The organism is Pseudoalteromonas luteoviolacea H33-S (assembly GCF_001625695.1).
GTDB lineage: Bacteria > Pseudomonadota > Gammaproteobacteria > Enterobacterales > Alteromonadaceae > Pseudoalteromonas > Pseudoalteromonas luteoviolacea_B.
Genome location: NZ_AUXY01000035.1, coordinates 1 through 57,671 on the forward strand (window position 1 = coordinate 1; position 57,671 = coordinate 57,671).

At 41.9% G+C, this 57,671-nt stretch carries 58 protein-coding genes and 3 tRNA genes (1 of these 61 running past the window's edge); 16 read left to right on the forward strand and 45 right to left on the reverse strand.

The window, feature by feature from the left end:
- Nucleotides 1–355: 355 nt before the first annotated feature.
- Nucleotides 356–1,294 (reverse strand): porin, encoded by a 939-nt coding sequence (locus tag N477_RS01745; protein WP_063360918.1) that lies wholly within the window; start codon nt 1,292–1,294, stop codon nt 356–358.
- A gap of 165 nt (nt 1,295–1,459) precedes the next feature.
- Nucleotides 1,460–2,308, reverse strand: a complete 849-nt coding sequence (locus tag N477_RS01750; RefSeq protein ID WP_063360919.1) for a LysR family transcriptional regulator — start codon at nt 2,306–2,308, stop codon at nt 1,460–1,462.
- An 84-nt stretch (nt 2,309–2,392) separates the two neighbouring features.
- On the opposite strand from N477_RS01750, the gene N477_RS01755 reads away from it, so the two are divergent.
- Both N477_RS01755 and N477_RS01760 read left to right on the forward strand, forming a co-directional pair.
- Nucleotides 2,393–2,767, forward strand: a complete 375-nt coding sequence (locus tag N477_RS01755; protein WP_063360920.1) for a DUF413 domain-containing protein — start codon at nt 2,393–2,395, stop codon at nt 2,765–2,767.
- A 178-nt stretch (nt 2,768–2,945) separates the two neighbouring features.
- Nucleotides 2,946–4,181: a response regulator gene (locus N477_RS01760; protein ID WP_063360921.1), complete on the forward strand. Its 1,236-nt coding sequence runs from the start codon at nt 2,946–2,948 to the stop codon at nt 4,179–4,181.
- Between the two features lie 43 nt (nt 4,182–4,224).
- On the opposite strand, the gene rarD is transcribed toward N477_RS01760, so the two are convergent.
- The gene (rarD, locus tag N477_RS01765; protein ID WP_063360922.1) at nt 4,225–5,127 is read right to left on the reverse strand and encodes an EamA family transporter RarD; all 903 of its coding nucleotides are present in this window, start codon (nt 5,125–5,127) and stop codon (nt 4,225–4,227) included.
- A 259-nt stretch (nt 5,128–5,386) separates the two neighbouring features.
- Between rarD and recQ the strand changes: the two genes are divergently transcribed.
- The 3 genes from recQ to N477_RS01780 all read left to right on the forward strand — a co-directional run bounded on the left by recQ (nt 5,387) and on the right by N477_RS01780 (nt 9,283).
- Entirely contained in the window at nt 5,387–7,210 is a 1,824-nt protein-coding gene (recQ, locus tag N477_RS01770) for a DNA helicase RecQ (protein ID WP_419555226.1), read from the forward strand.
- A gap of 11 nt (nt 7,211–7,221) precedes the next feature.
- Nucleotides 7,222–7,521, forward strand: a complete 300-nt coding sequence (locus tag N477_RS01775) for a DUF3630 family protein (RefSeq protein ID WP_063360923.1) — start codon at nt 7,222–7,224, stop codon at nt 7,519–7,521.
- A gap of 70 nt (nt 7,522–7,591) precedes the next feature.
- Complete coding sequence (locus tag N477_RS01780) at nt 7,592–9,283, forward strand: ShlB/FhaC/HecB family hemolysin secretion/activation protein (protein WP_063360924.1); 1,692 nt, start codon at nt 7,592–7,594, stop codon at nt 9,281–9,283.
- 31 nt (nt 9,284–9,314) lie between these two features.
- Here the strand turns inward: N477_RS01780 and N477_RS01785 are convergent.
- Nucleotides 9,315–9,389: transfer RNA gene (locus tag N477_RS01785), tRNA-Arg, on the reverse strand.
- Between the two features lie 209 nt (nt 9,390–9,598).
- Here N477_RS01785 and N477_RS01790 point away from each other — a divergent pair.
- A complete protein-coding gene (locus tag N477_RS01790) occupies nt 9,599–9,781 on the forward strand; it encodes a helix-turn-helix domain-containing protein (protein WP_039611793.1) in 183 nt (60 codons plus the stop codon).
- A gap of 27 nt (nt 9,782–9,808) precedes the next feature.
- Here N477_RS01790 and N477_RS01795 read toward each other — a convergent pair whose 3' ends face one another.
- From N477_RS01795 to trmJ, 16 genes are all read right to left on the reverse strand, one after another.
- Entirely contained in the window at nt 9,809–10,624 is an 816-nt protein-coding gene (locus N477_RS01795; protein ID WP_063360925.1) for a phosphotransferase, read from the reverse strand.
- Entirely contained in the window at nt 10,611–11,231 is a 621-nt protein-coding gene (pnuC, locus tag N477_RS01800; RefSeq protein WP_063360926.1) for a nicotinamide riboside transporter PnuC, read from the reverse strand. The genes N477_RS01795 and pnuC overlap by 14 nt, the downstream gene beginning before the upstream one ends.
- Nucleotides 11,231–11,485, reverse strand: a complete 255-nt coding sequence (locus N477_RS01805) for a hypothetical protein (RefSeq protein ID WP_063360927.1) — start codon at nt 11,483–11,485, stop codon at nt 11,231–11,233. The genes pnuC and N477_RS01805 overlap by 1 nt, the downstream gene beginning before the upstream one ends.
- 71 nt (nt 11,486–11,556) lie before the next feature.
- A complete protein-coding gene (locus N477_RS01810) occupies nt 11,557–12,063 on the reverse strand; it encodes a nuclear transport factor 2 family protein (RefSeq protein WP_081216371.1) in 507 nt (168 codons plus the stop codon).
- Nucleotides 12,064–12,134: 71 nt separating this feature from the next.
- Complete coding sequence (locus tag N477_RS01815) at nt 12,135–13,508, reverse strand: Gfo/Idh/MocA family protein (RefSeq protein ID WP_063360928.1); 1,374 nt, start codon at nt 13,506–13,508, stop codon at nt 12,135–12,137.
- A 330-nt stretch (nt 13,509–13,838) separates the two neighbouring features.
- Nucleotides 13,839–14,906: a phosphotransferase enzyme family protein gene (locus N477_RS01820; protein ID WP_063361145.1), complete on the reverse strand. Its 1,068-nt coding sequence runs from the start codon at nt 14,904–14,906 to the stop codon at nt 13,839–13,841.
- A 43-nt stretch (nt 14,907–14,949) separates the two neighbouring features.
- The gene (locus N477_RS01825) at nt 14,950–15,837 is read right to left on the reverse strand and encodes a sugar phosphate nucleotidyltransferase (protein ID WP_063360929.1); all 888 of its coding nucleotides are present in this window, start codon (nt 15,835–15,837) and stop codon (nt 14,950–14,952) included.
- 137 nt (nt 15,838–15,974) lie between these two features.
- Entirely contained in the window at nt 15,975–17,411 is a 1,437-nt protein-coding gene (locus tag N477_RS01830) for an NAD-dependent succinate-semialdehyde dehydrogenase (RefSeq protein WP_063361146.1), read from the reverse strand.
- A gap of 67 nt (nt 17,412–17,478) precedes the next feature.
- Nucleotides 17,479–17,817 carry an ISC system 2Fe-2S type ferredoxin gene (gene fdx / locus N477_RS01835; RefSeq protein ID WP_063360930.1) on the reverse strand — a complete coding sequence of 113 codons (339 nt, stop codon included), beginning with the start codon at nt 17,815–17,817 and terminating at the stop codon, nt 17,479–17,481.
- Between the two features lies 1 nt (nt 17,818).
- Nucleotides 17,819–19,681, reverse strand: a complete 1,863-nt coding sequence (gene hscA / locus N477_RS01840; RefSeq protein WP_063360931.1) for a Fe-S protein assembly chaperone HscA — start codon at nt 19,679–19,681, stop codon at nt 17,819–17,821.
- 31 nt (nt 19,682–19,712) lie between these two features.
- Nucleotides 19,713–20,237 (reverse strand): co-chaperone HscB, encoded by a 525-nt coding sequence (hscB, locus tag N477_RS01845; RefSeq protein ID WP_039611801.1) that lies wholly within the window; start codon nt 20,235–20,237, stop codon nt 19,713–19,715.
- Nucleotides 20,238–20,300: 63 nt separating this feature from the next.
- A complete protein-coding gene (gene iscA / locus N477_RS01850; RefSeq protein WP_039611802.1) occupies nt 20,301–20,624 on the reverse strand; it encodes an iron-sulfur cluster assembly protein IscA in 324 nt (107 codons plus the stop codon).
- Between the two features lie 10 nt (nt 20,625–20,634).
- Nucleotides 20,635–21,018 (reverse strand): Fe-S cluster assembly scaffold IscU, encoded by a 384-nt coding sequence (iscU, locus tag N477_RS01855; protein ID WP_023399923.1) that lies wholly within the window; start codon nt 21,016–21,018, stop codon nt 20,635–20,637.
- A 57-nt stretch (nt 21,019–21,075) separates the two neighbouring features.
- Nucleotides 21,076–22,290, reverse strand: a complete 1,215-nt coding sequence (locus N477_RS01860) for an IscS subfamily cysteine desulfurase (RefSeq protein ID WP_039611804.1) — start codon at nt 22,288–22,290, stop codon at nt 21,076–21,078.
- Nucleotides 22,291–22,312: 22 nt separating this feature from the next.
- Nucleotides 22,313–22,804: a Fe-S cluster assembly transcriptional regulator IscR gene (iscR, locus tag N477_RS01865; RefSeq protein WP_039611805.1), complete on the reverse strand. Its 492-nt coding sequence runs from the start codon at nt 22,802–22,804 to the stop codon at nt 22,313–22,315.
- Nucleotides 22,805–23,027: 223 nt separating this feature from the next.
- Nucleotides 23,028–23,750, reverse strand: a complete 723-nt coding sequence (gene trmJ, locus N477_RS01870; RefSeq protein WP_063360932.1) for a tRNA (cytosine(32)/uridine(32)-2'-O)-methyltransferase TrmJ — start codon at nt 23,748–23,750, stop codon at nt 23,028–23,030.
- 182 nt (nt 23,751–23,932) lie between these two features.
- Between trmJ and suhB the strand changes: the two genes are divergently transcribed.
- On the forward strand, nt 23,933–24,736 hold the full coding sequence (gene suhB / locus N477_RS01875) for an inositol-1-monophosphatase (protein WP_039611807.1): 804 nt from the start codon (nt 23,933–23,935) through the stop codon (nt 24,734–24,736).
- Between the two features lie 68 nt (nt 24,737–24,804).
- On the opposite strand, the gene N477_RS01880 is transcribed toward suhB, so the two are convergent.
- The 4 genes from N477_RS01880 to N477_RS01895 form a co-directional block, all read right to left on the reverse strand.
- Nucleotides 24,805–25,980, reverse strand: coding sequence for a mandelate racemase/muconate lactonizing enzyme family protein (locus tag N477_RS01880; RefSeq protein ID WP_063360933.1), 1,176 nt, complete (start codon nt 25,978–25,980; stop codon nt 24,805–24,807).
- An 8-nt stretch (nt 25,981–25,988) separates the two neighbouring features.
- The gene (locus N477_RS01885) at nt 25,989–26,756 is read right to left on the reverse strand and encodes a class II aldolase/adducin family protein (RefSeq protein WP_063360934.1); all 768 of its coding nucleotides are present in this window, start codon (nt 26,754–26,756) and stop codon (nt 25,989–25,991) included.
- A gap of 157 nt (nt 26,757–26,913) precedes the next feature.
- On the reverse strand, nt 26,914–27,234 hold the full coding sequence (locus tag N477_RS01890) for a c-type cytochrome (protein ID WP_419555230.1): 321 nt from the start codon (nt 27,232–27,234) through the stop codon (nt 26,914–26,916).
- Between the two features lie 123 nt (nt 27,235–27,357).
- Complete coding sequence (locus N477_RS01895) at nt 27,358–27,900, reverse strand: DUF2058 domain-containing protein (protein ID WP_063360936.1); 543 nt, start codon at nt 27,898–27,900, stop codon at nt 27,358–27,360.
- A 254-nt stretch (nt 27,901–28,154) separates the two neighbouring features.
- Between N477_RS01895 and N477_RS01900 the strand changes: the two genes are divergently transcribed.
- On the forward strand, nt 28,155–29,306 hold the full coding sequence (locus N477_RS01900; RefSeq protein ID WP_063360937.1) for an MFS transporter: 1,152 nt from the start codon (nt 28,155–28,157) through the stop codon (nt 29,304–29,306).
- Here N477_RS01900 and N477_RS01905 read toward each other — a convergent pair.
- Both N477_RS01905 and N477_RS01910 read right to left on the reverse strand, forming a co-directional pair.
- Complete coding sequence (locus N477_RS01905) at nt 29,270–29,773, reverse strand: prolyl-tRNA synthetase associated domain-containing protein (RefSeq protein WP_419555227.1); 504 nt, start codon at nt 29,771–29,773, stop codon at nt 29,270–29,272. The genes N477_RS01900 and N477_RS01905 overlap by 37 nt on opposite strands.
- Nucleotides 29,770–30,156, reverse strand: a complete 387-nt coding sequence (locus tag N477_RS01910) for a hypothetical protein (protein WP_196760565.1) — start codon at nt 30,154–30,156, stop codon at nt 29,770–29,772. Before N477_RS01910 ends, N477_RS01905 begins: the two co-directional genes overlap by 4 nt.
- A gap of 124 nt (nt 30,157–30,280) precedes the next feature.
- On the opposite strand from N477_RS01910, the gene N477_RS01915 reads away from it, so the two are divergent.
- Together N477_RS01915 and N477_RS01920 are read left to right on the forward strand one after the other, a co-directional pair.
- A tRNA-Ala gene (locus N477_RS01915) sits at nt 30,281–30,356 on the forward strand.
- Between the two features lie 30 nt (nt 30,357–30,386).
- Nucleotides 30,387–30,462 (forward strand) — tRNA-Ala (locus N477_RS01920).
- A gap of 5 nt (nt 30,463–30,467) precedes the next feature.
- Here the strand turns inward: N477_RS01920 and N477_RS01925 are convergent.
- Nucleotides 30,468–31,715: a glutamate-5-semialdehyde dehydrogenase gene (locus N477_RS01925; protein WP_063360940.1), complete on the reverse strand. Its 1,248-nt coding sequence runs from the start codon at nt 31,713–31,715 to the stop codon at nt 30,468–30,470.
- Between the two features lie 271 nt (nt 31,716–31,986).
- Between N477_RS01925 and N477_RS01930 the strand changes: the two genes are divergently transcribed.
- Nucleotides 31,987–33,843, forward strand: coding sequence for a cation:proton antiporter (locus N477_RS01930; RefSeq protein WP_063360941.1), 1,857 nt, complete (start codon nt 31,987–31,989; stop codon nt 33,841–33,843).
- A gap of 9 nt (nt 33,844–33,852) precedes the next feature.
- Here N477_RS01930 and N477_RS01935 read toward each other — a convergent pair whose 3' ends face one another.
- From N477_RS01935 to N477_RS01985, 11 genes are all read right to left on the reverse strand, one after another.
- A complete protein-coding gene (locus tag N477_RS01935; protein ID WP_063360942.1) occupies nt 33,853–34,476 on the reverse strand; it encodes a tetratricopeptide repeat protein in 624 nt (207 codons plus the stop codon).
- Nucleotides 34,477–34,594: 118 nt separating this feature from the next.
- The gene (locus N477_RS01940) at nt 34,595–35,911 is read right to left on the reverse strand and encodes an adenylosuccinate synthase (RefSeq protein WP_063360943.1); all 1,317 of its coding nucleotides are present in this window, start codon (nt 35,909–35,911) and stop codon (nt 34,595–34,597) included.
- Nucleotides 35,912–36,096: 185 nt separating this feature from the next.
- Nucleotides 36,097–36,975 (reverse strand): protease modulator HflC, encoded by an 879-nt coding sequence (gene hflC / locus N477_RS01945; protein WP_063360944.1) that lies wholly within the window; start codon nt 36,973–36,975, stop codon nt 36,097–36,099.
- Between the two features lie 3 nt (nt 36,976–36,978).
- Nucleotides 36,979–38,142, reverse strand: coding sequence for an FtsH protease activity modulator HflK (hflK, locus tag N477_RS01950; RefSeq protein WP_063360945.1), 1,164 nt, complete (start codon nt 38,140–38,142; stop codon nt 36,979–36,981).
- 97 nt (nt 38,143–38,239) lie between these two features.
- Nucleotides 38,240–39,523: a ribosome rescue GTPase HflX gene (gene hflX / locus N477_RS01955; RefSeq protein WP_063360946.1), complete on the reverse strand. Its 1,284-nt coding sequence runs from the start codon at nt 39,521–39,523 to the stop codon at nt 38,240–38,242.
- 21 nt (nt 39,524–39,544) lie between these two features.
- Nucleotides 39,545–39,808, reverse strand: a complete 264-nt coding sequence (gene hfq / locus N477_RS01960) for an RNA chaperone Hfq (protein WP_039611821.1) — start codon at nt 39,806–39,808, stop codon at nt 39,545–39,547.
- 77 nt (nt 39,809–39,885) lie between these two features.
- A complete protein-coding gene (miaA, locus tag N477_RS01965; protein WP_063361147.1) occupies nt 39,886–40,776 on the reverse strand; it encodes a tRNA (adenosine(37)-N6)-dimethylallyltransferase MiaA in 891 nt (296 codons plus the stop codon).
- A 28-nt stretch (nt 40,777–40,804) separates the two neighbouring features.
- Nucleotides 40,805–42,727 (reverse strand): DNA mismatch repair endonuclease MutL, encoded by a 1,923-nt coding sequence (mutL, locus tag N477_RS01970; RefSeq protein ID WP_063360947.1) that lies wholly within the window; start codon nt 42,725–42,727, stop codon nt 40,805–40,807.
- A gap of 3 nt (nt 42,728–42,730) precedes the next feature.
- Nucleotides 42,731–44,071, reverse strand: a complete 1,341-nt coding sequence (locus N477_RS01975; RefSeq protein WP_063360948.1) for an N-acetylmuramoyl-L-alanine amidase — start codon at nt 44,069–44,071, stop codon at nt 42,731–42,733.
- Complete coding sequence (tsaE, locus tag N477_RS01980) at nt 44,064–44,540, reverse strand: tRNA (adenosine(37)-N6)-threonylcarbamoyltransferase complex ATPase subunit type 1 TsaE (RefSeq protein WP_063360949.1); 477 nt, start codon at nt 44,538–44,540, stop codon at nt 44,064–44,066. Before tsaE ends, N477_RS01975 begins: the two co-directional genes overlap by 8 nt.
- Complete coding sequence (locus N477_RS01985; RefSeq protein ID WP_063360950.1) at nt 44,537–46,024, reverse strand: NAD(P)H-hydrate dehydratase; 1,488 nt, start codon at nt 46,022–46,024, stop codon at nt 44,537–44,539. Before N477_RS01985 ends, tsaE begins: the two co-directional genes overlap by 4 nt.
- 3 nt (nt 46,025–46,027) lie before the next feature.
- Between N477_RS01985 and queG the strand changes: the two genes are divergently transcribed.
- The gene (gene queG, locus N477_RS01990) at nt 46,028–47,164 is read left to right on the forward strand and encodes a tRNA epoxyqueuosine(34) reductase QueG (protein WP_419555228.1); all 1,137 of its coding nucleotides are present in this window, start codon (nt 46,028–46,030) and stop codon (nt 47,162–47,164) included.
- A 17-nt stretch (nt 47,165–47,181) separates the two neighbouring features.
- Here the strand turns inward: queG and N477_RS01995 are convergent, their stop codons facing one another.
- Together N477_RS01995 and N477_RS02000 are read right to left on the reverse strand one after the other, a co-directional pair.
- Nucleotides 47,182–48,315, reverse strand: coding sequence for a response regulator (locus N477_RS01995; protein ID WP_063360951.1), 1,134 nt, complete (start codon nt 48,313–48,315; stop codon nt 47,182–47,184).
- Nucleotides 48,316–48,371: 56 nt separating this feature from the next.
- The gene (locus tag N477_RS02000) at nt 48,372–50,324 is read right to left on the reverse strand and encodes an ATP-binding protein (protein ID WP_063360952.1); all 1,953 of its coding nucleotides are present in this window, start codon (nt 50,322–50,324) and stop codon (nt 48,372–48,374) included.
- A gap of 308 nt (nt 50,325–50,632) precedes the next feature.
- On the opposite strand from N477_RS02000, the gene N477_RS02005 reads away from it, so the two are divergent.
- The 4 genes from N477_RS02005 (at nt 50,633) to N477_RS02020 (ending at nt 52,607) form a co-directional block, all read left to right on the forward strand.
- On the forward strand, nt 50,633–51,166 hold the full coding sequence (locus N477_RS02005) for a glutathione peroxidase (protein WP_063360953.1): 534 nt from the start codon (nt 50,633–50,635) through the stop codon (nt 51,164–51,166).
- A 71-nt stretch (nt 51,167–51,237) separates the two neighbouring features.
- Entirely contained in the window at nt 51,238–51,519 is a 282-nt protein-coding gene (locus tag N477_RS02010; protein WP_063360954.1) for a peptidylprolyl isomerase, read from the forward strand.
- A 139-nt stretch (nt 51,520–51,658) separates the two neighbouring features.
- A complete protein-coding gene (locus N477_RS02015; protein WP_063360955.1) occupies nt 51,659–52,237 on the forward strand; it encodes a glutathione S-transferase family protein in 579 nt (192 codons plus the stop codon).
- 19 nt (nt 52,238–52,256) lie between these two features.
- Complete coding sequence (locus N477_RS02020; protein WP_063360956.1) at nt 52,257–52,607, forward strand: DUF2750 domain-containing protein; 351 nt, start codon at nt 52,257–52,259, stop codon at nt 52,605–52,607.
- Here N477_RS02020 and N477_RS02025 read toward each other — a convergent pair.
- From N477_RS02025 to hisS, 5 genes are all read right to left on the reverse strand, one after another.
- Nucleotides 52,584–52,973 carry a VOC family protein gene (locus N477_RS02025; protein ID WP_063360957.1) on the reverse strand — a complete coding sequence of 130 codons (390 nt, stop codon included), beginning with the start codon at nt 52,971–52,973 and terminating at the stop codon, nt 52,584–52,586. The two genes, N477_RS02020 and N477_RS02025, sit on opposite strands and share 24 nt — an antisense overlap.
- A 182-nt stretch (nt 52,974–53,155) precedes the next feature.
- Nucleotides 53,156–54,628: a ribosome biogenesis GTPase Der gene (der, locus tag N477_RS02030; RefSeq protein WP_063360958.1), complete on the reverse strand. Its 1,473-nt coding sequence runs from the start codon at nt 54,626–54,628 to the stop codon at nt 53,156–53,158.
- A 73-nt stretch (nt 54,629–54,701) separates the two neighbouring features.
- A complete protein-coding gene (gene bamB / locus N477_RS02035; RefSeq protein WP_063360959.1) occupies nt 54,702–55,877 on the reverse strand; it encodes an outer membrane protein assembly factor BamB in 1,176 nt (391 codons plus the stop codon).
- Nucleotides 55,878–55,886: 9 nt separating this feature from the next.
- A complete protein-coding gene (locus tag N477_RS02040; protein WP_063360960.1) occupies nt 55,887–56,501 on the reverse strand; it encodes a YfgM family protein in 615 nt (204 codons plus the stop codon).
- A 9-nt stretch (nt 56,502–56,510) separates the two neighbouring features.
- Nucleotides 56,511–57,671 carry the 3' portion of a histidine--tRNA ligase gene (gene hisS / locus N477_RS02045; RefSeq protein WP_081216375.1) on the reverse strand. Its footprint extends 117 nt past the window's final position, so 1,161 of the gene's 1,278 nt are visible here — the last part of the coding sequence; the start codon falls outside the window, past its right edge; its stop codon occupies nt 56,511–56,513.

Below are 57,671 nucleotides of genomic sequence, written 5' to 3' on the forward strand. Positions count from 1 at the left end.
AGAACAGTGTAACTAACTCTTGGTTAGTTACCGCAGCATTGCTGCGAAGTGGAGCGCCATATTAACCGCTTCACTTTTAAAGTCAACTAGAAAATTTAATTTTTTAATTAACCTTTCAATTTAACTTTAACCTTCACTTTGCTCTTTGCTTTTGTGCGTATTGCTCCGTGTCAGTGGTTGCGCATTATAGGGAGATTTGAGATTAGCGCAAGGGCTTTTTTGAATTAATCGAGGGCAACGCGTTCAATCGAACAAATAAAAAACAAGTAGGAAGTTATTTAAACAAAACCGCTTGAAATTAATAAGCCGTACCCTCGAAAGGATACGGTATGAAAGGAGTCAAATGAATACTTGATTAAAACTTGTATTCAATACCTAAACCTAAATAATCTTCTTCTGTTCCAGCATCTTCATCAACTGAAGAATAGAAGGCATATAGTTTTGTTGCTTTCGCTAGCTTATGGTCAATACCAATACTAATACCATCTACGTCTTTCGATGCGGCAGCATCGAAGTCAATCATTTGATACTGAATCTTAACTGTGTTTGCACCAAAGCTATATGCAGCATTTAATAGGAAACCATCAGCAGTGCCTGTTCCATCTACTTTTTCTTGTTTTTGATACATAGCACCCAGTTTTAAATCGTCTGTTGCTTTATACTGACCTGATAAACGCAGTGCATCATACCCTTTCACTTCACTGTCACCTGCAAGCGCAACATAGAACTTAGACTTTTTAAGCTTAGAATCACCATAAGTAATTGCGCCTGAGTAGCCATTTTCGCCGTCAGTACCATCTTCCGCAATAAATGTGCCTAAAACTTTAAAGCCGTTGTAGCTTGCAGATTTAAATGAAAGTGAATCTCCTAGGCGGTTTTCACCTTTCCAAATATTTTTGATATCTGCTTCTAAGTCATTAAATTGATCAAGCTTACCTTGAGAAAGTTTAAATGCAGTGTCATTACGACCAATTACAACTTCACCATATTTGCCTTTTAAACCGACATATTGGTTACGAGCTGTAATATTGTCATCATCCCCTTTTGAGTCAGCATCTGATACATCAACTTGGAATTCTAGCTTGTAGATTACTTCAAGTCCTGAGTCTAACTTTTCAGAACCTTTAAAACCAAAACGTGAAGCATTGCTTTTCACTTCAGTAAATGAGCCGTCTCCTTCATCAGAAGATTGTACAGACAAGTTAGCTTTACCATATACATCAACATCGGCATAAGCGTTCAAAGATAGACCACTAAGAATCGAAAGTAGTAATGCTGATTTGGTCAGTTTCATGTGTATTTCCTCAATATCGCAACACGTAATTTATTAGACAGGCGCAGTCTGCCAGTACTAAGTGACAGAAATATTACACACAAAATAAAAATGACATTTTATTGAAACTGAAAATTCAGCTCTGTGTCATAAATAGGTAATCTTAAGTAAAACACTAAATTGAGTTTACTCAGCAATCGAAGCTAATAGATTTACGACTGTTTCTATGTGCTCTAACTGCTCATTCCCTTTATGATACGCAACATAAACATCTCGAAAGCAGCACTCCACAGATTCAACAAAAAACAGCTGTTGCTTTTGCATGAAATCTGCCGCGAGCTGCTTAGGCAAAAATGCTGAACCACCACATTGCAAAATAAGCTCTAGGGCAATACGTCCAGTGCTCGTGCGAAAATATGGAGGCTTCCCCCCATCACATCGCTTCGTATGCCAAAGTGAAAACGCGTTTCCCCAATCGACATACACATACTGCTTGCCAAAAAAGTCATCTTTATTTGTATATTTAAAAGTACTGACTGGAATTATAGACAAATTTTTAACTTGTCTAACGATTAATTCATCTACCTTTGGAGGGTCAAATAGCACTGCTATATCTAAAGCTCGCTCTAACAGCAACCGGACACACTCTTGCTGAGCTCTCACTTCTGCCACCAATGACACATCTGGCATTGATGAGACAATCTGGTTAATACCAAAATGTAAATAGGCATCCCACACATTAGCCGTACCAGAAAGTGAGAGCTGTTGCTGCCTATTATTTGCCAATGCCACATCCATTTTTGCTCTATGCATTGCAGTTAAAAGCATCTTTGCATGAGACAAAAACCTTTCCCCGGGGACCGTTAACTGAATGTTATTCCGTTGACGTACAAATAACTCGACACCTAAGTTTTGCTCAAGCTGCCTAATCCTAAAGCTCACAGCAGATTGTGTAATATACAAGTTTTCTGCTGCACGCCCAAAATGACGAGTTTGTGAAACTTCGACAAAAGTTTTTAATAGTTCCTTATCCATTCCCCTACCTTTCTATCAAAATTATTCGTTTAAAAAAGCGGCTTTGTTGGTTCATACTTTTTCAAACAATGTGAGGAAAACATCATGGATATGACTATAGCTGAATTAAAAGAAGCTTTTGCTGCACCTAAGCCCTTTTATGATGATAAGAACTTCCCTAGAGGATTTTCTAGAAGTGGACACTTTACATTATTGGAGTCAGAGCTTTTGCAACAACACGGATACCTCTTGACGCAGTTATTTGAGCAAAAACTTAAGCCCAAAAACACGACCCAGCAGCAGTTTGTTATTACATTTTTAAATCATAAGCAGCCTACTAACCGCATCGAGAAGGTTTGGGCAAAGTATTTAGACTTAACGACCCGCAAACACAAAGTACATACTTTAAGTATCCAAAAGCCACTTGCTCATGTTCAAAATAAAAGCGAACCGCAAGAGGTTGAACCAAGCCTTGAGTAACTTTAATTAAAAATACAGATGCTCTATTAGAATTAGTAAAAACGCTGTTTGTTGATAGAGTTTCTTTTGAATGCTGATTTTTAATTTAGGTCTTTAGATATGAATCTTAATTTCTTCATTGCTTTTTTAGCACTTTCAGTTAAAACTGAAGTAAAGAAAAGCTCTTAAGGTTGTGCATGTGTTGAGAAAAGTGCTGATAATAGAAGACACACCAACTATCGCAAAAGTCCAAAAACACATCGCAAGTTCAGTCGGGTACGATGTTGATGTGGCCACGACGCTGGAAAGCGCAAAGCGACTCATCAACGACCACAACTATTTCTGTGCTGTTGTAGATTTTGTATTGCCCGATGCAGCTAACGGCGAAGCCATCCCCTATACAGTCAAAGCAAATATTCCTACAATCGTGATGACGGGAAACTTAGAATCAAGTACCCGAGATACAGTTGATAAATACCCAGTCATTGATTACATCACCAAAGAAAACAAGCAAGCCTATCAGTATCTAAAAAGGCAACTACAACGGCTACCGCGAAACGAGCAAGTTAAAGTACTTGTTGTTGATGATTCAGCTGCCACTAGAAGACATATTAGCTCATTGTTGCAAAGGCATAAGTATCAAGTTTACGTCGCTGAAGATGGGATAAAGGCGTTAGCAACTTTGAATGATCACCCGGATATAGATGTCATTATTACAGATAATGAAATGCCAAATATGCGTGGTGAAGAGCTTTGCGCAGAAATAAGGCGCTTATACAGCAATGACGATAAAGCAATCATTGGTATTTCAGGCACAGACAATGCCTACTTGTCAGCGCGTTTTTTGAAAAGCGGTGCAAATGATTATTTACGTAAACCTTTTAACCCCGAAGAATTTTATTGCAGGCTAAGCCAAAACGTCGATATGTTAGAAAACATAGCCACAATTCGGCGCCAAGCTAACACCGATTATTTAACCCAGTTACCAAATAGGCGATATTTTTTTGAACACGCAAGTAAGCAATTAACAATGAATAGCCGCCAAAATCATGGCTGTATGTTAGCCATGGTTGACATTGACTTCTTTAAAAAAATAAATGACCAGCACGGACATGATGCTGGTGATAAAGTACTGCAATCTATTGGTGAGTGTTTCGAAAAATTCTTTGAACACGATTTATACGCAAGGCTCGGCGGAGAAGAGTTTGCAGTATTATTCCGTTCACAAGACAGTCAGAAAAATACTCAACAATTAGAACAATTCAGACTATTTTTAGAAAAAAATAGTAGCTCTTTGACGCCTTACCATATTCCATTTACCGTCTCAATTGGTGTTGCAGACAAAGTAATCGAAAGCATCGACCCCTTAATAAAAATTGCAGACGAAAAGCTTTACATAGCGAAAGAATCTGGACGAAATCAAATAGCCTTCTAATTAAACATTGGTGTGAGTTAGAAGGCCACATATCACGAAAAGTTTATTGCATAGTTGAACTATTCGACTTACTTGCTTTCAACGAGTCAAAGCTAAAAAGTAACAACGCGCCCCAGATAAAAGCAAAGGTCACAGCTCTTTCCATATCAAATGATTCACCATAAAAAATAACGGCTAACATAAGCATTAAACTTGGCCCGATATACTGGAAAAAGCCCAGTGTAGAGTACGGCAGCCTTTTTGCCGCAGCTGTAAAGCTTAGCAATGGCAGTGTTGTTACCACACCTGCGGCAATAAGTAGCAAGTTTAGCTCTAAACTGTTGGTAAACATATCACTTGTCGGGCTAGGCATCATAACAAACCAATAAATGGCGGCTATTGGGAGTAGAATGGCTGATTCAATCAACAGTCCTGATAAGGACTCCACTGCCATTTTTTTCCTTAAGAGGCCATATATTGCAAAAGAGCATGCCAGCGAAACAGCAATATAAGGGAAAGACCCAAAGCTAATCAATTGCACCAAGACTCCCGTAGATGCAAGCAATACAGCAACCTTTTGAGCAGCTCTTAACCTTTCAGATAAAAATAGCATGCCAAGAAAAACATTTAATAGAGGGTTAATGTAGTAACCTAAGCTTGCATCAAGCATGTAACCGTTATTAACCGCCCATATGAACAATCCCCAGTTAAAGCCAAGTAATAATGCGGTAACTGTAAGCATCATTAAGAGCTTAGGGTTAACCAAAATACTACGCACTTTACGCCAATTATTTCGAAGCCCTATTACAACCAACACAAAAAGAACGGACCATACGACACGGTGCACAAGGATTTCGAGCGCGTCAACTTGCTCGATAGACTTAAAATAGATAGGTGCTAAGCCCCACATAATAAAGGCGAGTGTTGCATATATATAGCCTTGCTTCGCCTGAGAATCACCCGTCATTTCACTTCCCCAATTACCACCCATATGCGATGAAGGCGAGCATTATACAGATATAAAGAGGTATCACCATGCTGGTTTAAAATTAACACTAACTAGGTAAGCATTGCGTTCTTTACAATGGTGTATCGTTCTCCTGCCATCAAAACTCCTTCTATACCTTTTGACATATACATCCCTGCAATTAGATTTGATTAAAAGTCCCGCAGGCCGACTTAAGAATAAGCATAAAAGGAAGACAATTACACTAAAACACTCTAAAATGCGCGCAATGGAAACGCTAGCAACTCAACAATCGTTAACGCCCAAATCGGTGCTGAAAGAGTATTTCGGCTACACCACATTCCGTACGGGACAACAAGAAACTATCGAAGCATGCCTCAGTGGGCGTGACAGCTTAGTATTACTTCCAACTGGCGGAGGCAAATCTCTATGCTATCAAGTCCCAGCACTGATGCTACCTGGGGTAACTATCGTTATCTCTCCCCTTATTTCTCTTATGCAGGACCAAGTAGCTCAATTACAAGCACAAGGTATTGCCGCTGAGTTTGTGAATAACAGTGTTGAGTGGCAGCAGCAGCAGCAAATCTATCAGCGACTGCACGCTGGTGAAATAAAACTGCTTTATGTTGCTCCAGAAAAAGTATTACAAAGAGAGTTTTTAGAACGCTTAAGTAGCTTACCGTTAGCCTTGTTCGCTATTGATGAAGCGCATTGCGTATCTCATTGGGGGCACGACTTTCGACCTCATTATTGTCGGCTTAATGAGTTAAAGCAAGCGTTCCCAACCGTGCCCACCATGGCATTGACTGCAACAGCTGATATGGCAACGAGAAATGACATAGTTCAGCAGCTGCAATTAAACAACCCATTTATCCATACCGGCAGTTTTGATCGTCCAAATATACGCTACACAATTGAAGAAAAGTTCAAACCACTTTCTCAGTTAATGCGATATTTAAAAACTCAGAAAGGCCAGAGCGGGATCATTTATTGTTCTAGCCGAAGGCGAGTAGATGAAATCGCTGAAAAACTGTCTGAAGGTGGGTTTAACGCTGCAGCGTATCATGCTGGCATGGACAATGAACAACGTCAATTTGTACAAAATGCGTTTGCGCGAGACGATGTACAAATTGTTGTTGCAACAGTTGCATTTGGCATGGGGATCAACAAACCCAATGTCAGATTCGTCCTGCACTACGATATTCCCAAAAGCATAGAGTCTTATTATCAAGAGACTGGACGAGCAGGCAGAGATGGGCTTGCGGCAGAAGCCATCATGTACTTTGATCCTGCCGATATCGGTCGAGTCAGACGTTTCTTTGAAGATATTCCTAATGAGCAACGCCGCAAAGTCGAACAGCAAAGATTTAATGCCATGGCTAACTTCGCTGAAGCGCAAACTTGCCGTCGACAGATATTATTAAATTATTTTAGTGAATATCAAAGAGAGCCTTGTGGTAACTGTGATATTTGTTTGAATCCGCCCAAACACTTTGATGCAACCATCGTTGCACAAAAGGCTTTATCTTGTGTATACCGAGCTGAACAACGTTTTGGATTGGGCTATATCGTGGACTTGTTGCGTGGCGCTAACACCGCGCGGATCCGTGACAATCAACATCACAATCTTAGTACATACGGTATAGGTAAAGACCAAAGCAATGAATATTGGTTGAGCGTGTTAAGACAGCTTATACACCATGGCTTATTATCTCAAGACATTACACAAGGCGCGACTTTAAAACTTACAGAAGCAGCCAGAGCAGTATTAAAAGGCGAGTATGTATTAAACTTGGCTGAACCGAGATTGCAAGCCAGTCACGTATATCAAGATAAACTCGCTCAGTTTAATTATGATAGGAAACTCTTTGCAAAACTTCGTAGCCTGCGCAAAGAGTTGGCAGATCAGGATGATGTGCCACCTTATGTTGTATTTAATGATAAAACACTTGCAGAAATGGCTCAGAAAATGCCAACAGATGACAGTGACTTCTTAAAAGTGTCAGGTGTCGGTTTTACCAAGCTCACGAAATATGGTGCGCCATTTATGCAATTAATTCGCAATTATTTAGCCGCAGAATAGCAGAGGACCGCATGACGAATATCATTCAGCTAGATGATGAAAATACCTTGCAAGTCATACCGAGTTTGTTTCCTGATAGTGATGATTTTGAATTATGGGGAAGTATATTTCTTGCAATTGATAAGTTGCAAACGATAGAGTTTAACGAAGGTGCAGACCGCCACCAATGGCGCTTTTCTTATTTACAGCAATCATTTTCACTCAACTTTGAATATTACAGCGAAAGCATTTGGATCACACCAGAAGGCACTGAAGCAACAAATCTGTTATCTAGCCTCCATGAACACTTTTGTTTGAATTTACAACAATAAGATAGACTTGCCTAAGCAGGTATGCCTAACATAAGCCATACTGATTATAACAGTGGCGTTAGGCGTATTTATGGTGATATTCAGGTTCTGCTTTTTTGTTTTTTTAATAAACACTGCATCGAGTGCAGTCATAACGGTCTCGGCACATGATCACTCGACATCAGAAAACCACTGTACAACTGACACAAAAACACAACATAACTACAGTTTAGAGCTCAGCTCTGAGTATTCCTTACCAAATAAAAAGAATGCCAAGATCAGTGCTATTGAACTTCATCAACTCAATGTCTTCGATACTTCACTACCAGAAGAAGACAATGCCTTATTTCGATTTGCAAATAGATCGCATATTACAACCAAACCTGATGTAATAAAAAGTGTCTTATTATTTAGTGAACACAGCGACTATGACCCGCAACTTTTAATCGAGTCTGAACGATTGCTTCGACAGCAGTCTTATCTTTACGATGCTAGAGTATTTGCTAATGAAGACTGTAATGGAGATATCATAGTTACTGTGGTGACACGTGACCTTTGGACTCTGTTACCAGATCTGAGCTTTAGCCGCAGTGGTGGTGAAAATTCAAGTCGCATAGGCTTTAGAGAAAGCAATCTATTTGGCTATGGCAAGCGACTGTCATTGACACACATAGAAGATGCGGACCGAAGCGGTTATTTATTTGTTTATGATGACCCAAATATATTATCTTCCCGGTATCAAGGGAGACTTGAGTACTCAGACAATGACGATGGTGAACGCCATCATATTGGCGTTAACTATCCCTTTTTCTCAACACATACACCAAAAAGCTATGGCGTCTTCAACTATGGTAACAAACGTATTGAACCTTTATATGAAAATGGAGAAACGGTCTCTGAGTTTGAACAAGACTCGCAAGTTAGCCAAGTTTACTACGGTATTGGTAAAGCAATACATACCAACTGGACGCGCAGAATCATTTTTGGCTACCGAGAACAACAAGATGAATTCAGACAAGTAAAAGAAACTAACCTACCGATTGCTGAGCAGCGAAAACTCAGTTACCCCTATTTTCAAGTGCAGTGGCTACAAACTGAATACATTAAAGTCAGAAATTTTGATTCGATTTACCGTACTGAAGATTTGAATTTAGGCTGGAATATAAATACACAAGTTGGTTATTCAGATGAGTCTATTAGCAATGATGATACAAGGTGGGTATTCAACACGACTCTCAGCAAAACCCACTACACCAGCACAAAAAGCCTATTGAGAATGAATTTTATCCTAGATGGATACTGGAACCTTGAAAATGATGAAGCGGAAAACCTCATTACGCAGCTCAACTTAGAATATCACTTCAATTCAGGTAACTATCAGTCTTGGTACACTCAACTTAACATCACACACGGCAAACACCTCACAGAGGACAAGCAGTTAACACTCGGTGGTGAAACAGGTTTAAGAGGATTTCCTGCACGATACTTACAAGGAGATAGACGTATCATTTTAAACATCGAAAAAAGATACTATTGGGAATATGACCTTTTCCAGCTATTTAAAATTGGCGGTGCCGCATACTTTGATATCGGTCGTGTCGATGGAAAAACCTTATTTAACGCAAATCATAAGTTTTATAAGAACGTTGGGTTTGGTATAAGGATGGCACCGAGCAGAGCAAACTCAGGCTTAGTCTTGCATTTAGACTTAGCGGCCCCTATAGACAAGCCTGAAGGGGTTGATAACTTGCAGTGGCACTTTACGGTGAAAAATCGATTTTAAGATTAAGAAAATAGATACAATGCAGTTTAACTGGCGCTCTCGACAGGGATCGAACCTGTAACTTAGCTTCCGGAGAGCCACGTGATATCCATTTCACCACGAGAGCACAGTACTTTAAGCCGCTCCATAATAATCACATCTCCATTGAAATACCAGCTTCGATGCGTTTGTATGCTTATTTATTAAACTAAATACGAAAAAACATTACTAACTACGCCAAAAGTCATATATTTAGCTATGATTAAAGTTCAAAAATAATAAATGTAATTAGATCTTAGTAGCTAAGCTACCAACATCATCTTGAGGATTTGTATTATGACCCCTATGACCACTGAGCAAGTTGCTGAATTTTTAAGTGTAAAAGTGGAGCGTGTTAGGCGCCTGGCAAGAGAAAACTTGCTCGTTGCCAAAGAGCATGATGAAAATGGAGAGCCAATTTTTGACAAGGAAGATGTTGAAAAGTATAAAGAGTTAGCCAAAAGGCTAGGCGGGATATAACTTACAATGCCTCGTTAAGCGTTCTCTTCACGGGGCAAAATTTAAATTCTGTCTATCACACCATGTAGTAAATCGCTTCTCTAATACAATGAACTCATCTTTCATTTCCCTCTCTTTATACCAAGCAATACAAAGCAACAAATAAACGCCTATGTATACGTCTAGTTTATCCTTAGCGTAACTAGGTACTGAGGTACCATTAAAAGCGAAATACCGGGCTAACACCTCTGATAATTGGCTAGGGGATAGGTCAAAAGAACAACTTAACGCTGCCAAATCAAAGAACAGGTCGTTCGCCTGCGCGTATTCGAAATCAATAAAACGTAGGCCAACAACCGTATTCAAGATATTTTCTTTGACTAAGTCATTGTGGCAGTAACGTACATCAGTCGGAAAAAAGCACAACTGCTCAATTAAATAATTTCCAATCTGCGAAAAAGAAAGCCGTGCAGATGCTTGTTTTACTTCTGCTTGTAAATCTAGTGGAACCACGTCTGTGCAAGAGTAACGATGAACTTCTGTAAGTGACTCTATTAGCTCACTTTGAAATGTAATTGGCCCTTCCACCACTGTTAAATATTCAAATATAGCAACCCTTTCACTCTCATCTATACTTATCACTTTTTGAGTTAACCCTTGCTGCGCAAAGCTATTTTGCGCAGCAAGTGCTGTCATTGGGATTTCATTGTCAAAAGCTTTCAATAAGTACGCATAATTATCCACTTCAAAATAAAAGTTGATATTACTAAGCCCTTTATCCAACTTGTAAATACGCGCAATGCTTTTTCCCGGAAACAGTTTTCGCAATACGGCCAAGGCGCTGTTTAAATCAAAGCTGCGCAAGGGGTTTGCCTTCTCTGTTACTATGCTCTTCGTACCACTTCATATAACCCCAACATGCCATAAAGGTATAAAAAACATATAATGCAAGCGTTGGGTAGTAGCCTTTTAGGTAATAAAGGTACATTGATGCAGCATCAATCACCACCCAATACAGCCAATTCTCGAGGACTTTTTTTGCCACGAGGTAGGTTGTTACCACAGCAAAGCAAGTCGTAAAGCTGTCCAAATAGGGTAAATCAGCATGGGTATAATTGTCTGTCATATATCCCATAAATACAGCAATACAAGCAGTTACGATAATTATTTGAAAATGTCGAAAAAACGACCAGGAGACTATTTTTGAATCTGTATTTTTATTTCCAGAACGCCACATCCACCATCCTACAAAGGCCATAACCAAGTAGTAAAAGTGCAACAAAGACTCCATAAGTAGCGCACCATTCCAATACATAATGGTGTATATGAATGTACTAAAAAATGCGGCAGGCCAGCACCAGATATTTTCTTTTATCGCTAATAGTAAATAGAGTATCGATAGTACAACTGCGAGATACTCCCAATTGGACATCGCAGTAAACCCCGCTAGAGTTTGAGTGATAAATTCCATTATGCCTCAGGAGATAAGTCGCCAGAAATAAACTTGCAAACAAAAATGCATTTACCAAACTGCTCAAATGATGCTTTCATTTCAGTCTGAATGACAGACATCACCACATCATAATCCCCAAAAACCTGCGTCGACATGGTATTTGTAATTACTTTTAAGTTTTCGTGTTGATTAAGACGCTCAATAAAAGCTTTAATAAATGGAATATAATCAGAATGAAGTGGGTACTTACTAATTTCAACAGAGAGTTTCATTGAGAGTCCTAACTTTAAGAATCAAATTAAATTGCTCAGCAGTTTACATGTAAAAGCGTTACATAGGAAAATTATCTTATCTTTGGCATATTCAAATTAGACGCATTTGTCACAAAACTTCTTGGAAAGTAGTTGATCCAGTCTTGCTGGTAATTAATCAGTCCTTGCTGATTAAAACGCAGCACTGTTGTAAAGCGCCATGGACCAAGACTCTCTCCACCATAAACAAATGGGTTAAATTGACCACGTAAAACAACCGTTTGTTCTTCCACAGATATAATGGTTTGCTCAATAGAAATCGTTTTTTTCGAATCTAAAACCCTAATAGGCTCTTTATCCCAATTAAAAAAGCTCGCTAACTGGCGCTTATTCTGTACTTTATGTCCATACATCATATCTTCAAGCACCACACTCTCAGCATAAAGCGATAAAAAATACTGAAAATCACTTCTTGCTTGGTAGGCCTTAATGTAATCCTCAGTCAACTTTGTAAGCCTAGAATGATTGAGCTCTGTGGTTGTGCTAACACATCCCGAAAGCTGGAGCAGTAATATTAAAAACACAATGCGTGCAAACAATTGCTTTCTCCTCAAGTATAGTAGTTACAATATTTAAGTATAAAAAAAGCGCCTTTCAAGCGCTTTCTCAATTATGCTCCAACGATACCTAAAGGCGTTGCTGTTTTCCATTGCCCCCGAGTAAAATCAGGTATTGAAACAGATTCACTTCGGTTAGCGACAGACTGTGCAGACAGCGGAGAAATCACCGACCATGCTGCGCCATCATAGACATCTTGATCAAGCGGCTCGCCGTTCCTAAGACAATAAATCATTCGCCAAAACATCAAAAAGTCCATACCACCATGGCCGCCGTTACGCTCAGCTTCTTTGCCCATTTTAACCCACAGCGGATGATCGTATTTACCATACCAATAATTCATGTCTTCATCCCAGTCGTGGAATGTTCCTCTTCCACCTTGCTCTAACGCTATTCTATTCGGGAAGCCCGCAAAAACACCATTAGTCCCCTGAATAAGGTTATGGCGAGAGTATGGGCGAGGTGTCGTCGTATCGTGTTGAACAACAATAGAGCGGCCTTTAACGGTTTTAATCATAGTGGTATTCATATCACCACAAATGTAGTCCAATTTATTACGTTGATGATCTGTAGGGAACTCTCTTTGAGCATAGGCTGCACGGCCTAATGCTGGTGAACTCATTGAAGTTAAGTAATCAAACCTGTCACCACGGTTAATATTCATGTACTGAGAAACGGGCCCTAAACCATGAGTCGGATACAGGTTTCCATCCCTTCTTGTGTGCCACTCAGTGCGCCAAGAACCTGTCTTGTGCTCTAACTCTTTCATCTGCCAACGTAGCTCATGTATGTAAGCTGCTTCACCGTGCAATAACTCGCCAAAAATGCCTTGGCGAACCATATTAAGCACCATCAGCTCATCTCGGCCATAATTGACGTTTTCCATCATCATACAGTTTTTCTGTGTCCGCTCAGCGGTATCCACAATTTGCCACATCTCTTCCACAGTCAATGCAAGAGGTACTTCAACAAATGCATGTTTTCCGCTTTCCATTGTGTCTATGGCCATTGGCGCATGCCACTTCCAAGGTGTTGAAATAATCACAATATCAATGTCTTCACGCGCTAACATCTCTTTGTATGCAAACTCACCAGCTCCATACAAGGCAGGCTTTTTAAGGCCCTTATCAGTTAAAAACTTTGCAGAGCGATCCAAAACTTCTTGATGTGTATCACAAATTGCGACTATTTCAGCGCCGTCAATGTGACTCATACGTTTAACATGGCCATAACCGCGCTGCCCGACACCAATAAACGCAACTCGTACAATATCCATTTTAGGGGCTACAAGCCCAATGACAGATTTACCTTTTGGATTTGTTGTTAATGTACTTTGTCCATTGGTTTGTGCACAGCCTGCTACTACACCTGCTGCGGCAGCTACACCTGCAGCTTTTAGAAAATGTCTTCTGTTAATATGCGTCATCAAAAATCCTAAATTACAGCTTTATTTATTATTTATTGCTTTTTAAGTATGGATAGCCTTTTCAGCACAATGCTCTCTATCTGCATTTTACTTAAAATACTTTTCATTATGACAACGCTATCTTATGCGACAACAAGAAGCAAAGAGATGCGATTAAATGAATAGAAATTCTTTACCTATAAGAACTAAACTTATTCGGTATATGGAGGTGTTAGCAATGAAGGTATTGGTAAAAACGTCTTTCAACGCTAGGGTAAAGTAATTAGGCTTCTTAGTAGAAAAGCCCGATGACAAAGTCACCAGGCATAATAAATATAATAACTAATTTGATTAGCTGATTAACGCACTTAATAACTTTTCTTTACGTAAAATGTCTTGATAAAGCGCAAACTGGTTTTGTGCTCTTTCTAAGTTATGCTGTTCATGCTTTGTTGAAAAGTAATTATCACCGTCCAAATAATCCGTTAGGAAGCGTATACCAATCATTAATGGCATCACTTTAGCGCCTAAAATTAAGCTTTCCCTCTCTACATCGGTTAGCTTGTCAGAAACCTCTGCTATATAGCCTTTGACAATTGCTTCAAAGATTTCAACTCGCACTACAACATTATCTAAATTGGTTGAATCTTCAGCCTCTGGAGAGCAAAAAGTTCGTACCATATCACCAAAATCATACAGCCAATAACCAGGCATACAGGTATCTAAGTCAATAACTGCTTTGGCTTTATTAGTAGAAGCATCAAAAAGCATATTGTTAATTTTAGTATCGTTGTGACAAACGCGAAGTGGTAGTGCCGCTTCGATCTGTTTCACTTCCTGTGCAAGGTCAAATTGTGATTGGCAAAACTCAATATCTTTTAAGCAGCTTGAAACTCTGCCTACAGGATCTTGCTTGATAATTGCTTGAAGGTTTTCAATTCTCATAGCTAAATTATGAAAATTAGGGATTACTGGGAACAACTGTTTGGCATCAAAATCATTTAAAGCACTAGCAAAGCAACCGAATGCACCGGCCGCCGTCTGGGCTTTTACGACACAATCAACAACATCTTCACTGTAGCTCTTACCAATAAACTCAAGCGCTCGCCAAACTTCTCCTTGATACTCAACCAAAAAACATCCGGAGTTTGTTGGTACGTGCTTAATTATGCCAAGCTCATAAGCTTTCACTTTTGACTTAGCAACTAAATGCTGCTCTATTTGACGCGCATTTTCTACTAGCTTTGCAGGCTCAGGAAATACCGTAGTATTAAGTTTTTGAACCACTAAAACGCGTTCACTATCTGTTAAAAGCATTGTGGTATTAATATGACCACTACCAATAGGCTTCATCGATATTTCTTCACCGCATAAACCAAACTGTAATGCCAAATGTTCGGCGATCGAACGATATTCCATACTAACCCTATAAACTGGCTTTTTAACTAAACTTGCGGTTAACTCATCCGTGACGTAGTTCATATATTTTTCCTGCGACACTATCTAATTCTTCTTTATAAGTAACACCAAACCACTCATCTTTCGTTGTATAAACTCGAACGGTGGCACGGCCTAAATTTATCATATGCTGAATACAATCGGGAAGATAATACTCTTTTTTGACATCGCTGTCATGAGATTCTAAGAATTGGTCAAACTGAGGCTCTAACTTGTCAAAAACTGATTGAGTGACTCCCCAACATGTCATTGAAACAAGACTATCCTCTTCAATGAGCCTCTCTACATTGTTAAATACACCGACATAACCTTCGTCCACTTGACGTATGTTTAAGTATTCATGCACTTGCGTAAGGTAGTTTTCAGACAAAGCACATATACCTCTATTAACACCGCCAAGTTCTGACATTGTCTGTGTTAAAGGATAGGCTACTATGGCCATTTCGCTAGTATTTTGATCTGTATTACAAAAATGTGCACACAGCTGAACGAATGCACCTGCCCCATAATAGTCATCAGCAGTAATCACTATGGCGTTACCATCAATGAATGGTTTAGCACACAACAAAGCATGCCCTGTTCCCCATGGCTTTGTGCGTTTGTCTGCTATATTTTTAAATCTTGATGGCACCATATCAATTGATTGCTCAACCAAATCTACTTTCATAGATTTTGGTAGCCTAGGTATAATGACACGCTCTATTACGGGCCTGACTGTTTCATTTATCACTAAAACAGCATGACGAACACCGGCTGCATAGGCATCCTCTATACTGAGTTCCATGATTGTTCTACCTATTTTAGGTAGTTCAGCAACTTGCTTACCTCCGCCAAAGCGGGTACCTAACCCGCCAGCAAGGACAACCAATGTAGGTAGTTCTGCGCTTGTCATTTAAATTTAATTCAAAGTTGAAAACTGACGGGCAGTCTACCTAGCTTTTTTACAAAATTAAAGCAATTGCAATAATTGCATTGTTCCAAAAACACTTTTTTCGATAAAGTGAATGATTTTATAATTAAAATCATTTTTTATATGTACTGACAAAAATACTTTGTCTCTAGATACTCATCGATACCCTCGATACCACCCTCTCTACCCAAGCCTGACTCTTTCATTCCCCCAAAAGGCGCGGCGGGGTTAGAAATGGCACCTTCATTAATGCCAACCATACCGAAGTTTAGCGCTTTAGAAACACGTGATACCTGCTTCATGCTTGCCGAATAAACATATGCAGCTAATCCAGCATCAACTGCATTTGCCAATGAGGTAACTTGAGACTCAGAATCAAACTCAATAATACTAACTACAGGTGCAAATACCTCACTGTGGAATAGTTTCATATCTGGAACAACCCTATCTAGTATCACTGGCGACATAAAAGCTCCAGTTTGCAGTTCTTCAGTATTTTTAACACTATAGTTTGCGCCTGCTGCAATCGCATCTGCCACCAATTCACTGGCTCTAGCTTTCGCAGCCTGATTAATTAGAGGTCCAATATCTGAGTCTGCAATTAAACCATTACCAACTTTAAGGGAATCAACACGGCGTATAAGTTGTTCTAGAAACTCTGCTTTGATATTACGATGAACAAACACCCGATTTGCTGCAATGCAGGTTTGCCCAGCATTACGGAACTTCGCAATCATTAGCCCATCAATGGCAGACTCAATATTGGCACTATCAAAGACAATAAACGGTGCATTACCGCCTAGCTCTAACGAAGCACGCTTCATAGTATCTACACACTGAGCGTAGAGTAACTTGCCGACATGAGTTGAGCCTGTAAAAGTGAGTTTTCTAATGATTTTTTTGCTATTTAGATGCCTAATAAGTACCTGTGGATTATCACTCACTAAAACTTGAAATGCGCCCTGCTCCATCCCCGCTTGAAGCGCTAATTTTGCCAACTCAATGGCACTTAATGGAGTCAGCTCTGACGGTTTTAAAACAAAGCTGCACCCCGCAGCATAAGCAGGCGCGACCTTTCGGGTCACCATCGCCAAAGGAAAATTCCATGGCGTTATCCCAAGCACCACGCCAACGCCTTGCTTATGGGTGGTAATTTGATGATTCGGTGTGTGTGCAGGTACGACAGTGCCGCAAACCCTTTCTGCCTGCTGAGCAAACCAACGTACATAACCTGCCGCATATGCAACCTCAGCCTTGGACTCTTGTATCGGCTTACCTTGCTCCAAAGTTACCAGCTCAGCTAGGCGAGATTGGTTGTCCATGATCAGTTGATACCACTTATAGAGTATATTGCTACGTGCTTGAGCTGTTGTTGTTTTCAGTTGCTCAAAACAGTCGCTGGCAACCTCTACAGCAAAGTCAGCCTCGACTGTATTGACTTGCGTTACGTGAGCCAATAATGAATCATCAGCTGGATTGCGCACAGATAATAGCTCATGACTATGATGGTCTGCTCCATTGATGACCGAGTACGCGGTTTGTCCTTTTTTAAACATCATTCTATGCTCCAAACAAAAAAGGCTGTAGTGGTTAGCTACAGCCTTTCAAAACATTGTTTATGAATTAGTGCTCTTCATTAACGATATTAAGATTATACTTTGGTATCTCTACCACCAGATCTTCATCGCTAATGACGGCTTGGCAACCTAGGCGCGATTCAGGCTCTAAACCCCATGCCTTATCCAGCATGTCATCTTCAAGCTCATCGCTTTCTTCCATTGAGTCAAAGCCTTCTCTGATCACAACATGACACGTTGTACACGCACATGACTTTTCACATGCATGAGGAATACTGATCCCATTTTTTAACGCGACATCTAATACTGTATCGCCAGATTTTGCATCAATTGCTACGCCCTCAGGACAAAGCTCTTCATGGGGTAAAAAGATAATTTGTGGCATATTAAACCTCGTCTACTGACTGACCTTGCAGTGCCTGTTTGATTGATACATCCATGCGGCGAGATGCAAATTCACTACTTGCTTCATCTACCACTTCAATTGCATGCTTAATTGCATCTGGATCAGACGCATTTTGGCGTTTGTCATCTAACATCGCCATAGCCTCTCTTAGGCTATTTAACTCTTGTTCATTTAATAAAGCTGATTCTGTTGCCAAAGATGCCTCTAACGCTTCAAGTACTCTGAGTGCTTCAACTTGCTGCTCTTTGAGCATACGCGCCTGCATATCCTCTTTGGCAAAACTCATTGAGTCTTGTAGCATTTGAGCAACTTGGTCATCACTTAAACCAAATGATGGTTTAACTTGGATATCTGCTTGTACACCCGTTGACTTCTCACTTGCTGAAACGCTCAATAAACCATCGGCATCGACTTTAAAAGTCACCCGAATGTGTGCAGCGCCTGCAGCCATCGCCGGAATGCCTTTGAGGCTGAATTTCGCCAGTGAGCGGCAATCATCAACCAACTCGCGCTCACCCTGCAAGACATGTAGTGACATCGCCGTTTGGCCATCCTTAAACGTCGTGAACTCCTGTGCACGCGCGACTGGAATAGTTGTATTGCGAGGAATGATCTTCTCTACCAAGCCACCCATGGTTTCTAAACCTAAAGATAGCGGTAAAACATCCAATAGCAGCATATCTGAATCAGGTTTGTTGCCCGCTAAGATATCCGCTTGAATGGCCGCGCCAATTGCAACCACACGATCAGGGTCAATTGACGTGAGTGGTTCTTTTTCAAAAAACTCACCAACCGCTTCACGAATAACTGGCATACGCGTTGAGCCGCCCACCATCACCGCTTCTAAGACTTCTTCTTTACTCACATCCGCATCTTTTAATGCTCTACGACATGCACGTAATGTCTGTTTTACAAGCGGCGCAACAAGCTCAGCAAATTGACCACGCGTAACAGACACTAAATGTTCTTCAGCGCGAAGTTCAAGCTTTACATTGACCGTTTCATACCCACTCAACGCTTCTTTACAGGCTTTGGCTTTTTGAATAAGTAAACGCAGCTCTTGTGGTGTTAATTCACTCAGTTGTAATGTTGACTTAAAATGTTCAACAAGCACTGCGTCAAAGTCATCACCGCCTAAGCTTGAATCACCACCCGTTGCCAATACTTCAAAGACACCTTGGTTTAAGCGCAGAATTGAAATATCAAAGGTACCACCGCCCAAGTCATAAACAGCAATCACACCTTCTTGACCAGAGTCCAAACCGTAAGCGACAGCGGCTGCTGTTGGTTCATTTAATAGGCGTAGCACTTTTAAACCTGCGATTTCTGCAGCATCTTTAGTGCTTTGTCTTTGCGCATCATCAAAATAAGCAGGTACCGTAATTACGCTTCCCACAATTTCTTGTCCAGCAAAGCTGTCTGTTGCTCTTTGATGTAATGATTTTAAAATTTCAGCAGATGCTTGAATTGGATTGATTGGACCAGCCACAGTGTTTACAGCCAGTGCACCTTGGTGCTCAACGAACTCATAAGGCAAGTTTTGATAACGTGAGGTTACTTCTGAAACGGATTTACCTAAAAAGCGTTTCACTGAAATAAGCGTATTTGTTGGGTCTTCTACAGCAGCTTGCTGCGCTTGTTGGCCAACAGTCACGCTGTCTGCATGATATCTAACAACAGAAGGCAACATGGCTTCGCCATTAATATCCGCTAGCGCTCTGGCTTCACCACTTTGTACTGTGGCCACCAAAGAGTTAGTAGTACCTAAGTCGATACCTATTGCCAATTTATGTTCGTGAGGTGCCGCGCTCTGCCCCGGCTCAGCAATTTGCAATAATGCCATAGTACTCTTTTACTTAAGTGGTGACGCTAGATTAATCGAAAAGGCTATCTTCTATGCGAGACAGCTCTTCACGTAGTTTATATATGAATTTTAACTTGCGAATATTATCAGCTGCAACTTCTAATACAGCAGTATCTTGGCTCACAAGCTGCTCTGCAAGTTGCGCACTATACTGTGTATCTAACTGTTTAATCTGCGCCTCGAATGCATCAATTTCATCTTCAGGGTCACTGCTATGCTGAATGTCTTCCAGCGCTTCCCTCAGCTCCATCTGCTGCATTAAAAATACAGGGTCTTGCAATGTTTGCTGCTCAGCTCGAATGTCGACACCTTGCTCACTTAGCATATACTCAGCGCGCTTAGCTGGGTGTTTTAACACAGCTAGAGCATCATTGATCTCAGATGTCTTCTGTACAGCCACTAATTTTTCACGTTCACTTTTTCCAGCAAACTTATCAGGGTGTACTGCGCGTTGTAATTCTAAATAACGCTGATTTAACAGGGTTAAATCCACGTCATAGTTCACTGGTAAATTAAATAATTCAAAATATCGCATAAGGACCTAATACAGCAAAGCCCTACCAAGGCAGGGCTTTAGCAAACTATCTATTACAGATGGTTAAACGGTGAAGCTTTCACCACAGCCACATTCGTCTTTCTGATTCGGGTTAATAAACTTAAACCCCTCGTTAAGACCTTCTTTGGTGTAATCAAGCTGAGTACCGTCAATATAAACTAAGCTTTTTGCATCAACGATGATTTTTACGCCCATTTCTTCGAACACTTCATCGCCTTCTGCAAGCTCATCAACGAATTCGAGTACATACGCAAGACCTGAGCAACCAGTCGTTTTAATACCAACTCGCAGGCCTAGACCTTTTCCTCGGTTTGCAAGGAATGTCTGCACACGATTTGCAGCTGCTTCAGTTAATGTCACTGCCATAATTTATCTCTTACTTCGCTTGCTTATTTTTATAGTCTGCAATTGCAGCCTGAATTGCATCTTCTGCAAGGATTGAACAGTGGATTTTTACAGGCGGTAGCTCAAGCTCTGCTGTAATATCTGTGTTCTTGATTTCAGCAGCTTGGTCTAATGTTTTACCTTTCACCCACTCTGTCACTAGAGAAGATGAAGCAATCGCACTGCCACAGCCATATGTTTTAAATTTTGCGTCTTCAATAACACCTTCATCAGACACTTTAATTTGTAGCTTCATCACGTCACCACAAGCTGGCGCGCCAACCATACCAGTTGCTACATTAGGGTCGTTTTTATCCAACGTACCTACGTTACGTGGGTTTTCCACGTGGTCAATTACTTTATCACTATATGCCATAACTCTTTCCTCACTAACCGCTTATATACTTGCTACAGTCCATACAAGCTGTCTTGTTTAATGGTGTGCCCATTCAACTGAATCTAAATCAATACCGTCTTTAAACATTTCCCACAGAGGAGACATTTCTCTCAAACGACCAATCGAGTCTTTGATAAGTTTGATGGTGTAATCAATTTCTTCTTCTGTAGTAAAACGGCCAATACTGAAACGAATTGAGCTGTGTGCTAACTCATCGTTACGGCCTAATGCACGAAGTACATAAGACGGTTCAAGGCTTGCAGATGTACAAGCAGAACCTGATGATACTGCAATATCTTTTACAGCCATCAGAAGTGACTCACCTTCAACATAGTTAAAGCTGATGTTTACAATACCTGGTACAGATTGGTCGACAGTGCCATTAAAGTACACTTCTTCCATATCCATGATGCCATCGATCAGACGCTGGCGAAGTGCGCTGATGTGTGCATAATCTTTTTCGAAATCTTCTTTTGCAATACGAAAAGCAGAACCCATGCCTACAATTTGGTGTGTCGCAAGAGTACCTGAACGCATACCACGCTCATGACCACCGCCGTGCATTTGTGCTTCTAAACGTGCGCGAGGCTTACGGCGAACATATAATGCGCCGATACCTTTTGGACCATACGCTTTGTGGCCTGAGAATGACATGAAATCAACTTTAAGCTGCTTCATATCAATCGCTACTTTACCTGCGCTTTGTGCACCATCAACGTGGAACATAATTTTACGTTCACGACACATCTCACCAATTGTTGCGATGTCTTGAATAACACCTAGCTCGTTATTTACGTGCATGACACTGATTAAAATAGTGTCTTCGCGAATTTCATCTTCAAGCTTTTTCAGGTCTAACAGGCCGTTTTCTTCAACGTCCATATAAGTTACTTCAAAACCTTGACGCTCAAGCTCACGACACGTGTCGATAACCGCTTTGTGCTCAGTTTTTACTGTGATGATGTGCTTGCCTTTCTTCTGATAGAAGTTCGCAGCACCTTTAATTGCTAGGTTGTTTGACTCAGTCGCACCAGATGTGAATACGATTTCGCGCGGGTCAGCATTAATTAAATCAGCGATATCATTACGCGCTTGGTCAATAAGTTCTTCGGCCTGCCAACCAAAACGGTGTGAACGGGACGCAGGATTACCAAAGTTACCATCCATTGTCAGGCATTGCATCATTTCATCTGCAACACGCTGATCAACCGGCGTGGTTGCAGCATAATCTAAATATATCGGTAATTTCATTTCTTTCTCCGCTAGACGCCAATTATAATTGGCAACTCACTTGAATATTATCTAATTGCTTCATCGCATCGCTTACGTTTCTATCCTGACGTGATGCAACTGATTGCACATCAGAGTTTGAAACAAGCTCGGCAAGGGAAATACTGTTTAAAAATTCTTCTATTCGCACACTTAAATCGGACCATAGCGTGTGTGTCAGGCAACGCATACCGCTTTGGCAACCACCGCCTTCACCGTGACATCGAGTTGCATCAACAGACTCGTCCACCGCATTAATCACATCACCAACAGAAATCGTATGTGCATCGCGACCCAGTAAATAGCCACCACCTGGACCTCTCACTGAGCTCACGAGTCCATTTTTACGAAGACGTGCGAATAATTGTTCTAAATATGATAGAGATATTTCCTGACGTTCAGAAATATCTGCCAGAGGCACAGGGCCAATATTGGCATGCAACGCAACATCGAGCATTGCAGTTACCGCATACCTGCCTTTTGAAGTCAGTTTCATACGCGCCTCTAGGTTACCTTCATCAAATGCCGCAAATTGTAATTACCTGACTAAGATAGTCAAGTATTAACGACATCTATTGCTTATAAAATAAGTTACTACTTACTCAGTGTCTTTACTCAAATACCTGACTAATTTAATCAGGTATTATTGGTATTGTAATTACCCGAGTAATTTAGTCAAGTATTACTGTGATGAAAGTATCTAATCTTGATACATTGCTTTATTTTGTCGATTTATTCACCGAGCTCAGAATACCACGTAGGATATTCAACTCTTGATCTTCAGGTCTTGCACGGTTGAATAGGCGTTTTAGTTTGGTCATCACCATGCCTGGGTGCTGCTTAACAATAAAGCCTGTATCGTTTAGCGTTGACTCAAGGTGCTCATAGAATAAAGCCATTTGCTCTGATGTTGGGTATTTCGTATCGTCTTCTTCGGGCTTGGCATCTTGCGTATCTAAGAAGGTCATGCGCGTTTCATACGCTAATGTTTGCACTGCCATAGCCAAATTCAATGAACTATATTCAGGATTCGCCGGAATACAGACGTGATAATTACATAACTGCAACTCTTCATTGGTCAAACCGCTATTTTCTCGACCAAACACGAGCGCCACAGGACCGTCATTAGACTCTGCGACCAACTTCTGTGCACACTCTCTTGGGTCTACCATCGGCCAAGATAAAGTACGAGAACGCGCGCTGGTACCTATAACTAAACTACAATCCGCAATAGCATCTTCAAGCTTATCGACAGTGACAGCATCACCAAGTACATCTGTTGCACCCGCAGCCAACGCGCTCGCGTGACTATCTACCTCGCAAGCAGGATCTACTAAGTACAGTTTTGAAAAGCCCATGGTTTTCATTGCGCGCGCAACTGAGCCAATATTTCCAGAGTGTGAAGTATTCACAAGTACGATTCTAATATCTTGTAATGCCATGCTATTTATCTCAGACAAAAATAATGGCGTAGTTTACCATAGGTTGACAGGATCAAACCACCAAACCATTTGAACAAAAAAACACCAACCTTTTTATTGCAAAGTTATTTACTTTATCGAAAAAATAGCTAGAATACGCCGGCTCAAAAAATTTAGTTCTTTTACAATTCAAAGGTAATGCTATGCATCCAATGTTAAACATTGCGGTACGCGCTGCGCGTAACGCGGGTAAAGTGATCTTACGTGCAACTGAAGATCTGTCTCAAGTTGAAGCGACTCAAAAAGGTACAAACGACTTCGTGACAAGTGTTGATACTGAAGCTGAACGAGTGATCCGAGACACTATTTTAAAATCTTACCCTGACCACGCAATCGTTGGAGAAGAACTTGGCCACACTGATGGCAAAGATAATGATTACCTTTGGGTTATCGATCCACTTGATGGCACAACTAACTTCATCAAGGGTATCCCTCACTTCGCAATCTCAATTGCACTTAAAGTTAAAGGCCGTGTAGAACAGGCTGTTATCTATGATCCAGTTCGCAGCGAATTATTCACCGCTTCTCGTGGTCAAGGCGCACAGTTAAACAACAAACGTATTCGTGTAACGAAAAGCAACGAACTGGCTGGCAGCGTATTAGCGACAGGTTTCCCATTCAAACAAAAGCACCACTTAGATGCATACACAGAAGCATTTAAAGCGCTATTCATTCATACAGCGGACATCCGTCGTGCAGGTTCTGCCGCACTAGATATGGCATATGTTGCAGCTGGTCGTATTGACGGTTTTTATGAAATTGGTCTTAAGCCATGGGATACAGCGGCAGGTGAGCTATTAGTAAAAGAAGCTGGCGGCATGTTAATGGACTTTGCAGGTGGTGCAAACTACAACAACAGCGGTAACATCATTTGTGGTGCACCGAAGCTGTGCCAAGCAATTGTTAAAGAGATCCGCCCTGTACTAACAGAGTCTCTGCTTAAATAAGCAAACGCATTCTTTGAATACGAAAAACCCAGGCACAGCCTGGGTTTTTTATTTACAAATAAAATATGTTATTTTATTTCAACGCGTTGTGATCGCATCACAACTTCATCATTCAGTTCAATACCGATACCAGGCTCTTCCGAGACTTTAAACACACCCTTTTCTGGCTGGGGATCTTGAAGACAAAGCTCTCTATTCCACTTTTTAATCGCATAAGTATGGTGTTCATGGATTAAGAAGTTAGGAATGGCCGTTTCTAGATGCAATGAAGCTGCGGTTGCAACTGGGCCACCACATACGTGCGCTTGAATGCGGATATCAAAAATATCTGCATAGTCACATACTTTCTTCGTTTCAGTAAAACCACCACATAAACCAATATCAGGTTGTAATACATCAATACTTTGATCTTCAAAGTAAGGCCTTACATCCCAGCGATTATACAAACGCTCGCCGCCGGCAATTGGTACAGCCGTTTTATTAGCAACTTTAGCGTGTAGTGAGTGGTTTAAGTAGTTCACTGGCTCTTCGTAGTACATGCAGTCAAACTCTTCTGCAATTTCTGCAATTTGAATTGCCGATGTTGCACCTGGCAAACTGTGACATTCAAAAATAATGTCCACTTCATCGCCAACCGCTTCGCGAATGGCTTTCATACGTGAACGATAAAGTTTCATTTCACCACGAGAAATCAACTTAGTACGATCGTAATATGTATTGCCATCTTTATCATACATGATAGGGTCAACTTTCACCGCGTCATAGCCTTCAGCCAATGCTTTGTGTGCCGCTTCAGCATACTCATGTGGCTGTACAAGTGCTTTGAATTCATCATCCCAGTCAAACTGTAGCTGTGATGCGTAAGTGCGTAGCTCTGGGTTTACTTTACCACCTAGCAGCTGATAAACCGGTAGCTTTAACGCCTTACCTTTGATATCCCAAAGCGCAGTGTCAATCGCACTCATCGCTGCATACACCACAGGTCCGCCACCCAGTCCCCAAAAGCTCTCTCTCAACATACGAGACCACAAAAGCTCAGTTTGAAATGGGTCATGGCCAATCAAGAATGCTTCTGCCATCTCTTTAATCATACTTGCAGCAGCACTATGACCTAAGTCGTAAGCAAGTCCAGCTTCACCCACTCCTGAGATCCCTTCATCTGTGTGGACTCTCACAAAGACAGGTGTCCAAGCTGGTCTGTCTGGACAATGTATATCAAATACTTCGACGCGATTTACTTTCATTATGACTCCTATTGAGCAAAGCCCGGATCTAAGCGATATGCTTTTCTCAGCATTGCTGGCCAAGCAACTTGACCACCGGTACTGCCGCTGTGCACGACTTTAGCTTGTTTGTATATATTATCTTGAATTGGTTGTGGTACTTGTATAGCTGGCTGACCAGTCGACATAATTGCGACTTGAATTTCACACGCACGTTGTAAATCAAAAAAGCGCATGAAAGCGTCACCAATTGTTGGTCCCACTGTTAAACCACCATGGTTGACTAGGAGCATGTGATTAGTATCACCGAGATCCGACTGCAAACGAGCTCTTTCATCGTCATTCACAGCAAGTCCCTCATAACCATGATAAGACAGTGATGGCAACGAGAACATACTGTGCTGGCTCAATGGCTGCAGTCCACCTTCAAGACTAGCCACAGCTATCGTCTCTTTGGTGTGCAAATGAATCACACAATGCGCATCCTCTCGAACTTCGTGAATTGCACTGTGAATTGTGAAGCCCGCAGGATTTATTTCAAACGGTGTATCATCAAGAATATTGCCTTGCAGGTCTACCTTTACAAGATTAGAGGCAGTGACCTCATCAAAACTTAAGCCAAACGCATTGACTAAGTATTGATCTGTCCCGGGTAATCTGGCTGACATATGAGTATAAATTAAATCACCCCAACGGAAATGCTCTACTAAGCGATAGCAAGCTGCAAGATCAACACGTAGTTTCCACTCTTCTTCACTTACCTTTCCCTTTAGCTTTAACTCGGGTAACTCGAACATCACGGCTCCTTATACTCAACATGGCGATTTTAGATGTTTAGAAGTCTAAATCACAAAAAAAAATAGTTCAACACACAGGAGTCATCCTGCGTAAATTAATTCGGTACTAAAAAGCCACCCAAAGGTGGCTTTTATATTGATCCTAAATTTGAATCACTTATTTGACTGTTGATAGATACTCAGCAATTGCTTCAAGTTCAGCATCAGAGACACTTGCCACCATGGCCTTCATCGCAGCAGACATCCCATTGGTGCGTTTACCAGATTTAATGTCTTTCATCTGCGCCAACGTGTACTCTTTGCTTTGTCCATTGACCTTTGGATATAGCGGCATAATAGGCGCCTTACCTTCTGCCCCATGGCACGTTTGACACATTTTCGCAGTGTACAAAGCCTTACCATCTGCCGCTGCCACATTGCCGGATGCCAATATAGTTGCAGTCGTTACCGATGCGAACACAAATTGCTTTATCTTCATCATATCATTTCTCTTTTTTGACGGTTATTTAACCAGTGTAGTAGACCCAAAGCCGCTCTACACAATTACTTATTCGGATTTAAAAAATGAACCGAGTCAATAAAGAAAAATGAGATAAATAAACTACCAGACTAAGTCATCAGGGACTTCGAAATCCGCATACGGATCATCATCGTCCTTTTTATCACTGGTGTCTTCTACATGGAAAACAATATACTTTTCATCGACTTCGGCAATTTTTCTCGCAGGCTCATCTTCCAGTACATAAAACTGACTTTCCAATACACAAATGGCCAAGCGGCCTTTGGATAAAGCTTGCTGTGTCGACTCATTAACATCTAATTCCTTTACTTTATTTTCGAAAGTGAAGTTAAATGTGCGGTCGCCCCTAATTTCTTCTTGATTATGATGCTCAAGAATTTGCTTCACACGAGCAACTTGCTCACGTTCTTTTAAGTCATCTTGTTTTGCTTTATTCAGCGCTTCTGCTTTTTGCTGCTGTGCAAGCTTGGTCTGCTCAATATGCTTTTGCAGATCCGTTTGGTCGCTCGTTGCGCCTTTTTTCTTTTTCTTCTTTTGCTGTTTGCGCTTTTCCGTTTTAGCAACTTTCATTTTGTGCTCAGTTGTCAAACCGGCTTTTAACAGCTGATCCTGTAGAGAACCCATCATGTCACTCCATCAATCTAAACTTGCCGCCATTTTAATACCAAACTGGGCAAATCTCTAAATAATTTCTCTCATGACGCAGTAAAACAACCTGACAAATATAGGAAACAAACACCTTCCCTTGTCCTCTGCCCACTAATCTACCAAGTTCATCGAAGTAATTTATGATGTATAACAAGTTTTTACTTCTTTTTAGAGCAAAAGCGTCGTCAAAAGTAGATAATAATATTGCACTCAAATTAAGAAACTAGAACATGCCCATATTTCATTTGCTATCGTGCTCAATCGTTGTATTTTTTGTGTTGTATGCCCCACAACCGTTATTGGCCATGTTCGCCGAACACTACCAAGTCAGTCCAGCCAAAGCAGGGCTATTAATGACAGTCACCATGCTACCACTTGCTGTAGCGCCTATTTTCTATGGTCTGGTTTTAACTCGGCGATGTAAGTTAACAATGTTGCGATACACCATGCTTGCGCTAGCAGTATGCTGCCTCGTCATTAGCGTCACTCAGCAATTCGAAATCTTCTTATTCATGCGATTTATCGAAGGCTTAATGCTTCCGGCGGCACTCACATCTATGACAAGCTACATTGGCCAAACTTGGCAGGGACAAAACCTTCGAGAAAAAATGACATGGTATGTGGGTAGTACCATAGTTGGTGGTTATGCAGGGCGCGCATTAGCAGCAAACTTTACTAACTGGTGGGGATTTGAGAGTTTTTACCTGTTCAATGCAGGGTTACTGATCGTGCTCGCGTTGATGATCCGCCCCACACCTAAAGAGCAAAACGATGCCAAGCCAATTATCTCTCCAAAAGACTATCTAAAGCCGTTAAAAACAACTCAACTACTGCGCTTATACAGCGCGGTATTTTGTATGTTTTTTTGTTTTTCAGCCTTACTTAATTACTTACCTTTTATTTTAAGTAATGAATATGACATAAAGGACCCATCTACCATAGCTTGGGTTTACAGCGGTTATTTAATTGGCGCAATTATCTCCATGTTAACGCCTTTTTTATCCAAGATCTCACGTAACAATTGGCTGATTTTAAGCGTCTTATTCGCTGTATATTCAACAAGTTTACTGATTATGCAGTGGCGTAATTTAGATACATTTGTCGCGATGTTCACATTGTTTTGCGCCTGTATGTTCATGATACATGCAAGCGCTGCGCCTTTGGCCAATGAAATCAGTACAGCCAATGCCGGTGTCACTAATGGTGCGTATGTATCATTTTACTACTGTGGAGGTGCACTGGGCACTTTTGTACCCGGCTTCATTTATCAACTTTATGGCATGCACGTCTTTTTATTGAGTTTGTTGCTTGTCTGTATAACCGGAGGCTATTTAACATTGCTCAATTACCGTTCTGGCAAAGTAACCCAGCTAGGCTCGTGACCACTGTTTTGCCAAAAGACTTTTAAATCTTCAAGCGTTAGTACCCATGTTTTGTCATTTTCAAATGGGTGGCACTGCCATTGCTCAGCGTGTGTTAACTCCCTATCAAGCCATAATTCGACCTGCTTATGCTCATCGTTGAGTGTTGCCAAGGCGGAAACACAGCCGGGCTTCACTTTTAAGTATTTTTCTAACCGCTCACTAGAGCAAAACCCTAACCGAGATACACCTTGTTGTTTTGACAGTGTTTTTAAATCTAATTGTTTGTCAGATAATGTAATGACCAAAAAATGACGTTTACCATAATTATCTCTCAGAAATAGGTTTTTTAACCCTACCCCTGCTCTTTCAAGACCAATCTCATTTGCTATGGTGCAATTATCCAAAGGCACATGTTGATAGCTTATATAGTCAATGCCTAGCTGTGCTAATTGCTCAGCAAGTAAGTCAGAGCTAGGTAAACTCACAAGCAACGCCCTCGCAATTGCACACTGCGTTGACGCCAGTACACATTGTCAATATTGTAACCTGCCTGACAATAGGCTTCGTCTTTTAGTGCTTGCTGTAATAGGCTGACCGCTTTATCTTCTAAAGCTAATTTTAACTCCGGTGATTCCTCAACCCGTTTAAACTCTGAGAATTTTTCTAGCTGTTTTTTTGTAATTGGTTTGTTTTTAGCTAATTCCATCTGCGGAGTGCGTTTTACCGTAACGACGAAAGCAAATTCCGACTGCCCGTTTTCATTTTTACGCTTATGCAAAGTTTGCTTTTCAACTTCGAAGGCTGGCTTTGGTACAGAGCTGCAAGCTACCAAAAGGGTTGACAAGAGCAACAAAAATAGACGACTCATAATTTTCCTATCCATAATTTTGCCCCAGTGTACCAAAGCTAGTCGTATTTTTGAGTTTTTTAAGAAAAAAACTTGACGCGAGGTGCAAAAGCCTTTAAATTTCGCCTCGTCCAAAAGACATGTTGGGGCTATAGCTCAGCTGGGAGAGCGCCTGCCTTGCACGCAGGAGGTCAGCAGTTCGATCCTGCTTAGCTCCACCAATTTTTCTTTTAGATATTCCCAAATAAAGTGGGGCTATAGCTCAGCTGGGAGAGCGCCTGCCTTGCACGCAGGAGGTCAGCAGTTCGATCCTGCTTAGCTCCACCACTTTTCTACTCTCTGATATTTCCAGATCCGTTTACTAAATATTTTTCTGTTGTTAAAGACTCAAGTCCCATTGGACCATAAGCGTGTAACTTAGTTGTTGCGATGCCAATTTCTGCACCTAAACCTAATTGACCGCCGTCACTAAATCGTGAAGACGCGTTGACCATCACCACTGATGCATCAACTTGCGCTTGAAACTGTTGAGCCGCTTGCGCTGAGCTTGTGCAGATCACTTCTGTATGATGACTACCAAATTGGTCAATATGCGCCAACGCCCCAGCTAAATCCTCAACAATGCGAACCGCAATTTCAAGCCCTAGATATTCTTGACCAAATTGATCGTCTGATAAGATATTTGCACAGCTAAAATAAGCAGCCGAAGACTGGCAAGCATGCACCTGAACCCCTGCCTGACTTAATACTTCACGCACTTTTGGTAAAAGGATTGGCGCAATAGATTGATGAACTAACAAGCCCTCTAACGCGTTACATACGCCTGTTCTTTGTGTTTTACCATTCAGTAACAGCGCAATCGCCATGTCGAGATCAGCATCCTTATCAACGTATAGGTGACACACGCCTTTGAAATGTTGGATCACCGGAATAGCGCTATGTTTAGTCACAAATTCAATCAGCCCTTCACCACCGCGCGGTATCACCAAATCGATATCGTCTTTTTGCTGCATCAGTTCAAGCAGCAAAGCCCTATCTGGGTCTGGCACAACCGTGATTAATTCAGCTGGCAAGTCATACTCTTTCAGTACGTTGTGCAGTGTGTTAGCAATGGCCAACGAGCTGTTCAACGCTTCTTTGCCACCTCGCAATATTACCCCATTACCAGATTTGAAACACAATGCGCCCGCATCCGCGGTTACATTCGGTCTTGCTTCGTAAATCATGCAAATAACCCCAAGTGGTACACGCATTTTTTGCACTTCTATGCCACTTGCTTGTTTACCTAGTATTCGCTTTTCTCCTACAGGATCTGGTAACTGCGCGACATCCTCCAGCCCTGATGCCATATCTTCAATACGTGTAGGGGTTAAAGTGAGGCGATCTATCATTGCCGCAGACAAGTTATTTTCATTAGCCGCTTGTAGGTCTAATTCATTAGCTTGTTGAATTTCGCATTTACTTGCTCGAATAGCCGCAGCCATCGCATTCAATATGGTATTTTTCTGCTCAGTATCCAATATAGCGAGCTTTTTCGCAGCAATAGCAGCATTTTTTGCTAAATTTGTGATTAACGTCATTCTCTTTTCTCTCATTCCTAGTACTTAAATGCAGGGCTTTATAAGCCATTACACTCTCATTGATAATACGCATGTTCAAAGCTTCGGGTAAAGTGAATATTGTTTAAATCACATCCACTTCTTAGACCAAGTCGACCTTCTATTAATGACATGAGGAATGATAAAAATAGCGAAATTTTAATAACTTATTCTCTTTTTTGACTTATTTACTATGATATAACCGAGCTAACACTATACTAATATTCAATGAGCTAACTAGGCTGGAGAGTTTATGTCGGCTATTTATATTGCCGCGATTGCCATATTTTCTGTATTTGCCCAATGGCTAGCATGGGTTGCTAAAGTACCCGCAATCTTGTTTTTATTATTAACCGGTTTATTACTTGGCCCGGTATCCGGGGTGTTAGATCCTGACCAATTACTTGGGGACTTACTCTTTCCCGTCGTTTCCTTGTCTGTCGCCATTATTCTTTTTGAAGGCTCATTAACACTTCATTTTAGGGAGCTAAAAGGCATTGGCAAGGTGGTTAGAAACTTATGCTCAATCGGCATGCTGACCACATTTATCATCATTACGGCCTGTGCCATCTATGTGTTAGAGCTTGATTGGCCTGTGGCTGCAGTACTTGGCGCAGTTTTGGTCGTTACTGGTCCGACAGTCATTGCTCCAATGCTCAATGCAATGCGTCCAACCAAGGATATTGATAGAATCTTACGTTGGGAAGGGATAGTCATTGACCCTATTGGCGCATTATTCGCTGTTTTAGTGTTCGAAGCTGTCAGCTTGGTTGGGAAAGACGGGGTGTTTAGTCACACCTTAATGGCTTTGTTTTCTACGCTCGGTGTCGGGCTCAGCGTAGGCATTATTTCTGGCTGGTTTACTAGCTTGATCATTCGCAAAGAGTGGTTGCCATTTGAGCTACATAAATTTGGCATATTGGCGTTAGTGCTTATGAGCTTTACGTTATCAAATCACTTAAGCCATGAGTCAGGGTTACTCGCAGTCACTATTTTTGGGATATGGCTTGCTAATCAAGATGATTTGGAAATTGACGCTGTGCTTGAATTTAAAGAAGACTTATCCATGATCTTAATCTCTAGTCTATTCATTTTACTTGCAGCGCGATTAAAACTTGAGGAACTCATGATGTTAGACAGCGGCATCTTTTGGTTTCTTGCCGTCGTATTATTTGTCGCAAGGCCACTGAGCATTGCCGTATCAACGTTTAACAGTGATATTCCTTTTAAATCTAGACTCATGCTTGCCTGGATTGCACCTCGCGGTATCGTGGCTGCTGCAGTTGGCTCAGTCTTTGCTCTGAGCATGGCACAATCTGGTCATCCTGATGCGGCAAAAATAGTACCTTTGATTTTTACTGTCATCATAGTCACGGTGATCTTACAGAGTCTCACTGCCACACCATTAGCTCGTTTACTCGGTGTTAGGCAACCCAGTCCGAATACTTTACTCATCATAGGCGCTAATCACGTAGCTAGAGCCATAGCATGCGGGCTAAAAGAGCAAAGTATTGATGTCTACTTATCAGATCCCGCTTGGGAAAACTGCAAGATGGCAAGAATGGACGGATTACCTTGCTACTATGGTAACCCTCAATCAGAGCATGCAGAGCGCTACCTGCCGCTTACCAGCCTTCACTCTGTATTGGCACTGTCGCCTAATAGGCACCATAACGCACTCGGCGTACAATACTTTTCGCATCTGCTAGATGAGCAAAGCGTTTACTCATTAAAGTCTTCGACTAACCATGCAAAAGCCAATAAAGACAGCGCGACATTTTTATCTCGTCAAATATTATTTGGTGATACAGGCAACTACGCCAAGCTTAGTAGCCTAATGGCAAAAGGCGGCAAGGTAAGTGCAACTCGATTGTCTGAGGAGTTTAGCTGGGAGCAATATTTAGAAGTGAATAAAGAGGCAATCCCACTATTTATTATTTCTGAGCAGAAAAAAGAAGATGATCCACTGTCAATTAGACCTTTTACGTCTGAAGATAAAAAACAACCAGAGCAAGGTGACAGAATTTTGGCTTTGCAGCCGCCAAAAATGTCAATTTTAAAGGACTCAGTAAATAAAGAAGCTTCTATTGGAGAAAAGCTCAATAGCTAAACCGATAAACTAATTAAGCATTCTTGCCCGTTTAATCACACTCTCGGGCATTTTTTTTGCCAATTTTGCCAGTGCCATTTCAATTTGCTTATGTATTGATTTATCAGCAACAACCGCGTGGAATAGCCAACGATAAGCATCTTCATAATCTCTCGGGCTGCCAAACCCTTGATTAAATAACCCCACCAAACGTAACTGCGCCTTTAAGTTACCAAGTGCAGCAGCTTCACGTAAATAAACTATGGCCATGGCTTTGTCTGCTTGTACAAGTTGACCTACATCATAATAGCGCCCTAATTGCTCCAGTGCTGCCGCTAAGCCTTGCTGAGCAGCTTGGCGCATGTAATATAACCCAAGCTCCACGTCACGCTCAACACACACAGCGTACGCTAACATATCACCATACAAAAATTGATACGAAGGCAAACCCATTATTTCTGCTCGGGCTTCAATATCTTGTACCAATTGGCAATCATCTGCTTTTACTCGCTGTAGATGTTGGTTATTGTTGATTAAAGTGATCAATTCATCTTGCGTATACAAAGGAACAGCTTCAATTTGTTCATTGGCCAAAGCGTGTCCAGCGAAACTAAAACCGAGCAGTAATAAAGGGAGTCGAAGTGTTTTAATCATAACTTTTAGCATTTAATATGAGTCTAAAAATATGAATACAAAAAGCGTACCAAATTATCATGGGAAGCTTATTTCAGGCATAAAAAAAGCTGCCGTAGCAGCTTTTTTTTAACTTTAATTATTCACCAAATGGGTTGCGAACAATCATAGTCTCTACACGGTCTGGACCTGTTGAAATGATATCAATTGGTACACCCGTAATTTCTTCTAAGCGTTTGATGTAATTGATTGCAGCTTCAGGAAGCTGCTCAACAGAAGTTGCACCGAACGTATTTTCGCTCCAACCTGGCATCTCTTCGTATACTGGTGTTACCTTCTCGTAACCTTCAGCAGCTAATGGCGTTACGTTAGTAACCGTACCATCTTCAAGCTGGTAACCAGTACAGATCTTAATCGTCTCAATGCCATCAAGTACATCTAGCTTTGTTAAACAGAAGCCTGTGATGCTGTTGATTTGGACTGCACGACGCATAGCAACTGCATCAAACCAACCAGTACGACGCAAACGACCTGTCGTTGCACCAAACTCGTGACCTTTTTCACCTAAGTGCTTACCAACTGGATCTTGCTTATCTAGACCATCGTAAAGCTCTGTAGGGAAAGGACCTGAACCTACACGTGTTGTGTAAGCTTTAACAATACCAAGTACATAGTCTAGGTTTAGTGGACCAAAACCAGCACCTGTTGCTACACCACCTGCCGTTGTGTTCGAAGATGTAACATACGGGTATGTACCGTGGTCGATATCAAGCAATGTACCTTGTGCACCTTCGAATAAGATGTTGTCACCTTTTTCACGAGTCTGGTCAAGCAGCTCAGTTACATCAACAACCATTGACTTAAGGATCTCTGCAATTTCCATCGCATCATCATATGTCTTCTGGAAGTCAACTGGCTCAACTTTGTAATAATGCTCTAGTGAGAAGTTGTGGTACTCAATCACTTCTTTAAGCTTTGCAGCGAATTGCTCAGGGTTGAATAGGTCGCCAACACGAAGGCCACGACGCGCAACTTTATCTTCGTAAGCTGGACCGATACCACGACCAGTTGTACCAATTGCTTTGTTGCCACGTGCAAGTTCACGCGCTTGGTCTAGCGCAACATGGTAAGGAAGAATCAGAGGACATGCTTCACTGATAAGAAGACGGTCACGCACTGGTACGCCACGTTCTTCAAGCATGTTAACTTCTCTCATTAACGCATCAGGAGCAAGTACTACGCCGTTACCAATCACACACTTTACGTTGTCACGTAAAATACCTGATGGAATTAGGTGTAATACAGTTTTCTCACCATTAATTACCAAAGTATGGCCTGCGTTGTGTCCACCTTGATAGCGTACAACTAAAGAAGCCTTATCCGTAAGTAAGTCAACAACCTTACCTTTACCTTCGTCACCCCATTGGGTGCCTAATACAACGACGTTTTTACCCATTGCAATATCACTTAGAAAAAATTAGGCGCAGATTTTACCAGAAAAGGCAGGTGGAAATCACCCTGTTTCGAATGATTTTTCTTCAGTCAATTTGATATTAGATAAAACTGTTTGAAATAAATACAAAAAAGCCCGACATAACGCGGGCTTTTTATTTCAGTTAAATGACATTACAAGCACAAAGGTTACTTACTGTCCTTTTGCTTCATGTAGTCAAAAAACTCACTATCAGGCGAAAGTACCATCACATCGCTCTTGCTTGTGAAAGTTTTCTTATATGCCTCTAATGAGCGGATAAAACCGAAAAACTCAGGGTCCTTGTTGTAAGCTTGCGCATAGATGTTTGCAGCTTCAGCATCCCCTTCACCTCGTACAGTACGCGCATTACGCTCAGCATCTGCCAACATAACCGTTACGCGTCTATCAACCTCTGCACGAATTGTTTCCGCTTTCTCTTGACCTTCAGAGCGGTGCTCTTTTGCAACAGCAGTACGCTCAGCACGCATACGCTGGAAGATAGAATTACTTACTTCATTAGGTAAGTTAATCTGCTTCACACGTACATCCAGTACTTCAATACCAAGCTCTTGTGCACTCTCAGATGCTTGAACAAGCGCTTCTGCCATCAGCTCACTACGTTCACCAGATACAATCTCTTTAATGGTACGAGAACCAAAGTTTGTTCTTAGACCGTTGTTCACTTTCTGCTTAAGTAGTGTTTCTGCATATTGCTTATCACCACGCGCACGCAAGTAATAGTTAGAGAAGTCACTTACGCGCCACTTTACATAAGAGTCGACGATAAGGTCTTTTTTCTCGCTTGTTACAAAGCGGTCAGGCGCGCCATCGAGCGTTTGAATACGCGCATCTAAGTGACGAACTTGGCTAAAGAAAGGCACTTTAAGGTGTAAGCCTGGTTCATACACAACCGCGTTATCTGAGCTGTCTTTTTGAACCTTACTGAATAATAATACAATCGCTCTTTGACCTTCAGTCACGACAAAGACTGAAGAGAACCCTAACAGGGCGAGAAGTATCAAAAAGATAAAACCAAAATTTCTCATCAATTATCTCCCGCTGTTAAAGCGATCTTGTGAAAATCTATCACTGCTACTATTCACACTGCTATTTTGAGACTGACCCAGCGTTTGACGTAACTGGTTAATGTCATTTCGACTTGGCAGGGTAACAGGTGAAGACGATTGAGACTGCTGCATGATCTTATCAAGTGGCAAGTACATCATGTTATTGCCGCCTTTCACATCAACAATCACCTTAGAACTACGGCCTAAGATTTCTTCCATCGTTTCGATATACAAACGCTCACGAGTTACTTGCTTTGCTGCTGCATATTCAGGTAGTAGCTTTTCAAAACGAGCTACTTCACCTTGCGCTTCCAGTATAATACGCTCTTTATAACCTTCAGCCTCTTGAGTCATACGCGTCACTCGACCACGTGCTCTTGGCTCAATCTCTCTTGCATAAGCCTCTGCTTCTCGGATGAAACGTTGCTCATCTTCTTGTGCAGCAATTGCATCATCAAATGCATCTTTAACTTCTGCAGGTGGGCGAGAGTCTTTAAAGTTAACGTCTGTGACAATTAGACCAAGATTATATGGCTCAATAATCTCGTTTAGCTCGTCCCATGTACGTTGACGAACAAGTTCACGACCTGTTGTCAGTACTTGGTCCATGCGAGAGTGACCTACAACATAACGTAGTGCACTATCTAGCGCTTGTTGTAAACTGTGATCGGCATCTGTAACGCTGAAGCGATACAAAGTCGGGTCAACTACACGGTACTGAACTTCAAACTCAACACTAACGACGTTTTCATCTTCAGTTAGCATAAAGCCTGATGCTGACAAAGAACGTACAGCCTCGATGTCAATTGGAATAACACGTTCAATGAAGGTCATTTTCCAACGTAAACCTGGCTCAGCGATGCGGTCAAATTGACCGAACTGAAGTACGATGCCTCGTTCGGCTTCTTTCACGGTGTAGATACCGCTTAGTGCCCATACAATTAAAGCAATGATGAAGATGAAGGTGATCCCTGCACCACCAATGCCGTTTTTATTATTTCCTGGCTTACCGCCAAATATTCCGCCGAATTTGTTGTTAAACTTGCGGAATACCTCGTCCAGATCTGGTGGCCCTTGATCTCTCCCACCGCGATTTTTCCACGGGTCGTTATCATTGCCATTATTACCCGGTTCGTTCCAGGCCATAGCTATACTCCATTGTTATAAAATGAATTAAATTAAATCTAACAAAATTTGCCGCATTCTTATAGCGAATTAGGCTGAATTAGTAATTTTTTCAACTTTAAGCAATAAACTGCTCTATTTCCGGCCCTTGCTCTTTTTTCAACCGCTCCCAATCAGCTTGAGGCAGTCTCACATTAAGCAGCCAGTTACCTAACTCGTCATAACTCTCATCACAAACCGCATTCAGATTGAATAGTGCCCCGCGTAATTTCCCAAAAGCAGGAGGGACAACAAGCTGATTGCAAAACATCTTTTTTGCAAGCAATTCAGAGATTGCCTGTGACAGTAACTCAATACCTGTATTAGCTTGCGCTGATAGCCACACTCTAATTGGTACGCCATTTTCATCTCTATCGATCTTTGGTTGGATCTCTTCCACTAAATCTATTTTGTTATAGACCAATAGCTGAGGGATCTCATCGGCTTCAATTTCTTCTAAAACCGATTGTACCTGTTCAATGTTCTCTTTTCTTCTTTGGTCAGCAACATCAACAACATGGAGTTGTAAATCTGCTTCACGCGTCTCTGTTAATGTTGCTTTAAACGCTGCAACGAGATCGTGAGGTAGATGTCTAATAAAACCAACAGTATCAGCTAAAATTACTGGCCCAACATCCTCTATGTCTAGCTTACGCAGCGTAGGGTCAAGCGTCGCAAATAGCTGGTCAGCAGCGTATACGTCAGAGTTAGTAATTCGATTGAACAGCGTGGACTTGCCTGCATTCGTATAGCCAACCAGTGATACGGTCGGAATTTCATTTCGGCTTCTTGCTCTGCGCCCCTGCTCTCGAACCACGGCTACTTTATCAAGCCTTTTTCGAATACTCTTAATACGTTCTCTAAGTAGTCGACGGTCCGTTTCTAACTGTGTTTCACCAGGGCCTCGTAAGCCAATGCCACCCTTTTGCCTCTCTAAGTGCGTCCACCCTCTGATCAGGCGTGTTGAAATATGCCTTAGCTGAGCTAACTCAACCTGCAACTTACCCTCGTGTGTTCGCGCACGCTGTGCGAAAATATCTAGGATAAGAGTCGTTCTATCAAGCACACGACAGCGACAAACATGTTCTAAATTTCGCTCTTGAGAAGGACTGAGTTGGTGATTAAATATAATGACGTCTGCTTTATAAGTTCTGACAATCTCGGCAATTTCTTCTGCTTTACCCGTGCCTACAAATAGCTTGGGATGCGGTGCTTGACGGCTGCCTTGCACAACCGCCACGCTACTAACACCAGCAGAAGATACTAGCATTTCCAATTCTTGCAGATCTTCTCGATCTCCTTCGTTAGGAAACTCTATGTGCACTAAGACTGCCTGTTCGCCGGCTTCATAACGGTCAAACAAGCAATATGCTCCTAATATCTATTAAAAATTTCCATCTTCGTTTTGTTCTGCGCCTTCATTTCCTTGTGTATTCTGGAAATTGACAGCTCTAGCAGGAACAACCGTTGAGATAGCATGTTTGTAAACCATTTGGTTTACGGTATTTTCAAGTAAAATCACAAATTGGTCAAAAGACTGGATTTTGCCTTGTAATTTGATGCCGTTAACTAAAAAAATTGAAACTGGAATGCGCTCACGACGCAAGACATTCAAAAACGGGTCTTGTAACGATTGGCCTTTTGCCATTTTCTTATCCTTCGTTCTAGGTGTTATTATGTTGAGTTAGTTGAATAAATTAAAACAAATTATTGGTTCAACTACTATTAGCTTAGCGAACTTAAAATTCGTTGCAAGTTTTCTTGCTCTCCGGTCTCTAGCCAAGTTACATTTGGCCAACTACGAAGCCAGGTCAACTGTCGCTTTGCAAGTTGTCTGGTAGCGGCTATACCTCTGAAAACCATTTCATCGTAATCGCATTCACCGCTTAAATGTTCCCACATTTGCCGATATCCAACACAACGTATAGAAGGCAAATCTGGATGCAAATCATCTCGATTATATAGGGTCAAAACTTCGTTTTTAAACCCTTGATCAAGCATTATTTTAAATCTTTCCTCAATTCGCTCATGCAATATTTTACGATCATTTGGTGCAATGGCAAACTGATAAAAAGTATAAGGCAGCTCAGGTTGTTTTTGCTTTTGCAATAACGACATGGGCTTGCCTGTTATACGGTACACTTCAAGCGCACGATTAATTCGCTGCGAATCATTTTCAGAAATTTTCGCAGCAGCTTCTGGGTCTATTTGCGCAAGCTCCTCGTGCAAAGCTGGCCAGCCCTTTTCTGACGCTTCTTGCTCAAGCTTTGCTCGAACAACTTCAGATGCCTCAGGTAAAGGAGATAGTCCTTCTATGAGTCCTTTGAAATACATCATGGTGCCTCCGACCAAAACGGGCACCTTGCCTTGTGCATGAAGTTTATCTATCAGCGCAATCGCATCGCGGCGGAAGTCTGCAACTGAATAACTCTCTCGAGGGTCAATCAAATCTATCAAGTGATGAGGTGCTTGAGCGAGCTCGTCTGCGTCAGGCTTCGCGGTACCAACATCCATACCCTTGTATACTAGCGCAGAGTCAACACTGATAATCTCAGTATCTAAATGCTTACATAGCTCAATGGCCAGTGCAGTTTTTCCTGCTGCGGTTGGTCCCATCAGCGTAATAACGGGTTTATTCTGCAAACTAATACCCTTTTGGTAATAAATCTAAAATATATTTTGGCTCTATTTTAACGGCTTTTGCCATAATTGCTGCTCTGCTTTTTGGTTTTTTTAGCATTTTTTCACGTACTTTCAGAAAATGCTGCGATGCAAAATAACCTTGTGGTGTATTTTTAAACAGCCATTCAACCCAAAAGTCTAAATTATCTAACGCGCTCTGATGCTCAACACATGTTTCAACAAGCAGGGAAATACATTGGCCGACATCCAAGCTATATAAGCTCACAGGTAACTTTTTCACCATCACATGCGTGCCTTGAAAGCTCAGATCAAAGCCTAATAACGTCAACCAAGAGTTCACTTTTTCGAAGCTTTGCGCTTCTTGCTTATCTTGACTCACTCTCACGGGCAACAGCAAAGCTTTACCTAATAATGTGCCATCCGTTTCAATTTGCTCCAACCATAACGACAAGAGCCCTTCACGAGTATGACCAACCAATAGCGTGTTTTCATCTTGTAGTAACACAGCCCCTTCCGGTAATGCCATCCAGTGCGTCTGTGTAATGATCTGTTCTGTATCGCCTTTTGAGGCTTGAGTATTGTAAGTCGACTCTACGTTCTTAACAGGACGATTGTCAGCCTCAGTTGTGAAAGCTTGATAAAGCTGATTTACATTAACTTGTTTCGTCTGACCAGAAGATGAACCCAAATCACTGCGCGGCGCATGATAATTTGAACGACTAGTGCCGTTCATTTGCCGCCCACTGCTCTCAAAGTTAGCCACACTTGAGCTTGGCATTGAAATATTAGGAATAGGTGTTGCTGATGTTTCTTGTTGCAGCGGTGTCCGGTAGGATTGATGTTGCTCTTCTTGATGCGTTGCAATGTTTGGCTCATTGAGCGCAAGACTGGGCTCAGGTGCTACATCGTCATCGATATGGGTATAAGGCAAGGCTGAAGATCTGGGTTCTACAACTTGCTTTACAGCTTGAACAATAAAATCATGTACTAACCGAGCTTGGTGGAATCTCACCTCATGTTTGGCTGGATGAACATTCACGTCAACCTGTCTTGGGTCTAATTCGAGATAAATGACAAAACCAGGTGTCTCGGGACTGCCCGTCGCCTCTTCAAAAGCTTGTCTGATCGCGTGCAGAATCAGCTTATCTCGCATCATGCGACCATTCACATACGTGTATTGTGGCTGCGTATTACTACCAAGGGGCAATACCCACCCATATAGCTCTAACCCTTCATAACCGGATTCAATAAAGCTCGCTTCACGCTGAAATACTCTCCCAGCAACTTGCGCGACCCTTTCGATACTTCGCGGATCTTGTTTCGCCCGATATTGACGCACCACCTTTTGGTTATGTGTTAGCGTAATCGCCACGTCAAAACGGCTCAACGCGATTCTTTTAACCAATTCATCAATATGGCTAAACTCTGTTTTTTCCGTACGCAGAAACTTCCGACGAGCCGGTGTATTAAAAAATAAATCTTTGACTTCAATAGTGGTGCCGTTTGGATGCGCTGTCGGTTGAACTTGCACAGCCATATCCCGCCCTTCCGCACACGCTTGCCATGCTGTATCTTGAGATTCAGGTTTAGAGCTCAATGTAAGTCTTGATACGGAACTAATCGACGCAAGTGCCTCACCTCTAAAGCCCAAAGAAGCAATCGCTTCAAGATCGTCTAAATTTTTGAGCTTGCTAGTTGCATGTCGAGATAATGCCAGCGCCAATTCGTCTTTGTAAATTCCAGAGCCATTGTCTCGAATCCGAATGAGCTTATGACCGCCTCGCTCTATTTCAACTTGGATGCGGGTGGCGCCTGCATCAATGCTATTTTCTACTAGCTCTTTAACTACGGATGCAGGACGCTCAACTACTTCACCTGCTGCAATTTGGTTAGCCAGCCTCGCTGGTAAAATCTCAATAGCCATGTTTTACGCCCTGGGAATAGTCAGCACTTGACCAATATGTAATACGTTATTTTTCAACCGATTAGCACGCTTTAGTGCTGATACTGTGGTGCCATATCTCGCCGCAACAACGCTCAATGACTCCCCTCGTTTCACTTTATGCTTTAAAGGCTTTTTCTCTTTCAATCGAGCAAATAAAGAGTCATCGGGCGGATTCTTCTGATAGTAGCGCTTGATGGCCGTAAATACGGCGTTGGCCAATCGCTGTTGATGATAAGCCGTTTTTAATTGCTTTTCTTCTTGAGGATTCGAAATAAACCCTGTTTCCACCAAAATAGAAGGGATATCAGGTGATTTTAGCACCCCAAAGTTTGCAGCTTGCGGCCGCTTTTTATGTAACTTGGTGACTTTCTGTAACTCGTCCACCACTTTTTCAGCGACCTGAAACCCGGTTGTCATGGAGTGATCCATAGACATATCGAGCAACGTTTTAGCCAGATACTTTTCATTTGCGGTGTCTTTTATCACCCCAGCAGCACCACCCAATAATTGAGATTGCTTTTCTCTATTCTCAAGCCACTTACCAATTTCTGAATTGGCACGACGCAATGACAAGGTCCACACAGAGGCACCTCTTGGACGAGGGCTAGAAAATGCATCCGCATGAATTGAAACAAAGAAGTCTGCACGCTTCTTTCGCGCTTTCGCTGTGCGTGTATTGAGTTTTAAAAAGTAATCCCCTGAGCGAGTCAATTGCGCCTTCATTCCCGGCTGTTTGTTAATTAACCTTTCCAGTCGCTTGGCTATTTGTAGCGTAATATGCTTTTCATACGTGCCTGTTGGGCCAATAGAGCCCGGGTCTTGCCCGCCGTGGCCTGCATCAATGGCGATAATGATATCTCTATCGCGCTTACTACTTCGTTTTGTACTCGCGGTTTTAGTTACTGGCGGCTTTTTTTGTCCATATAGATCAACAACTAATCTATCAGAACTCTTACCTGTGGGGGCCAAGGGAAAAATGACGGGCTTTGTTGGGCGACTTAATTCAAATACAACCCGTGTACTACTACGCTTTTTTGGTGAGCTATAACGCATCTTTTTAATAATACGGTGCTTCTTTGGGATTGCCGGTAATGTAGGAGGTCGCTTTGTATTCTCAAAGTCAATCACCAGACGCAGTGGCTTTTGCAATACAAAGTAGCTGAACTCAGGTTTTTTTGATAAATCAAACACCACCCGTGTACTTTCAGCCGATGGGCTAATTCGCACATTTTTTATGGTGTTTTTTGCAAATGCCTGTGCTGCAAACATCAGCAGCACAAACATTGTAACTAAATAGCTATATTTAATGATAACACTACGCATAACTACCAATAGTCAGTAATACCTGCAGCCCACGTTCATTATGCGCTTTTAAAGTCACCTTTCTCGCATCACCATCATAAGCAAGATAAATATCAATATCTGGCTCAGGAATAAAACCTTGACCTTTTTCTGGCCACTCAACAATACATACCGCATCAGCAGCAAAGTAATCACGGATCCCCATGAACTCAAGTTCCTCAGGGTCGCCTAAGCGGTATAAATCAAAATGATAAACTGACTTTTCAGGCAATTCGTAGGGCTCTACGAGTGTATAGGTTGGACTTTTTACATTGCCCGTATGCCCAAGCCCCTGCACAATTCCTCGAGTCGTGGTTGTTTTACCAGCACCTAAATCACCATGCATATAAAACACTGCACCTTCAACAATTGAAGATGCAAGCTTTTTACCTAACTCGACAGTCGCTTCTTCATTGGCCAAAGAAAGCGTTAAAGTACTGTTTTGGCTCATCCCATAATACCTCTAATATGGACAAATAAATCACTTGCTAACGTACCGAGCTGCCCATCTCGAGCTGCCTGCTCAGCTGCAAGGCCATGAATATACACACCAAGCGTCGCCGCTTCAAATCGGCTTAAGCCCTGTGCTAATAAACCAGCGATTATACCAGATAATACATCTCCCATCCCAGCACTAGCCATAGCTGAGCATCCTGAGCGGTTAATATTTATTCTCTTTCCATCAACGATTAAACTTCCCGGACCTTTTAAAACGATACAAGCCGCATACTCTGCACTAAGTTGCTCAGCCATCTCGAACCGTTTAGAAGTATTAAAGGTTGAATTTCCCAACAGGCGTTTTGCTTCACCAAAGTGAGGCGTTAATATTGCGCGATGCCATGGCAGATGGGACTGAGCAAGTAAGTTGAGTCCATCCGCATCACAGACAACTAACCCTTGATATTTTTTAACCGCAGCATACATTTTTTTCGCCCATGCATCTTGACCAAGCCCTGGGCCAATTACTACGACATCTGCTTTATTAAGTAGGGCTTCTAATTCCGCTGCGACTGCAACACCATGCACCATTAACTCATAGCGGCCATGTAAAACAGCAGATTGATTTTCAGGGTGCGTCGCCACACTTACCAACCCAGCCCCTGTTCTTAAGCAAGCTTCTGCCGCTAGTCGAATAGCCCCTGCCATGCCTTTTCCGCCACCCACAAGTAATACATGGCCACATTGGTTTTTATAACTGTCAGCCGCTCGAACAGGACGTAAAGAGCGTAAGTATTTGCCACCAGGGTAACAACAATTAGTATGAGATAGTTCAGCAAATGCATCCGCAATGCCTAAGTCAGCTAACAATAACTCACCACACAGGTTCGGTGCATTGCCAGTCAACATGCCTTGCTTGAGCGCAATAAATGTCAACGTTGTATCTGCTTGAAAGCTATCTGGTGATACCTCTGCCGTTGTGCCATTCACCCCGCTTGGGATGTCAACCGCTAACTTCCAAGCTTTACTAGATTTAAAGTAGTTGAATGCTTCTTTAACCGGTTCAGGTAAAGCTCCTCGAAATCCAGTGCCAAATACCGCATCAACAATGGCATCATAGCTGTGATCAATGCACGAACGCAGCGACACCACACGACCACCACTGCGACAAAACAGCTGATAAGCTTCTGCGGCGTCTCCTTTGAGCAAAGACGGTTCAAATAGCGCACACACTGTGACATGAATTTGCGCATGTAAACATCGCTTTGCAAGCATAAAACCGTCACCGGCATTATTGCCCTTGCCTGTAAAAATTAAAATATTTTTGACGGCCCTATTGCGTACTAATTCAAATAACGCGTGACCCGCTCGCTGCATCAATTCGCTTAATGTCGTACCAGAGTTGAGCGCTGCCTGTTCCTCATGCAGCTTTACTTCTTGGGCGCAATAAGCAATTTGTGGTAAATTATGAGTGTATTGACCTTGCAAAATAGACATTCCGTGAATAAAGCCATATCTACTATTAACTATACTGAACTTGCCGAAAAAATTAAGTGTTGGGGCAAAGAATTAGGCTTTGCTGAAGTTGGGATCACCGATATTGACCTCAGTGAACATGAACAGCAACTCCAACGCTGGCTGGATTTAGGGTATCACGGAGAGATGGAGTATATGGCGGCACATGGTATGAAACGTGCTCGACCAGCAGAATTAGTGCCTGGCACAAAAAGTATTGTCTCAGTAAAAATGAACTATCTCCCACCTGATGCCAGCTTTGCTCGCGCCTTAAAAAATAGCACAACCGCTTATATCAGTCGCTACGCACTTGGACGCGATTATCACAAGGTTTTGCGCAACCGACTAAAAAAACTGGGCCAACGTATTGAGCAAGAAGTTGGCCAATATGGTTTTCGTCCATTCGTCGACTCAGCGCCCGTGCTTGAAAGGCAGATCGCCGAAAAAGCTGGGCTTGGCTGGCGCGGTAAAAATAGTTTACTGATTCATAAACAAGCCGGCTCATGGTTTTTTCTTGGCGAGTTATTTGTCGATTTACCACTGCCACCTGACCAAAAGCAGGTAGAAGAAGGGTGCGGAAAGTGCAACGCCTGCATTAGCTTATGTCCAACAGGGGCAATTGTAGAGCCTTATGTTGTCGATGCCAGACGCTGTATTTCTTATCTTACGATTGAGTTACAAGGCGCTATTCCTGAAGAGTTTCGTCCATTATTAGGCAACCGTATCTATGGATGCGACGACTGCCAACTCGTCTGCCCTTGGAATCGTTTCGGACAATTGACCGACGAAGAAGACTTTCACCCAAGGAAAACGCTTAAAGATCGAGAGTTATTAGAATTGTTTGCATGGGATGAAAGTACCTTCTTAAAAAATACCGAGGGCAGCCCAATAAGACGTATAGGCCATGAAAGATGGCAACGTAATTTAGCTGTTGGGCTTGGCAATGCAAATTATGACGAACAGATAATCGCTGCACTCACCGAAAAGCTGCCACATGTGAGTGAGCTGGTTCAAGAGCATATACACTGGGCACTTGAACAACAACAGCTCAAACTACATGACGAACGTAAAAAAGCACGCCTAATTCGCATCGTTGAAAAAGGCTTGCCTCGGGACGCCTAAGCAAAGCAAGACCGCGGTCATTGCTCATCCGTTGTCAAATTGCATAGATCCTGCTCAATCTCTGCAAATGCATCTTTGACTTGGGCAATGGCTTCTTCTCTTGCAACTGAGCTTTGAATTGCTTCATCAATGTGGGTAAAAATAAACACTTCTTGGTCTTCATCTAGTCCCATAGAAGGGATACGAGATTCAAATAACTCTTGCAGCCGTTTAAAAATAGCCTCATTTTGAGAGCGGTTATTATTGAGCATCGACAACAGGCCAGTAAACTTACTGTGGATCGTTTTTATCGCACTATTGAGTTCCCGCTGTTGGTTTATCAAGGTATTTTTAGTCAATATAGATAGCAACTGCTGTTCGGTAACACTAACAATAAAGCAAATATGGTCTCGTATTCGTCCATGTTTATCTGGATCATCTGACGGCATATTGAGTATGAGTACACTTAACAGCTCATAATTCACCAAAATTCGATTGGTAAACTCATGTAACCGCCCTTTGGAATGTAAAATTTCAAACAACTCTATCACAATTGGTGAGCATAGTCCGGCGGTAGAAAAGTGTAGCTTATCACTATCAACTCGCATTTCTATATTGCAACTCAGACCGAAATTCGCAAGACAGTTAATCAATGCATTTGCCAACTCAGAAACATCTTGAATAGTACCAACCTGCTCAACAAAATTTACAATCTGCCCCATTTCACTGCTTGTAGCCATCGCACTGAAAGCAGTTGTGGTCGCATCTTCTATTTGCTGCTCCAGAATATCTTTTTCTAACAACATTTGCCCTAAATGCAGCAATTTTGCTTTGAGCTCACTATGACCAAATGGTTTGACAATATAATCTTCCGCGCCAACGGAGTACCCTTCCATGCGCTCTTCAACCGAGCCTCTAGCAGAGACAAACATCACAATAATATGGCTCAAGCTTGGATTGGCTTTGATGGCTTTACATACTTCATAGCCGCTCATTTGCGGCATACTCACATCCAGTAATATGACCTGTGGGTCATAAGACTCAACAATCTCAAGACATTCTTGTCCACTGGTGGCAGTTTGCACTTCAAAGTCTAGATCTTCTAAGATTTCTTCAATAATTTCGAGGTTAAATGGCTCATCGTCCACTGCTAAAATTCTTTGTAATGCCATAATTTAAGTTCCTTGTGCTCCTTTCCTATAGTTATAGTCACTGATTTAGCTTGTCGCTAGTCACCCTTTAAATTGGGTAGCTCAACAACAAATTCAGCACCGCCACTTTCACTATTTCGTGCGTAAATACAGCCTTTGTGTAACAGCACAAACTCTTTACAGATCGCTAAACCTAGCCCAGTTCCGCCAGCCCCACTGTTGGTCTTGCTGCTTTGTGCGAATTTATCAAAAATATGCTCCAGTTCATCACTTGGGATCCCAACCCCTTGGTCGCAAATTGTTAAACAGACTTGATCTTCTCTTTGAGACAAATAGACTTCAACATGGCTCTGCTCAGGACTAAACTTAAGCGCATTGCCAAGTAAATTTCTGACCACTTGGACCATTTGATCTCTATCACACTCGATGTTTACCCCAGATTCAGGCGCATGCAGATTGATAGAAATACACTTTTCCATTGCCAACCCAGACACATCTTCTACCCCTTCAGCAAGAATGGATACAAAGTTATGTTTTGCCGGGTTAAATGGAAAACGTCCAGCATCTAACTTAGATAAATCGAGTAAGTTATTTAATAACAACAACAACCTTTCACCACTGGTTTCAATACGCGATAAGTATTTGGTTAACTTTTCTATCGGCGCTTCATTTACCGCTAACTTATCTAAGCCAAAACGGGCAAAACTTAAAATAGAATGCATCGGTGTGCGCAATTCATGAGACATATTAGCCAAAAACTCAGACTTACTAATGTTGGCATGCTCAGCAGCCTCTTTGGCTGATTGCAACTGTGAGGTTCTCGCTTGTACTTCAGCTTCTAATACTTCTTTGGCTTCTTCTAGCAACTGTTGCTTACGCTTTAAATGAGCAACATTTTTAAAAATAGCCGCCAGTGCAATCTCGCCATGATGATCAATTTCGATGAAGGTGCCCATTAACGGAATAGGCAAGCTATCTTGTCTTGGCAGTACTAAGTCACAATCGAAATGCCGTGCGATGAGCCCTGTTTCAATTCGACTTTTCAGCGCTTCCACAGACTGGCGCTCAAATAGATTAAAAATAGAATGCGACTCGAGCTCTTGCGCATTGAGTCCAAATAAGTTTAAACACGCATCATTTGCTTCTATCACAAACCCTTTGAGATTGAACAACATAATAGGGTCAGGAGTATGTTTATAAATAACGCGCAGCAAACTATCACGCTCAATTAATGCATCTACAGTATCTTGCAGACGCTCTACTAATTCTTGGTTATGTCGACGTAGCAGCTCCGTTTGCCAAAGCTTGTGAAGTGATTGCAAGAGCGCATTTTCATCAACGGGTTTTGTTAACACATCTTCAACCCCCTGCCGTATGGCTTTCAACGTATCTACCTGGCTTTCTCGAGAGGTCATTAATAAACAGCGACAGTTGATGTGATACAAACGCACTTGCTCAAATACATCCAATCCAGTTTCATCAACTAAATTAAAATCACAAATTAATAAATCAAAATGATGACTCTTTGCTAACAGACCCGCCTCTTTTGAGTTAGTTGCCGTTTTGACATCGAGCTGTGCCCCACGCAAGCTGATAGAAAGCTGCTTGAGTCGTGTCGATATGTGATCTACCAGTAATACCTTAGGCAACAATAATTGTGCTTGTTCACCAATTTCGAGGACTCGCTCTAACAATCCCGTGATTTCTTTATTACCAAAGAACGGGTAAATAACTATCGCGTTGGAAAGCACTCTATTGAGTTGGCTAAATGCAGTAAGGTGCTCGGAGTTTTCAGGCTTGGGCGCCAACAAGATGATTTTTTCATGCTGACTCAGCTCATCTAAAACCTCAAAATACTCAGGCGGGATCCCATGTGCTATCGCAATGACGTCAAAGTGTGAAAAGCAAGTTTGACTGTCTAACGTTTCATAATGAATGTGCTCAACTTCACTGCCTAACAATTCAAACAACACTTTAATACGCATAGCTAGCACACTATTACTGTCTATGATCAATACCTTATTTGACATGGCGACACCCTTTTTCCGTGGTATCGATTAGTGTAGCCCAAATTAGCAAATGCAAAGGACTAATCAAACATACATCACAGTATAAGCACATACATATATCACCTTAAAGCCGCTCCTGACTTGAGTACCCTTATCAATATAGAGTAATAACTCTTTGCCATCTTTTGTGATAACCTAGCTGTGCTTAACATAGCCCCGGATATGATGATTAATTTACGATTCAACGTATTAAAGCGGGCCCTAATTTTCTAACAAAATGAACTATTTCTTTTGTCACTCGTAAATAAAAATAAACAACGGAACTTATCATGCTAAAAAGAACGATTATCAGCCTTGCTTTGGCACTGAGCAGCCCTTTCGCCTTTGCAAATTGTAACGACTTTACTGATGTTGACGTTAGAAAGTTACGCTCAAAAGAAACAGTAAACCTATGCCAGTTTAAAGACAAACCTTTGCTTCTGGTTAATACGGCAAGCAATTGCGGGTTCACAGGCCAATTCAAAGACCTTGAAGCACTTCACCAAAAATATAAAGACAAAGGCCTAGTGGTCGTCGGCTTCCCTTCAGATGATTTCTTCCAAGAGGAAAATGATGAAGCGGATACCGCAAAAGTATGCTTCGTCAATTACGGTGTGACATTTACTATGATGGCGACGAGCCCAGTGCGCGGGGATGATGCTAACCCAATATTCAAGCATCTGGGAGAGCAAGTAGGATCACCAAAGTGGAATTTTTATAAGTACCTTGTCTCTGCTGATAGAAAAGAAATTCAACGCTTTGGCAGCCGTACTAAGCCGCTATCTGATGAGCTAACCAGTGCAATTGAAAAGCAAATCAGGTAAAAGCATGCGTTTTTACCACTTTTGCATTAGAATAAGGTATGAATAAAAATCAGGCAAGGCATGGAGAGAAGATGACATTAGCAAGTGCAAGACATATTTTAGTAGATAGCGAAGCACAATGTTTAGAATTAAAGCAGCGGATTGCTGGCGGTGAAGACTTTGCAGACTTAGCAAAAGAGTTTTCTAATTGTCCATCCGGGCAAGATGGTGGCGCACTTGGTGAGTTTGGACCTGGAATGATGGTACCAGAATTCGATAAGGTGGTATTTTCTGCCCCGTTAAATGAAGTGCAGGGACCTGTACAAACACAGTTTGGGTATCACCTGCTTGAGGTGACGTCCCGTCAGGACTAAACAACAAGAGGGTAGTTAATAAGCTACCCTTATTTCTTTCAAGTTTAACTTAGTCAAAAATATATAATATCAACTTCTTTCTGACTCGAAACCATGTCGTGCTACACTCATAAACAAATAATTTATGAGGGAACACACTGTGATTTTATACGGCTCCGATACATCTCCTTATGTCAGAAGATTAAGAATCTATTGCGGTATTCACAATCTCACCGTTGATTATAAGCCCATTGATATCTTCAACGCACAAGACAGAGAAATTCTCATCAAGCATAATCCTGCGCGTAAAATTCCATTTTTAATCTGTGCCGAACAGGCGATATGTGATTCAAATGTGATTGTCAGATATCTACAAGATAAATTTTCTCTCCCACATCTAAATTGGCAGCAAGAGAACTTGCTTACTACCATCAACGCCTGTAATGACTCACTGATTGAGATACTGCTTGGACAACGCTCAGGATTTGACACCCAATCAGATGTTTTATTTTTTAATTTACAGCGAGAGCGTATAACTGAAACATTGGCTTATTTAGATAAGCAATGTGCAACAGACGTATTTTTGAACTGCGAGTATTTGCAGATCAGTTTATACTGCTTGCTAGACTGGATCCGATTCAGAGACCTAGCTGATATTAGTCATTTACATGGGCTACTCTCGCATCTAGAAACATGGCAGCAAAATGCATTCGCCCAAGAAACGGATCCCCGCAGTTAATTTTTTACTGGTAACTAATATGAATGATCTTGAATTAGAATCTGAAGTGGTCAATTTTGTCACTGTCGTTAAACAAAGTGAGCAATTATGGGCACTAGGTGCTGAAGATGGCGGCTTTGTCATTGTTGAATCAAATCAATTTGAAGAATCTGATGTTTTGCTCTTGTGGGGTGACGAAGCCGCTGCACAAGCGCAATGTAAAGATGAATGGGAAGAGTTTAAACCCATTGCTATCGACCTAGATCCATTCCTTGACGAATGGGTTGAGGATTTAAGAGATGACAATGCACTGGTTGGAATTAATTGGAATGATGACAATGTATGCGTTGAAATTGAACCTGTTAGCCTAGCTCGCGCACTCGCTGACTAAAGCAATAAGCGTCCCTTCTATTGCGCGTACATATGCTTGTATATGTACGCCTTTTTGACACGGTGCAGATAGTGGCTCAGCGCCAGCTGCAACTGCCTTGTCATAGCAACTCGATACATTTTCACAACCGAGCGTCAATTCAAACCCAAGAGCAGGTTGCTTTGGTTGAGAGCGAATATACGTTTGTTTAAACTGAGATTGTGCAACTGGATGCGTCGCAAACGCAAGTAAGACATTACCTGTATCCAACTCTCCATAGTCACCATTCTCTGTTACAGAATGTGCACTGAGTCCAAACGCTTGAAAGTAAAAATCCAAAACCTCTTCGACATCATCTACATAAATGACTGTTTTAAGAAAATGCATCACAACAATATGTTAAACAAATATATCATTAATAAAGCATAATTAATGAGCAGCGTAAAGACTACTATCAACTCAATGGCACTATTTTGCTAGCTCAGTAGAAATAAAATAAGCTGTTGATACACATACTCATTGAAAGCACGGTATGGTAGAAATGAAAATGGCGCATTACGCGCCATTTATTATGTTTTGTTTCTCTGCTCTTTCGTAAACGCTCGCAGTTTACGTTTTTGCGATAAGGTCATTTTATTAGTTCGACCTGAGTAAGGGTTATCCCCTTCCCTGAACTCTATTTTTATTGGCGTGCCCATAATGTTCAACGCTTTTCGGTAATAGTTCATCAAATAGCGTTTATAGCTATCAGGTAGATCATGTACCTGGTTACCATGGATAACAATCCTAGGTGGATTGTAACCACCGGCGTGAGCATATTTAAGCTTAACACGACGACCACGTACGAGAGGTGGTTGGTGGTCAGCTTGAGCCATATCCATAATACGTCTAAGCATCGCTGTGCTGACACGCTTAGTCGCAGACTCATAAGCCTCATCAACTGACTCAAATAAATGACCAACACCCGTGCCATGTAACGCAGAGATAAAGTGTAACCTAGCAAAGTCGATAAAGCCTAAACGGCGGTCTAACTCTGATTTAATACGCTCTTTAACATAGTTATCCAAGCCATCCCATTTGTTCACAGCAATGACCAGTGAACGACCAGAATTTAGTGCAAAACCGAGTAGACTTAAGTCCTGATCAGAAATACCTTCTCGTGCATCAACCACCAATAAGATCACATTCGCGTCTTCAATTGCTTTCAATGTTTTGATCACTGAAAACTTTTCAACAACATCACTGACTTTTTTACGCTTACGAACACCCGCTGTATCAATTAACACGTACTCTCGGTCATTGCGCGTCATCGGGATATAAATAGAATCTCGCGTTGTGCCTGGCATGTCATAAACAATAACACGCTCTTCACCTAGAATACGGTTTGTTAGTGTAGACTTACCTACGTTCGGGCGACCAATGATCGCTAATTTTACTGGTTTGTCTTCAAAACCTGTTTTGCCCTCTTCTGGCGCTTCTTCGCCTTCAAGGTAAAGTTCAGCAATACTTTCATCGTCTTGTTCAATATCATCTTCTTGCTGTGCAAGCTCAGCAATCGTTGGACCTAGTGTTGCGTCCAATAATTGCGTAACACCGCGCCCATGCGCAGCCGCAATTTGATGAATGTCACCCAAAGCAAGTTGATAAAACTCAGCACAACTAGAATCAGCGTCTATGCCATCTGTTTTGTTGGCAACAATGAAACTTTTCTTTTCTTGCTTCCTTAAATGCTGTGCAATAGCTTGATCCGCAGCTGTCATACCAGCACGAGCATCTACTAAAAACAGCACGACATCAGCTTCTTCAATCGCCAAAAGCGACTGCTCAGCCATCTCCGTTTCAATGCCTTCCTCACTGCCATCAATACCACCTGTATCAACAACAATGAATTCGTAACCATCGTAATCAGCCTGACCGTATTTACGATCGCGTGTTAGACCTGGAAAGTCGGCAACAAGTGCGTCACGAGTACGCGTTAAACGATTAAATAATGTGGACTTACCCACATTTGGTCGCCCTACCAGAGCGATCACAGGAAGCATAGACTACCTCTTCTTTAAACAACAAAAGGCTTCGCAGTGCGAAGCCTTACTAAAACCTTTACGTCAGGGATGATTAAGGGATTTTTATCGCACTGATCTCACCATCTCGGGTGTATACGATCAACTTATCATCAACGATAATGGGTTCAACAAAAAAGCCTGAACTATCAAACTCTTGTCTAGAAACTAAATCACCAGTTTGCTTATCAAGCCAGTGTAAGTTACCTTCCTGATCACCCACTACAACATAATTACCGGCAACCGCTGGGGCAGTTAAATACCAGCCTCTCAAGCCAGCTTGACTCCAACGCTCGGTGCCTGAGTCTTTATCTAGAGCATAGAGCACACCATCACTATCTACCAAGTAAATAGTATTTAATTCAATCGCTAAATCACGATAGCTGCTGTACTCACGATCCCAAACTACGTTGCCATTACGCACATCAATGGCTGCAAGTTTGCCATTATACGCTATCGTGTAGACATACGCACCGGATACAACAGGTTTTGTGTCAACATCAACCAAGCGCTCGAACTCAGATGCCCCTTCCGCCAGTGCAACATCCGTGCTCCAAGCTGTAAATCCGCTCTCAGCGATCAGTACACTCAGCTTACCGCTTTCTTCACCAATCAATACACCGCCATTAGCAGATGTAGGTGAACTCAAGCCACGAAGTGTTAAAGCAGGGACTTCTTGCTCATAGCTCCAACGCTCTTCGCCTGTATCTGGGTGCAAAGCAAGTAACTTACCCGAGCCCAAGTTGACATAAACCAAGCCATCACCAGCACTTGGTGAAGATAACGCTTCACCTGGCACCGACTTACGCCAGACTAATTCGCCTGTTTCACGGTCAAGTGCAATTACCTCACCATGCTCTGAACCTATGTATATTTTGCCATATGCTTGCAAAATACCACCTGATAACTTTGCAGAGTCATCGTCAGCCCAAGGCCAAATTGAGGTGTCTTGTCGCGTATCAATTTCCCACAACTGGTCACCGCTTTCTGCATTATATGCTGCAACTCGCCCTTTTCGCTCAGCAGCAAAAATACGGTCGCCATGCGCAGTCGGTGTCAGACGCGAAAAGTAATGCTCAACGCCATTGCCCAGTGATTCTTGCCAAACTGTTTGAGGTTCAAATTGATTGACAATCTCTGGGAGCACCAACTCTTCTTCATCATCACTCGATGAACAACCCATTAACGATGCCATACACAATGCCAGTGAGGCCATTGTCAACTTCTTCATGGCTACTCCTTAGTTAGATGCGATTGCTAAGTCATCCAATTTTATTTGCAGTAACGCATTGTTCTCTGCGCCACCTGCATCAATTGCTGTTTGATAATGCTCACGCGCCTTATCTTTGTCGCCTTGCGATACGTAAATATCACCTTTGATTTCCGCAATTTGTGCATTAAAGCCAGCTGGAACAGGTTGAGACAACGTTGTTAAGGCTTGCTCTGCATTGCCTTGAGCGACTTGTACACGTGCTAGGCGAAGTACAGCAGTTGCTTTTAACTCTGGGCTTTTTACAGTATCGACAATGAATTGTAGCTTTTCAGCTGCTTGTGCGAGTTCGCCTTTATCAACCGCTTCTTTGGCTGCGACAAATGCCGCCAGTACTGAATAGTTTGAGTCCGCATTCTCTGTTAAAAATGCATCGCTTTTCGAAAGCACTTCACCGCTCTCAATTAACGACTTATATGCTTCTGAGCTTGCTTCAGCTGAAGAAATTTGATTCTGGTTGTATGCTTTCCAACCATATAATCCACCTAGACCCAAAACAGCACCAATTACTAACGAAGTCCCGTTTTCTCTAAAAAAATTCTTTATCGCTTCAGCTTGTTGTTCTTCTGTTGAATAAATTTCCATTCTAACCTCTTACCCTACCAATTCGGCTAGCACGGCGTGCGCTTCAGCCATTGGCAAGATCAATTGTTCTTTTTGTTCGCGTAAATACTTTATTGTGACTGTACCGTTGGCTATTTCGTCTTCACCAAAAATAAGCGCAACAACTGCACCGCTATTATCAGCGCGCTTTAGTTGTTTTTTGAAGTTACCACCACCGGCATGCACTTGTACTCTCAGCCCTGGCACTGCATCACGTAATTGTTCAGCAATTGCAGGCGCTTGAATACTTGCAGCATCACCCATCGCAGCAACATACACATCCACATTGCGACGAATTTCACCAACACTGTTAAGCTCTTCTAGTAATAAAACCAGACGCTCCATACCCATGGCAAAACCAACTGCAGGTGTGCCTTTGCCACCGAGTTGCTCAACCAAGCCGTCATAACGACCACCGGCACAAACAGTGCCTTGTGCGCCTAGGCTATCAGTAACCCACTCAAATACAGTACGGTTATAATAGTCTAAACCACGTACCAAGTTTTCATTAACCTGATATTCGACGCCAGCGGCGTCTAAACGTTCACATAAATTTGCAAAATGTTGTACTGACTCTTCATCCAAGTGCTCAGAAAGCTTTGGTGCATCAGCAACAACCGCTTGTACTTCCGGATTTTTGCTATCTAAAACACGTAACGGGTTGGTGTACATGCGACGAAGTGAATCTTCATCTAGTCTATCTTTATGCTGTTCTAAATATGCAACTAACACTTCTTTGTATGCCGCACGCGCTTCATTAGAGCCTAAAGAGTTTAGCTCTAAACGTACATGCTCAGAGATACCAAACGCTTTCCATAAGCGCGCAGTTAGGATAATAACTTCAGCATCAATATCTGCAGTGGCAACACCGAAAGTCTCTACACCAAACTGATGGAACTGACGATAGCGGCCTTTTTGCGGACGTTCACGACGAAACATAGGGCCCATATACCAAAGCCTTTGCTCTTGGTTGTACAGTAAGCCACCTTCGACACCCGCGCGTACACACACCGCAGTCCCCTCTGGACGTAAAGTCAGAGTATCACCATTGCGGTCTTCAAATGTATACATTTCTTTTTCAACGATATCAGTTACTTCACCGATAGAACGTTTAAACAAATCTGTAGATTCAACCACTGGGAAACGAATTTC

Bases quoted from the DNA above. Each gene is read 5' to 3' on its own strand.
- iscU (WP_023399923.1), bottom strand. From the start codon at position 21,018: ATGGCATATAGTGATAAAGTAATTGACCACGTGGAAAACCCACGTAAC.
- hfq (WP_039611821.1), bottom strand. From the start codon at position 39,808: ATGGCAAAAGGCCAATCGTTACAAGACCCGTTTTTGAATGTCTTGCGT.
- N477_RS01805 (WP_063360927.1), bottom strand. From the start codon at position 11,485: ATGAAACTCTCTGTTGAAATTAGTAAGTACCCACTTCATTCTGATTAT.
- N477_RS01755 (WP_063360920.1), top strand. From the start codon at position 2,393: ATGGATATGACTATAGCTGAATTAAAAGAAGCTTTTGCTGCACCTAAG.
- der (WP_063360958.1), bottom strand. From the start codon at position 54,628: ATGCTTCCTGTGATCGCTCTGGTAGGGCGACCAAATGTGGGTAAGTCC.
- iscR (WP_039611805.1), bottom strand. From the start codon at position 22,804: ATGAAACTGACTTCAAAAGGCAGGTATGCGGTAACTGCAATGCTCGAT.
- N477_RS01910 (WP_196760565.1), bottom strand. From the start codon at position 30,156: ATGAGTCGTCTATTTTTGTTGCTCTTGTCAACCCTTTTGGTAGCTTGC.
- hflC (WP_063360944.1), bottom strand. From the start codon at position 36,975: ATGAGAAATTTTGGTTTTATCTTTTTGATACTTCTCGCCCTGTTAGGG.
- N477_RS01895 (WP_063360936.1), bottom strand. From the start codon at position 27,900: ATGGGTTCTCTACAGGATCAGCTGTTAAAAGCCGGTTTGACAACTGAG.
- N477_RS01815 (WP_063360928.1), bottom strand. From the start codon at position 13,508: ATGACGCATATTAACAGAAGACATTTTCTAAAAGCTGCAGGTGTAGCT.
- N477_RS02005 (WP_063360953.1), top strand. From the start codon at position 50,633: ATGCTAAAAAGAACGATTATCAGCCTTGCTTTGGCACTGAGCAGCCCT.
- N477_RS01825 (WP_063360929.1), bottom strand. From the start codon at position 15,837: ATGACAAGCGCAGAACTACCTACATTGGTTGTCCTTGCTGGCGGGTTA.
- N477_RS02000 (WP_063360952.1), bottom strand. From the start codon at position 50,324: ATGTCAAATAAGGTATTGATCATAGACAGTAATAGTGTGCTAGCTATG.
- N477_RS02020 (WP_063360956.1), top strand. From the start codon at position 52,257: ATGAATGATCTTGAATTAGAATCTGAAGTGGTCAATTTTGTCACTGTC.
- trmJ (WP_063360932.1), bottom strand. From the start codon at position 23,750: ATGGCATTACAAGATATTAGAATCGTACTTGTGAATACTTCACACTCT.
- mutL (WP_063360947.1), bottom strand. From the start codon at position 42,727: ATGGCTATTGAGATTTTACCAGCGAGGCTGGCTAACCAAATTGCAGCA.
- iscA (WP_039611802.1), bottom strand. From the start codon at position 20,624: ATGGCAGTGACATTAACTGAAGCAGCTGCAAATCGTGTGCAGACATTC.
- N477_RS01975 (WP_063360948.1), bottom strand. From the start codon at position 44,071: ATGCGTAGTGTTATCATTAAATATAGCTATTTAGTTACAATGTTTGTG.
- N477_RS01935 (WP_063360942.1), bottom strand. From the start codon at position 34,476: ATGATTAAAACACTTCGACTCCCTTTATTACTGCTCGGTTTTAGTTTC.
- N477_RS01900 (WP_063360937.1), top strand. From the start codon at position 28,155: ATGCCCATATTTCATTTGCTATCGTGCTCAATCGTTGTATTTTTTGTG.
- N477_RS02040 (WP_063360960.1), bottom strand. From the start codon at position 56,501: ATGGAAATTTATTCAACAGAAGAACAACAAGCTGAAGCGATAAAGAAT.
- N477_RS01775 (WP_063360923.1), top strand. From the start codon at position 7,222: ATGACGAATATCATTCAGCTAGATGATGAAAATACCTTGCAAGTCATA.
- N477_RS01940 (WP_063360943.1), bottom strand. From the start codon at position 35,911: ATGGGTAAAAACGTCGTTGTATTAGGCACCCAATGGGGTGACGAAGGT.
- N477_RS01985 (WP_063360950.1), bottom strand. From the start codon at position 46,024: ATGTCTATTTTGCAAGGTCAATACACTCATAATTTACCACAAATTGCT.
- N477_RS02010 (WP_063360954.1), top strand. From the start codon at position 51,238: ATGACATTAGCAAGTGCAAGACATATTTTAGTAGATAGCGAAGCACAA.
- N477_RS01995 (WP_063360951.1), bottom strand. From the start codon at position 48,315: ATGGCATTACAAAGAATTTTAGCAGTGGACGATGAGCCATTTAACCTC.
- hscA (WP_063360931.1), bottom strand. From the start codon at position 19,681: ATGGCATTATTGCAAATTGCTGAGCCGGGGCAGAGCGCGGCACCTCAC.
- hflK (WP_063360945.1), bottom strand. From the start codon at position 38,142: ATGGCCTGGAACGAACCGGGTAATAATGGCAATGATAACGACCCGTGG.
- N477_RS01890 (WP_419555230.1), bottom strand. From the start codon at position 27,234: ATGAAGATAAAGCAATTTGTGTTCGCATCGGTAACGACTGCAACTATA.
- N477_RS01745 (WP_063360918.1), bottom strand. From the start codon at position 1,294: ATGAAACTGACCAAATCAGCATTACTACTTTCGATTCTTAGTGGTCTA.
- tsaE (WP_063360949.1), bottom strand. From the start codon at position 44,540: ATGAGCCAAAACAGTACTTTAACGCTTTCTTTGGCCAATGAAGAAGCG.
- N477_RS01780 (WP_063360924.1), top strand. From the start codon at position 7,592: ATGGTGATATTCAGGTTCTGCTTTTTTGTTTTTTTAATAAACACTGCA.
- N477_RS02025 (WP_063360957.1), bottom strand. From the start codon at position 52,973: ATGCATTTTCTTAAAACAGTCATTTATGTAGATGATGTCGAAGAGGTT.
- N477_RS01925 (WP_063360940.1), bottom strand. From the start codon at position 31,715: ATGACGTTAATCACAAATTTAGCAAAAAATGCTGCTATTGCTGCGAAA.
- miaA (WP_063361147.1), bottom strand. From the start codon at position 40,776: ATGGGACCAACCGCAGCAGGAAAAACTGCACTGGCCATTGAGCTATGT.
- fdx (WP_063360930.1), bottom strand. From the start codon at position 17,817: ATGCCACAAATTATCTTTTTACCCCATGAAGAGCTTTGTCCTGAGGGC.
- pnuC (WP_063360926.1), bottom strand. From the start codon at position 11,231: ATGGAATTTATCACTCAAACTCTAGCGGGGTTTACTGCGATGTCCAAT.
- N477_RS01750 (WP_063360919.1), bottom strand. From the start codon at position 2,308: ATGGATAAGGAACTATTAAAAACTTTTGTCGAAGTTTCACAAACTCGT.
- N477_RS01885 (WP_063360934.1), bottom strand. From the start codon at position 26,756: ATGTTCGAGTTACCCGAGTTAAAGCTAAAGGGAAAGGTAAGTGAAGAA.
- N477_RS01860 (WP_039611804.1), bottom strand. From the start codon at position 22,290: ATGAAATTACCGATATATTTAGATTATGCTGCAACCACGCCGGTTGAT.
- N477_RS01830 (WP_063361146.1), bottom strand. From the start codon at position 17,411: ATGTTTAAAAAAGGACAAACCGCGTACTCGGTCATCAATGGAGCAGAC.
- N477_RS01880 (WP_063360933.1), bottom strand. From the start codon at position 25,980: ATGAAAGTAAATCGCGTCGAAGTATTTGATATACATTGTCCAGACAGA.
- bamB (WP_063360959.1), bottom strand. From the start codon at position 55,877: ATGAAGAAGTTGACAATGGCCTCACTGGCATTGTGTATGGCATCGTTA.
- N477_RS01820 (WP_063361145.1), bottom strand. From the start codon at position 14,906: ATGGAATATCGTTCGATCGCCGAACATTTGGCATTACAGTTTGGTTTA.
- hscB (WP_039611801.1), bottom strand. From the start codon at position 20,237: ATGCGATATTTTGAATTATTTAATTTACCAGTGAACTATGACGTGGAT.
- N477_RS01790 (WP_039611793.1), top strand. From the start codon at position 9,599: ATGACCCCTATGACCACTGAGCAAGTTGCTGAATTTTTAAGTGTAAAA.
- recQ (WP_419555226.1), top strand. From the start codon at position 5,387: ATGCGCGCAATGGAAACGCTAGCAACTCAACAATCGTTAACGCCCAAA.
- rarD (WP_063360922.1), bottom strand. From the start codon at position 5,127: ATGACGGGTGATTCTCAGGCGAAGCAAGGCTATATATATGCAACACTC.
- suhB (WP_039611807.1), top strand. From the start codon at position 23,933: ATGCATCCAATGTTAAACATTGCGGTACGCGCTGCGCGTAACGCGGGT.
- N477_RS01930 (WP_063360941.1), top strand. From the start codon at position 31,987: ATGTCGGCTATTTATATTGCCGCGATTGCCATATTTTCTGTATTTGCC.